This window comes from Candidatus Ruthia endofausta (assembly GCF_013342985.1).
In the GTDB taxonomy this organism is placed as follows: Bacteria; Pseudomonadota; Gammaproteobacteria; order PS1; family Pseudothioglobaceae; genus Ruthia; species Ruthia endofausta.
On record NZ_CP054490.1, the window covers coordinates 1083213 to 1139910 of the forward strand.

Annotated in this window: 65 protein-coding genes, 2 tRNA genes and 1 pseudogene (2 of these 68 only partly in view); 39 read left to right on the forward strand and 29 right to left on the reverse strand. The window is 37.1% G+C overall.

Annotation, left to right across the window (positions count from 1 at the left end; translation table 11 throughout):
• The 4 genes in view from HUE58_RS06100 to ubiA are tightly spaced (at most 6 nt apart) and all read left to right on the forward strand, a layout consistent with a single transcriptional unit that may run on beyond the window.
• Positions 1–238 carry the final stretch of an AsmA family protein gene (locus tag HUE58_RS06100; RefSeq protein ID WP_174606097.1) on the forward strand. Its footprint begins 563 nt before the window's first position, so 238 of the gene's 801 nt are visible here — the last part of the coding sequence; its start codon lies off the left edge, out of view; the stop codon is at positions 236–238.
• A gap of 6 nt (positions 239–244) precedes the next feature.
• Positions 245–1015, forward strand: a complete 771-nt coding sequence (locus tag HUE58_RS06105) for a TatD family hydrolase (RefSeq protein WP_174606098.1) — start codon at positions 245–247, stop codon at positions 1013–1015.
• Positions 1012–1923: an RluA family pseudouridine synthase gene (locus HUE58_RS06110; RefSeq protein WP_174606099.1), complete on the forward strand. Its 912-nt coding sequence runs from the start codon at positions 1012–1014 to the stop codon at positions 1921–1923. The genes HUE58_RS06105 and HUE58_RS06110 overlap by 4 nt, the downstream gene beginning before the upstream one ends.
• Positions 1920–2789, forward strand: coding sequence for a 4-hydroxybenzoate octaprenyltransferase (gene ubiA / locus HUE58_RS06115; protein ID WP_174606100.1), 870 nt, complete (start codon positions 1920–1922; stop codon positions 2787–2789). The genes HUE58_RS06110 and ubiA overlap by 4 nt, the downstream gene beginning before the upstream one ends.
• 516 nt (positions 2790–3305) lie before the next feature.
• On the opposite strand, the gene dapD is transcribed toward ubiA, so the two are convergent.
• A complete protein-coding gene (gene dapD, locus HUE58_RS06120; protein ID WP_174606101.1) occupies positions 3306–4121 on the reverse strand; it encodes a 2,3,4,5-tetrahydropyridine-2,6-dicarboxylate N-succinyltransferase in 816 nt (271 codons plus the stop codon).
• A 160-nt stretch (positions 4122–4281) separates the two neighbouring features.
• On the opposite strand from dapD, the gene ccoG reads away from it, so the two are divergent.
• Positions 4282–5676 carry a cytochrome c oxidase accessory protein CcoG gene (ccoG, locus tag HUE58_RS06125; RefSeq protein WP_174606102.1) on the forward strand — a complete coding sequence of 465 codons (1395 nt, stop codon included), beginning with the start codon at positions 4282–4284 and terminating at the stop codon, positions 5674–5676.
• A complete protein-coding gene (locus tag HUE58_RS06130) occupies positions 5676–6155 on the forward strand; it encodes a FixH family protein (RefSeq protein ID WP_174606103.1) in 480 nt (159 codons plus the stop codon). Before ccoG ends, HUE58_RS06130 begins: the two co-directional genes overlap by 1 nt.
• Before the next feature lie 44 nt (positions 6156–6199).
• On the opposite strand, the gene HUE58_RS06135 is transcribed toward HUE58_RS06130, so the two are convergent.
• Positions 6200–6919, reverse strand: coding sequence for an ATP-binding cassette domain-containing protein (locus tag HUE58_RS06135; RefSeq protein WP_174606104.1), 720 nt, complete (start codon positions 6917–6919; stop codon positions 6200–6202).
• Between the two features lie 106 nt (positions 6920–7025).
• Between HUE58_RS06135 and polA the strand changes: the two genes are divergently transcribed.
• From polA to HUE58_RS06155, 5 genes are read left to right on the forward strand one after another with little or no spacing between them, the layout of a single operon-like run.
• Entirely contained in the window at positions 7026–9755 is a 2730-nt protein-coding gene (gene polA, locus HUE58_RS06140; RefSeq protein WP_174606105.1) for a DNA polymerase I, read from the forward strand.
• A 6-nt stretch (positions 9756–9761) separates the two neighbouring features.
• The gene (gene argS / locus HUE58_RS06145; RefSeq protein ID WP_174606106.1) at positions 9762–11459 is read left to right on the forward strand and encodes an arginine--tRNA ligase; all 1698 of its coding nucleotides are present in this window, start codon (positions 9762–9764) and stop codon (positions 11457–11459) included.
• Positions 11460–11462: 3 nt separating this feature from the next.
• Positions 11463–11684: an AAA family ATPase gene (locus HUE58_RS06975; RefSeq protein WP_246260790.1), complete on the forward strand. Its 222-nt coding sequence runs from the start codon at positions 11463–11465 to the stop codon at positions 11682–11684.
• Positions 11644–12888, forward strand: a complete 1245-nt coding sequence (locus HUE58_RS06150) for an AAA family ATPase (protein WP_246260791.1) — start codon at positions 11644–11646, stop codon at positions 12886–12888. The genes HUE58_RS06975 and HUE58_RS06150 overlap by 41 nt, the downstream gene beginning before the upstream one ends.
• 22 nt (positions 12889–12910) lie before the next feature.
• The gene (locus tag HUE58_RS06155; protein WP_174606107.1) at positions 12911–16069 is read left to right on the forward strand and encodes a UvrD-helicase domain-containing protein; all 3159 of its coding nucleotides are present in this window, start codon (positions 12911–12913) and stop codon (positions 16067–16069) included.
• Positions 16070–16085: 16 nt separating this feature from the next.
• On the opposite strand, the gene HUE58_RS07250 is transcribed toward HUE58_RS06155, so the two are convergent.
• Together HUE58_RS07250 and thiE are read right to left on the reverse strand one after the other, a co-directional pair.
• Positions 16086–16157 (reverse strand): hypothetical protein, encoded by a 72-nt coding sequence (locus HUE58_RS07250; RefSeq protein ID WP_340689640.1) that lies wholly within the window; start codon positions 16155–16157, stop codon positions 16086–16088.
• Between the two features lie 282 nt (positions 16158–16439).
• On the reverse strand, positions 16440–17021 hold the full coding sequence (thiE, locus tag HUE58_RS06165; RefSeq protein WP_174606108.1) for a thiamine phosphate synthase: 582 nt from the start codon (positions 17019–17021) through the stop codon (positions 16440–16442).
• On the opposite strand from thiE, the gene lptC reads away from it, so the two are divergent.
• The 9 genes from lptC to HUE58_RS06210 all read left to right on the forward strand — a co-directional run bounded on the left by lptC (position 17020) and on the right by HUE58_RS06210 (position 24627).
• Positions 17020–17979: an LPS export ABC transporter periplasmic protein LptC gene (lptC, locus tag HUE58_RS06170; RefSeq protein ID WP_174606109.1), complete on the forward strand. Its 960-nt coding sequence runs from the start codon at positions 17020–17022 to the stop codon at positions 17977–17979. The two genes, thiE and lptC, sit on opposite strands and share 2 nt — an antisense overlap.
• Positions 17972–18457: a lipopolysaccharide transport periplasmic protein LptA gene (gene lptA / locus HUE58_RS06175; RefSeq protein ID WP_174606110.1), complete on the forward strand. Its 486-nt coding sequence runs from the start codon at positions 17972–17974 to the stop codon at positions 18455–18457. Before lptC ends, lptA begins: the two co-directional genes overlap by 8 nt.
• Before the next feature lie 199 nt (positions 18458–18656).
• Positions 18657–19865 (forward strand): sulfate adenylyltransferase, encoded by a 1209-nt coding sequence (gene sat / locus HUE58_RS06180; protein ID WP_174606111.1) that lies wholly within the window; start codon positions 18657–18659, stop codon positions 19863–19865.
• 265 nt (positions 19866–20130) lie between these two features.
• Complete coding sequence (locus HUE58_RS06185) at positions 20131–20937, forward strand: adenylylsulfate reductase (protein WP_174606260.1); 807 nt, start codon at positions 20131–20133, stop codon at positions 20935–20937.
• Between the two features lie 31 nt (positions 20938–20968).
• Positions 20969–21448, forward strand: coding sequence for an adenylyl-sulfate reductase subunit beta (aprB, locus tag HUE58_RS06190; RefSeq protein WP_174606112.1), 480 nt, complete (start codon positions 20969–20971; stop codon positions 21446–21448).
• A complete protein-coding gene (gene aprA / locus HUE58_RS06195) occupies positions 21448–23331 on the forward strand; it encodes an adenylyl-sulfate reductase subunit alpha (protein WP_174606113.1) in 1884 nt (627 codons plus the stop codon). The genes aprB and aprA overlap by 1 nt, the downstream gene beginning before the upstream one ends.
• A 71-nt stretch (positions 23332–23402) precedes the next feature.
• Positions 23403–23753, forward strand: a complete 351-nt coding sequence (locus HUE58_RS06200) for a hypothetical protein (protein WP_174606114.1) — start codon at positions 23403–23405, stop codon at positions 23751–23753.
• Positions 23754–23758: 5 nt separating this feature from the next.
• Positions 23759–24265 carry an FKBP-type peptidyl-prolyl cis-trans isomerase gene (locus tag HUE58_RS06205; protein WP_174606115.1) on the forward strand — a complete coding sequence of 169 codons (507 nt, stop codon included), beginning with the start codon at positions 23759–23761 and terminating at the stop codon, positions 24263–24265.
• 2 nt (positions 24266–24267) lie between these two features.
• Positions 24268–24627, forward strand: a complete 360-nt coding sequence (locus tag HUE58_RS06210) for a hypothetical protein (protein WP_174606116.1) — start codon at positions 24268–24270, stop codon at positions 24625–24627.
• A 127-nt stretch (positions 24628–24754) separates the two neighbouring features.
• Here the strand turns inward: HUE58_RS06210 and HUE58_RS06215 are convergent, their stop codons facing one another.
• The 5 genes and pseudogenes from HUE58_RS06215 to HUE58_RS06235 all read right to left on the reverse strand — a co-directional run bounded on the left by HUE58_RS06215 (position 24755) and on the right by HUE58_RS06235 (position 30082).
• On the reverse strand, positions 24755–26755 hold the full coding sequence (locus tag HUE58_RS06215; protein WP_174606117.1) for a sodium-translocating pyrophosphatase: 2001 nt from the start codon (positions 26753–26755) through the stop codon (positions 24755–24757).
• Positions 26756–26897: 142 nt separating this feature from the next.
• Positions 26898–27874: pseudogene (locus HUE58_RS07255) on the reverse strand (hypothetical protein).
• A 15-nt stretch (positions 27875–27889) separates the two neighbouring features.
• A complete protein-coding gene (gene adk / locus HUE58_RS06225) occupies positions 27890–28540 on the reverse strand; it encodes an adenylate kinase (protein ID WP_174606118.1) in 651 nt (216 codons plus the stop codon).
• A 105-nt stretch (positions 28541–28645) separates the two neighbouring features.
• Positions 28646–29890 (reverse strand): 6-phosphofructokinase, encoded by a 1245-nt coding sequence (locus tag HUE58_RS06230; RefSeq protein WP_174606119.1) that lies wholly within the window; start codon positions 29888–29890, stop codon positions 28646–28648.
• A gap of 48 nt (positions 29891–29938) precedes the next feature.
• Positions 29939–30082 carry a hypothetical protein gene (locus tag HUE58_RS06235; protein WP_174606120.1) on the reverse strand — a complete coding sequence of 48 codons (144 nt, stop codon included), beginning with the start codon at positions 30080–30082 and terminating at the stop codon, positions 29939–29941.
• Positions 30083–30458: 376 nt separating this feature from the next.
• On the opposite strand from HUE58_RS06235, the gene HUE58_RS06240 reads away from it, so the two are divergent.
• Positions 30459–30746, forward strand: a complete 288-nt coding sequence (locus HUE58_RS06240) for a hypothetical protein (RefSeq protein WP_174606121.1) — start codon at positions 30459–30461, stop codon at positions 30744–30746.
• A gap of 315 nt (positions 30747–31061) precedes the next feature.
• Here HUE58_RS06240 and HUE58_RS07430 read toward each other — a convergent pair whose 3' ends face one another.
• Genes HUE58_RS07430 through HUE58_RS06255 form a run of 3 tightly spaced genes read right to left on the reverse strand, consistent with a single transcriptional unit; the run spans position 31062 to position 31702 of the window.
• Positions 31062–31277 carry a hypothetical protein gene (locus HUE58_RS07430; RefSeq protein ID WP_422851491.1) on the reverse strand — a complete coding sequence of 72 codons (216 nt, stop codon included), beginning with the start codon at positions 31275–31277 and terminating at the stop codon, positions 31062–31064.
• Between the two features lie 24 nt (positions 31278–31301).
• Positions 31302–31439, reverse strand: a complete 138-nt coding sequence (locus tag HUE58_RS06250; protein WP_174606122.1) for a hypothetical protein — start codon at positions 31437–31439, stop codon at positions 31302–31304.
• Positions 31440–31453: 14 nt separating this feature from the next.
• Positions 31454–31702 carry a hypothetical protein gene (locus HUE58_RS06255; RefSeq protein ID WP_174606123.1) on the reverse strand — a complete coding sequence of 83 codons (249 nt, stop codon included), beginning with the start codon at positions 31700–31702 and terminating at the stop codon, positions 31454–31456.
• On the opposite strand from HUE58_RS06255, the gene HUE58_RS06260 reads away from it, so the two are divergent.
• The gene (locus HUE58_RS06260; RefSeq protein ID WP_174606124.1) at positions 31701–32009 is read left to right on the forward strand and encodes a helix-turn-helix domain-containing protein; all 309 of its coding nucleotides are present in this window, start codon (positions 31701–31703) and stop codon (positions 32007–32009) included. The two genes, HUE58_RS06255 and HUE58_RS06260, sit on opposite strands and share 2 nt — an antisense overlap.
• On the opposite strand, the gene HUE58_RS06265 is transcribed toward HUE58_RS06260, so the two are convergent.
• From HUE58_RS06265 to cysS, 3 genes are read right to left on the reverse strand one after another with little or no spacing between them, the layout of a single operon-like run.
• Positions 31987–32466: a metallophosphoesterase family protein gene (locus HUE58_RS06265; RefSeq protein ID WP_174606125.1), complete on the reverse strand. Its 480-nt coding sequence runs from the start codon at positions 32464–32466 to the stop codon at positions 31987–31989. The genes HUE58_RS06260 and HUE58_RS06265 overlap by 23 nt on opposite strands.
• 2 nt (positions 32467–32468) lie before the next feature.
• Positions 32469–33158 carry an HAD-IA family hydrolase gene (locus HUE58_RS06270; protein WP_174606126.1) on the reverse strand — a complete coding sequence of 230 codons (690 nt, stop codon included), beginning with the start codon at positions 33156–33158 and terminating at the stop codon, positions 32469–32471.
• Positions 33133–34521 (reverse strand): cysteine--tRNA ligase, encoded by a 1389-nt coding sequence (gene cysS, locus HUE58_RS06275; RefSeq protein ID WP_174606127.1) that lies wholly within the window; start codon positions 34519–34521, stop codon positions 33133–33135. The genes HUE58_RS06270 and cysS overlap by 26 nt, the downstream gene beginning before the upstream one ends.
• Before the next feature lie 130 nt (positions 34522–34651).
• On the opposite strand from cysS, the gene HUE58_RS06280 reads away from it, so the two are divergent.
• The 4 genes from HUE58_RS06280 (at position 34652) to HUE58_RS06295 (ending at position 36834) form a co-directional block, all read left to right on the forward strand.
• Entirely contained in the window at positions 34652–35251 is a 600-nt protein-coding gene (locus HUE58_RS06280; RefSeq protein WP_174606128.1) for a peroxiredoxin, read from the forward strand.
• Positions 35252–35356: 105 nt separating this feature from the next.
• Entirely contained in the window at positions 35357–35458 is a 102-nt protein-coding gene (locus HUE58_RS06285; protein ID WP_422851473.1) for a rubredoxin, read from the forward strand.
• Positions 35459–35524: 66 nt separating this feature from the next.
• Entirely contained in the window at positions 35525–36598 is a 1074-nt protein-coding gene (gene leuB / locus HUE58_RS06290) for a 3-isopropylmalate dehydrogenase (protein ID WP_174606261.1), read from the forward strand.
• The gene (locus HUE58_RS06295) at positions 36595–36834 is read left to right on the forward strand and encodes a glutaredoxin domain-containing protein (protein WP_174606129.1); all 240 of its coding nucleotides are present in this window, start codon (positions 36595–36597) and stop codon (positions 36832–36834) included. Before leuB ends, HUE58_RS06295 begins: the two co-directional genes overlap by 4 nt.
• 78 nt (positions 36835–36912) lie before the next feature.
• Here HUE58_RS06295 and HUE58_RS06300 read toward each other — a convergent pair whose 3' ends face one another.
• Positions 36913–37866: an MBL fold metallo-hydrolase gene (locus HUE58_RS06300; protein WP_174606130.1), complete on the reverse strand. Its 954-nt coding sequence runs from the start codon at positions 37864–37866 to the stop codon at positions 36913–36915.
• 220 nt (positions 37867–38086) lie between these two features.
• Here HUE58_RS06300 and HUE58_RS06305 point away from each other — a divergent pair, with 220 nt between their 5' ends.
• The 3 genes from HUE58_RS06305 to nudE are packed head-to-tail and all read left to right on the forward strand — an operon-like array spanning position 38087 to position 39274.
• Positions 38087–38254 carry a hypothetical protein gene (locus HUE58_RS06305; RefSeq protein ID WP_174606131.1) on the forward strand — a complete coding sequence of 56 codons (168 nt, stop codon included), beginning with the start codon at positions 38087–38089 and terminating at the stop codon, positions 38252–38254.
• A gap of 50 nt (positions 38255–38304) precedes the next feature.
• Positions 38305–38682 carry a hypothetical protein gene (locus HUE58_RS06310; protein ID WP_174606132.1) on the forward strand — a complete coding sequence of 126 codons (378 nt, stop codon included), beginning with the start codon at positions 38305–38307 and terminating at the stop codon, positions 38680–38682.
• A 46-nt stretch (positions 38683–38728) separates the two neighbouring features.
• Entirely contained in the window at positions 38729–39274 is a 546-nt protein-coding gene (gene nudE / locus HUE58_RS06315) for an ADP compounds hydrolase NudE (protein ID WP_174606133.1), read from the forward strand.
• Here the strand turns inward: nudE and HUE58_RS06320 are convergent.
• A complete protein-coding gene (locus HUE58_RS06320) occupies positions 39261–39488 on the reverse strand; it encodes a hypothetical protein (RefSeq protein WP_174605065.1) in 228 nt (75 codons plus the stop codon). The genes nudE and HUE58_RS06320 overlap by 14 nt on opposite strands.
• Between HUE58_RS06320 and HUE58_RS06325 the strand changes: the two genes are divergently transcribed.
• The 6 genes from HUE58_RS06325 to nadC all read left to right on the forward strand — a co-directional run bounded on the left by HUE58_RS06325 (position 39464) and on the right by nadC (position 43489).
• Positions 39464–39790 carry a leucyl/phenylalanyl-tRNA--protein transferase gene (locus HUE58_RS06325; protein WP_246260793.1) on the forward strand — a complete coding sequence of 109 codons (327 nt, stop codon included), beginning with the start codon at positions 39464–39466 and terminating at the stop codon, positions 39788–39790. The two genes, HUE58_RS06320 and HUE58_RS06325, sit on opposite strands and share 25 nt — an antisense overlap.
• Before the next feature lie 117 nt (positions 39791–39907).
• Complete coding sequence (locus tag HUE58_RS07195; protein WP_277998003.1) at positions 39908–40039, forward strand: hypothetical protein; 132 nt, start codon at positions 39908–39910, stop codon at positions 40037–40039.
• Between the two features lie 6 nt (positions 40040–40045).
• Positions 40046–41287 (forward strand): diaminopimelate decarboxylase, encoded by a 1242-nt coding sequence (gene lysA / locus HUE58_RS06330; protein ID WP_174606135.1) that lies wholly within the window; start codon positions 40046–40048, stop codon positions 41285–41287.
• Positions 41280–41582 carry a ribosome assembly RNA-binding protein YhbY gene (gene yhbY / locus HUE58_RS06335; RefSeq protein ID WP_174606136.1) on the forward strand — a complete coding sequence of 101 codons (303 nt, stop codon included), beginning with the start codon at positions 41280–41282 and terminating at the stop codon, positions 41580–41582. Before lysA ends, yhbY begins: the two co-directional genes overlap by 8 nt.
• A gap of 7 nt (positions 41583–41589) precedes the next feature.
• Positions 41590–42675, forward strand: a complete 1086-nt coding sequence (gene lpxB, locus HUE58_RS06340; RefSeq protein WP_174606137.1) for a lipid-A-disaccharide synthase — start codon at positions 41590–41592, stop codon at positions 42673–42675.
• The gene (gene nadC, locus HUE58_RS06345; RefSeq protein WP_174606138.1) at positions 42656–43489 is read left to right on the forward strand and encodes a carboxylating nicotinate-nucleotide diphosphorylase; all 834 of its coding nucleotides are present in this window, start codon (positions 42656–42658) and stop codon (positions 43487–43489) included. The genes lpxB and nadC overlap by 20 nt, the downstream gene beginning before the upstream one ends.
• Here nadC and cysQ read toward each other — a convergent pair.
• The 9 genes from cysQ to HUE58_RS06390 form a co-directional block, all read right to left on the reverse strand.
• Positions 43475–44236 carry a 3'(2'),5'-bisphosphate nucleotidase CysQ gene (gene cysQ, locus HUE58_RS06350; protein ID WP_174606139.1) on the reverse strand — a complete coding sequence of 254 codons (762 nt, stop codon included), beginning with the start codon at positions 44234–44236 and terminating at the stop codon, positions 43475–43477. The two genes, nadC and cysQ, sit on opposite strands and share 15 nt — an antisense overlap.
• Before the next feature lie 53 nt (positions 44237–44289).
• Positions 44290–44366: transfer RNA gene (locus HUE58_RS06355), tRNA-Ile, on the reverse strand.
• Between the two features lie 7 nt (positions 44367–44373).
• Positions 44374–46185, reverse strand: coding sequence for an RNA polymerase sigma factor RpoD (gene rpoD / locus HUE58_RS06360; RefSeq protein ID WP_174606140.1), 1812 nt, complete (start codon positions 46183–46185; stop codon positions 44374–44376).
• A 101-nt stretch (positions 46186–46286) separates the two neighbouring features.
• Positions 46287–47240, reverse strand: a complete 954-nt coding sequence (locus HUE58_RS06365; RefSeq protein WP_174606141.1) for a ribose-phosphate pyrophosphokinase — start codon at positions 47238–47240, stop codon at positions 46287–46289.
• Positions 47241–47310: 70 nt separating this feature from the next.
• Positions 47311–47385: transfer RNA gene (locus HUE58_RS06370), tRNA-Gln, on the reverse strand.
• The gene (ispE, locus tag HUE58_RS06375) at positions 47365–48222 is read right to left on the reverse strand and encodes a 4-(cytidine 5'-diphospho)-2-C-methyl-D-erythritol kinase (protein ID WP_174606142.1); all 858 of its coding nucleotides are present in this window, start codon (positions 48220–48222) and stop codon (positions 47365–47367) included. The genes HUE58_RS06370 and ispE overlap by 21 nt, the downstream gene beginning before the upstream one ends.
• Positions 48215–48757, reverse strand: coding sequence for an oligoribonuclease (orn, locus tag HUE58_RS06380; RefSeq protein WP_174606262.1), 543 nt, complete (start codon positions 48755–48757; stop codon positions 48215–48217). The genes ispE and orn overlap by 8 nt, the downstream gene beginning before the upstream one ends.
• Before the next feature lie 14 nt (positions 48758–48771).
• Positions 48772–49791: an anthranilate phosphoribosyltransferase gene (gene trpD / locus HUE58_RS06385; RefSeq protein ID WP_174606143.1), complete on the reverse strand. Its 1020-nt coding sequence runs from the start codon at positions 49789–49791 to the stop codon at positions 48772–48774.
• A gap of 4 nt (positions 49792–49795) precedes the next feature.
• Complete coding sequence (locus tag HUE58_RS06390; RefSeq protein ID WP_174606144.1) at positions 49796–51013, reverse strand: aminopeptidase P N-terminal domain-containing protein; 1218 nt, start codon at positions 51011–51013, stop codon at positions 49796–49798.
• Between the two features lie 222 nt (positions 51014–51235).
• Between HUE58_RS06390 and HUE58_RS06395 the strand changes: the two genes are divergently transcribed.
• Positions 51236–51418, forward strand: a complete 183-nt coding sequence (locus tag HUE58_RS06395; RefSeq protein ID WP_174606145.1) for a 16S rRNA (uracil(1498)-N(3))-methyltransferase — start codon at positions 51236–51238, stop codon at positions 51416–51418.
• Here HUE58_RS06395 and HUE58_RS06400 read toward each other — a convergent pair.
• On the reverse strand, positions 51385–52425 hold the full coding sequence (locus tag HUE58_RS06400) for a hypothetical protein (RefSeq protein ID WP_174606146.1): 1041 nt from the start codon (positions 52423–52425) through the stop codon (positions 51385–51387). The two genes, HUE58_RS06395 and HUE58_RS06400, sit on opposite strands and share 34 nt — an antisense overlap.
• 355 nt (positions 52426–52780) lie before the next feature.
• Positions 52781–53608: a pyrroline-5-carboxylate reductase gene (gene proC / locus HUE58_RS06405; protein ID WP_174606147.1), complete on the reverse strand. Its 828-nt coding sequence runs from the start codon at positions 53606–53608 to the stop codon at positions 52781–52783.
• Positions 53609–53680: 72 nt separating this feature from the next.
• On the opposite strand from proC, the gene HUE58_RS06410 reads away from it, so the two are divergent.
• From HUE58_RS06410 to HUE58_RS06420, 3 genes are all read left to right on the forward strand, one after another.
• The gene (locus HUE58_RS06410; RefSeq protein ID WP_174606148.1) at positions 53681–54349 is read left to right on the forward strand and encodes a phosphoglycolate phosphatase; all 669 of its coding nucleotides are present in this window, start codon (positions 53681–53683) and stop codon (positions 54347–54349) included.
• 24 nt (positions 54350–54373) lie between these two features.
• A complete protein-coding gene (gene bioA, locus HUE58_RS06415; RefSeq protein ID WP_174606149.1) occupies positions 54374–55612 on the forward strand; it encodes an adenosylmethionine--8-amino-7-oxononanoate transaminase in 1239 nt (412 codons plus the stop codon).
• A gap of 414 nt (positions 55613–56026) precedes the next feature.
• On the forward strand, positions 56027–56173 hold the full coding sequence (locus HUE58_RS06420) for a hypothetical protein (protein ID WP_174606150.1): 147 nt from the start codon (positions 56027–56029) through the stop codon (positions 56171–56173).
• Between the two features lie 80 nt (positions 56174–56253).
• Here HUE58_RS06420 and priA read toward each other — a convergent pair whose 3' ends face one another.
• Positions 56254–56698: the 3' end of a replication restart helicase PriA gene (gene priA, locus HUE58_RS06425; protein WP_174606151.1), read on the reverse strand. Its footprint extends 1520 nt past the window's final position; only the last 445 of its 1965 coding nucleotides appear in the window; its start codon lies off the right edge, out of view — the gene reads right to left on this strand; its stop codon occupies positions 56254–56256.

The window sequence follows — 56698 nt, forward strand, 5'->3', positions numbered from 1 at the left end:
TAATCAAGTGGGTCAAGAATTGATGACGGTTGTGCTTAAAAATCTAAAAGGCACTTTAGAGAAAAAAGGCATTGAATTGGGCAAGAAAGAAATTAAAGGAACCCTAATGCGTAAATTGGGGGTTGATAATATTAAAGAAAAATTTAACTTAGATAAAATTAAAGACTCGCTAGATTTTGGTGGAACGGAAGAACTACAAAACAAAGCCAAAGATTTATTTAAGCAACTTGGTTTTTAATTAATCGTGCAAATAGTTGACTCGCATTGTCATCTTGATAGGGTAGATTTATCCGCTTTTGGTGGCAGTGTTGAGCGTATGCTTGTTCATGCCAAAGAATTATCAGTAACTCAATTTTTATGTGTGTGTATTGATTTAGAGCATTTTAATGAGGTGCTTGCTTTGGCGAAAAAGCACCCACAAATTTATGCTTCAATTGGCGTGCATCCTTGTGAGTTGGAGGGTAAAGACCCAAGCGTTGAAGAGTTATTGACCCTGGTAAAACATGACAAAATTATTGCTATTGGTGAAACTGGCTTGGATTATTTTCATGTTGAAAAAGATACCGCTGACTGGCAAAGAAATCGTTTTAAGCGGCATATTAAAGCCTCAAACCAGTCAGGCAAGCCGATGATTATTCACACACGTAATGCCAAAAAAGACACTATTGCAATTATGCAAGCCGAAAAAGCTGAACGAGGTGTCATGCATTGTTTTTCTGAAGATTGGGAAACTGCCAAGGCGGCATTGGATTTAGGTTTTTATATCTCTTTTTCTGGCATTATTACCTTTAAAAACGCTCAAGATTTGCGTGAAGTGGTAAAAAAAGTACCCGGCGATAGATTGTTAGTTGAGACTGATTCGCCCTATTTAACGCCTGTACCTTGCAGAGGCAAGCCTAATTCACCAGCTTATAGCTATTATGTTGCTGAAAAGTTAGCTGAAATTCGCGGTGTAAGTATTAATGATATTGCCAGCACAACCACAAATAATTTTGAACAACTTTTTCTAGCATGAGTGTGAGTTTTCAAACCGTTGATGATTTCTCAGAAGGTCAACGCCTGGACAATTATTTACTTAAAGTACTTAAAGGTGTTCCCAAATCGCACATCTATCAAGTTATTCGCAAAGGCGAGGTGCGTGTCAATAAAGGCAGAAAAAAAGCAGACTACAAATTAAACTTAGACGATATAATTCGCATTCCACCCATTAAAGTATCTGCTAGTAAGCCTGTATATATCTCAGATAGCTTAAAAAAATTATTAACCGATGCTAAGTTGTATGAGGATAAGGGTCTGCTTATTATCACCAAGCCAAGTGGTTTGGCAGTGCATAGTGGTTCTGGGGTTGATGTTGGTGTTATTGAAGCGCTTAGGCAAATGTATAAAGAGCCCATTGAATTGGTGCACCGATTAGATTGCGCCACTTCTGGGGTACTTTTAATTGCTAAGAAGCGTAACGTGCTAAAAAACTTGCACGAGCAGCTAAGTCAACACACCGTTGAAAAACGCTATACAGCTCTGGTTAAAGGAGTTTGGTCAAAAAAGCGTCATACTGTTGATGCACCACTTTATCAAAACTCAAGATACGTCGTGATAGATGCTAAGGGTAAATATGCAGTTAGTCATTTCCAGCCACTTAAGAATTTTTCCGCTGGGAATTTTTCCGCTTCATTGGTTGAAATTAGTATTGAAACTGGACGCACTCACCAAATTCGTGCACACGCAAAGTATGCTGGACATGCACTAGCTTGTGATGACAAATATGGGGACAAAGAATTTGACAGGCAAGTTAAATTCAAAGGTTTAAAAAGATTATTTTTGCATGCGCATCAGCTTATTTTTACCAATCCATTAACCAATGATATTCAGAAAGTGAATGCACCTTTGCCAGTCGAACTGAAAAAGTTTTTAGCCAAACTATGAGTTCGCAGTCCAAGACCACTTCCTTTAGGGCGTATTTGCACCTAATGCGTTTGGACAAGCCAATTGGTATTTATTTATTATTATGGCCAACATTATGGGCGTTGTTCTTGGCGGCAGAAGGTGTACCTGATCTAAAATTGTTGTTGATCTTTGTTTTAGGCGTTACCTTAATGCGATCAGCAGGTTGTGTGATTAATGACTATGCAGACAGACACATTGATAAACTTATAGAACGCACCAAACATAGACCTATTACCTCAGGTGAAATTAATCATAAATCTGCGTTTAAATTATTTGTATTATTAATCGTGTTAGCATTTGTATTAGTGCTATTAACCAACTACTTAACAATTCAACTTGCGATGATTGCAGCACTATTAGCAATTTTGTATCCATTTACTAAGCGTTGGACTCACTTGCCACAGCTTGTACTAGGCTTGGCATTTGCCATGAGCGTGCCAATGGCTTTTTCAGCAACCCTTAACACTATGCCAGCTACTGTTTGGTATGTATTTACAGCAACGGTAATTTGGACGATGATTTATGACACGATGTATGCCATGGCTGACCGAGAAGAAGATTTAAAAATTGGAGTCAAATCAACCGCCATTTTGTTCGCTAAATTTGACCGATTAATCATCGGAATCTTGCAAATTGGATTGTTGTTAATTTTAATAAAAATATCAGACGTTTTTAATCTAACTATCATTTATGATATTTCATTAGTTCTGGTTGCGTTGTTAATGATTTATCACCAACACCTCATTAGAAATCGCAAGAAGGATGCCTGTTTTCAGGGATTTTTACATAATCATTACGTGGGCATGGTTATTTTTGCAGGCATTGTATTATCTGTTGCTTTATAAGTATTTTTGGCTTTATCTTTCTTTAATGAATTAAATAATGCTAGGCAATTCCTAAAAACTCGTGAATAGCAATTTTTGACTCTTTAAAAGCACCAATAGTTGGCTGAGTAAGCCATGCCCGATTTTCCCAATGAAAATCTGTAGGCACAGCCAATTGGGTTCATGCTCATATTTTTGCATTGATTATGAGGTTGCTTGTGAAAACCCTGTATAGCCGTAGAAATCATCTTTAAATTAGGATTGTTAATGGCCTTAAGGATACGAGTACCTTCTATGGTTCTTTTTTAGACTGTCGTTACCAATTTAGCTAGACAACGGCCAGTATCTAAAACATGGATATATTCATATTGTATTTTTGGTAAGTGTTCTCTAGTGGTATTATTAAATTATTAGCAACTGTGGTGGGACTAAAAAATAGCAACAAAAAAGACAGAGGCGCTTAGAAGCACACACCCTAGCCTTTGTATAACTAGACCGATATGAGAAGAAATATAAGCCAACAAGTGCTTTTCTTGTTCAAATACCTCGTAAAAGCTTGTTGATATCAACTTTAGAGCGTGTCTTGGCATCAACTTGTTTGACAATTACCGCACAATAAAGCGAATAAGTGCCATCTTTGCTTGGTAAATTACCAGATACAACTACTGAACCAGCAGGGATACGTCCATACGTGATTTCACTTGTTTTACGATTGAAAATTTTGGTGGATTGTCCAATATAAACACCCATTGAGATAACCGCGCCTTGTTCAACAATAACGCCTTCCACAACTTCTGATCTAGCACCAATAAAGCAGTTGTCTTCAATAATCGTTGGACTGGCCTGTAATGGCTCTAGTACACCACCGATGCCAACACCACCTGATAGATGAACATTTTTACCGATTTGTGCGCATGAGCCAACTGTCGCCCAAGTATCTACCATCGTGCCTGAGTCCACATAAGCACCAATATTGACATAACTGGGCATCAGCACTGTGTCTTTAGCAATAAAAGAGCCACGACGCGCACTTGCTGGCGGCACCACGCGAACACCTGCTGCATTAAATTCATCTACTGACATATCAGTAAATTTAGAAGGTACTTTGTCAAAGTATTGAGTAAAACCACCTTGCATAACAACATTGTCTTCTAATTTAAAAGACAGTAGGACTGCTTTTTTCAACCATTCGTTAACAACCCAATCGCCCACACCTTTTTGCTCTGCAACACGCATTTGGCCTGAATTAAGCAAATGGATGGCCCCAGCAACGGCTTGTTTGATTTCCATACTGGCTGATTGTGGGTTAATATTAGCTCTATCTTCAAAGGCTTGCTCAATAATATCTTTCATGTTAAATCCTGTCCAAAAAAATTAAACATTATATCAGCAAGCGCGTTTTGTTGATAAGTGGTGGGTTCAAATTGTTGTATTTTTTGATGCAGATCAAGAAAAAAATTATGATTAATGATATGATATGCAAGGTTAAAATATCTCTCATTAAGAGGCAAGCATGACAGATAAAAAAATCCAAGTAGAAAGCTTATATGAAGAGGGTGAGCAATGGACACAAAACTTAGGAGATAAAACCATTCATGCAAAACACATGAAGGGAAAATTTCGTAACTTCAAATGGTTGGCCATTATTGTTTGGTCGCCATTTTTTATTGGTCCATACCTTACTTGGAATGATAAACAAGCTATTTTATTTGATATAGATAAAAGACAATATCACTTATTTGATATTACTATTTTCCCGCAAGATATTTGGATGCTTACTATGGTGTTGCTATTTTTAGCGATTTTACTAGCAGCAATGACTACTGTTCTGGGTCGAGTATTTTGTGGTTATTTTTGTTTCCAAACGATTTGGACGGATATTTTCACCAAAATAGAGCAATGGATTGAGGGAACACCAGCCCAACGCCGAAAGCTAGACAAGGCACCAATGAGTTTTAATAAACTCAAACTTAAACTGGCCAAGCACTCTATTTGGATAGCAATCGCACTTCTTTCTGGCATTACTTGGATGCTGTATTTTGGGGTGACTTGGACTGATTATTTTAAGGGTGATATTACTTTTACAACGATAGCCATCACCGCCGCTATTGCACTTGGTGCTTATGTATTTGCTGGGTTTATGAGAGAGCAAACTTGCTTATGGATTTGTCCATATGCACGCATTCAAGGGGCAATGGTTGATGGTCAAAGCATTTTGCCAACTTATGACCATTATCGTGGTGAGCAACGTGGCAGACTTAAAAGAGGTGAGTTTGTTGAAGGATTTGGTGATTGTATTGATTGCCATCAATGCGTTGCTGTTTGCCCAACAGGTGTTGATATTCGCAAAGGTCAAGAGTATGGTTGTATTACTTGCGGGCTGTGCATTGATGCTTGTGACTCGGTGATGGAGAAAGTTGGCAAGCCTAAAGGCTTAATTCGTTATACCTCCTTAGCTGAGATGAAATTTAACAAACCAGTTAAGGCGCTTTATAAACGCCCAAGGCTTATTATTTATGCGTCAATATTATTAGCGGCATTATCAGTATTGACTTATGGAATTTTAAACCTTGCGCAAATGGACTTAAAAGTATTGCACGACAGACAACCATTATTTGTACAGCTTTCTGATGGCTCAATTCGCAATAAATACGAACTCAAAGTCATGAATAAGACAAATAAAGTCATGCCAATTAGCATTAGTTTTAGCAGTAAAATTAAAAATCTAAAATCTAAAAAAGCGTTCAAAACAGTGATGACGCCAAGTGGCAATGTTAAATCTATTTATGTTTATTTAACCGCCTTTGAAAGTGATGTAGGTGCCGATAACGATGTTATATTTGTGGTTAAAAGCGAACAAGTCATTTTAGAATATGAGACTTCATTTTTCACACCTAAGAGCATGTAATGAGTATTCACAAAAGTCCAATAATGATGGCCATGCTAGTGCTGTTTATCACTTTAGTGGGCGCGACTGTTTATCGAATTATTACCGCACTTGAAACTCATCCAGGGTTGGTGGTTGAAGATGCGTATTTGAGTGGCAAACGCTACGCAGAAATACTCAACCACAAGAACCAATTAGCACAGTTTGGCTGGACATTAAACCTTGTCACTCCTAAAGTTGTGGTTCATAATATTAAACAAACTTACACGGCTAATAGTGCACAGCGCGGTAAGACTCTAACAGATGCTTTGGTTATAGTATATTTTTATCGTCCTTTAGAAAAAGCATACGATTTTTCTATCAATATGGCATTTCATCAAGAAATAAATCAATATCAGGCGCAAGTAATACTCCCCTTAAAAGGGCGCTGGGATGTGGTGGTTGAAGTGGTTAAGGGGGGGGTTGTACAAAGAACTTCTAGAAAACTATTTGCTCAATAGCTATTAGTTTCTTATAGAAGCTATTACAAGGCTTAGGGTCTATATTAATGTTTGTGGTCATGATTATGGTGATGTTCATAAGTGGCCATAAGCTCATCCATTTGGTCAGCAAATAAATCATTAAATTGAGCATCTTTTAAAATGGCTTCTGGTTGCCCCATACAACAAATATGGTGGTACAAACATAAGACTTGGGTTGATTCCTTCATTACTCTATGAAGGTCGTGTGATACCATGAGCACAGCACAATTTTGTTGCTTATGAATATCCTGAATGAGTTTATATAGGTGCATTTGACCATTTACATCAAGGTTTTGGGCAGGCTCATCAAGGATTAAGACATTGGGCTTTGCAAGTAAGGCACGAGTCAGTAGTACACGCTGTATTTCACCACCAGATAAATTTTTTAATGATAAATGTAGCAATGTTTCAATGCCTGTGAGCGCAGTGGTGGTTGTTAAAGACTGGGCATCAATTTTTTGGTTGAGTTTAAGAAAATCAATCACTGAAATAGGAATAAACTCATTGGGAATAAATTTTTGTGGTGTGTAACCCAGCTTAATATACTTAGATTTTTTAATCTTGCCATCGTCAGGGGTAATAAACCCAAGCAGAATTTTAATTAACGAACTCTTTCCAGCACCATTTGGACCAATTAAGGTAATGAATTCACCTATTTTTAATTCAAAGCTAACATCATCAAGCACCTTTTTGCCATGATGACTAAGACTAACATGATTTGCACTAATGAGGACTTCTGACATGGGCTAACAATGATGAATGACTAGTTTGTATTTTATACGTACAATTTATATATCTTAGCTTATCTTATACTCGTGTTGACGTTCAAAAATTGGTAAAATTTAGTTCATGCCACATAAACTAATTTTAATGGATGGCTCGGCTTTTTTGTTCCGGGCGTATTTTTCTACATTAAAGCAAAACTTAACCAATCAAGATGGTTTTCCAACAGGTGCTATGTTTGGTGTTATCAATGCTATTAAACGCCTTCAGAAGCAGTACCCAGAGGCTAAGATAATCACCATATTTGACGCCAAAGGTGAAAATTTTAGACACGATATTTACCCGCAATACAAGGCACATAGAAAGCCAGCTTATAGCGAACTGGTGATGCAAATTGAGCCTTTGTATGAGATTATCAAAGCCATGGGGTTTCATTTTATGTGTGTGCCTGAGGTTGAAGCGGATGATGTGATTGCTACCTTGAGTTGTTGTGCAAATCAAAATAATATCAAAACCATTATTGCTAGCAGTGATAAGGACTTAATGCAATTAGTGAATGCTAATATTTCTCAATTAGATATGAAAGGCACTGTGTATGATTGCCAAGGTGTGGTTGAAAAAATGGGTGTTGCACCAGAGCAAATTTTAGATCTTTTAGCTTTAACTGGTGATAGTGCAGATAACATTCCTGGTGTGCCTAGTGTTGGTCCTAAAACAGCCATTAAATGGTTGCAAACTTATAGTGACATTGCGGGTGTTAAGGAAAATGCAACACAAATTAAGGGCAAAGTGGGCAAAAAGTTACGTGATAATTTTGATTTGTTGGATTTATCTCACCGGCTAGTTAAGCTTAAATTTGATGTTGTTTTGCCTTGTAATATTTTGGATGACGAATCAGGACAAGATGTTACTAAACTGGCTGATTTGTATCAGCAGTATGGCTTTTCGATGTGGTTAAAGCAGTTGGGCAATGTGCCTATGTTAGAGCAAGGGGATACCCAAGCTATTAGAACAGCTGAAAGTACTAGCAATACGGTTGATGTTCTTGAGGATTATTCGCAGACATTGGTACTAGATTCGGATGTATTCAATACAATAGTTCATCGGCTTAAAACCTCAAAGACATTTGTATTTGACTTAGAAACCACGTCGCTAGATTATATGAATGCCACCATTGTTGGTTGGGTATTTTTAGTTGATAAGGATAGTTTTTATGTGCCTGTTGGTCATGATTATTTAGATGCACCAAAGCAGTTGGATTTTAAGGAGGTGCTTAATCAACTAAAACCAATTTTAGAGGATACCTCTATTGGAAAAGTCGGACAAAATATAAAATATGATGCACATATCTTAGCCAATTACCAAATTGATTTGCAAGGCATTAGTGATGACACTATGGTGAAATCTTATTGCTTAAATTCAGTTGCCACAAGGCATAATATGGATGATTTGAGCGAATATTACTTGAACCATCAAACCATTCATTTTGCTGATGTGGCAGGCAAAGGAAAAAAGCAAATTACTTTTAATCAAGTAGGTTTAGAAACTGCCTTTCCTTACGCTTGTGAAGACGTGATAGTGACGGATTTGTTAAATTATGTATTGGACGGGGAAATTGCCCAATATCCTAAGTTGGTTAAGTTGTATCAAAACTTAGAATTGCCACTAATCAAGGTGCTATTGCGTATGGAGCGTAATGGTGTGGAGTTAGATGTGAATGCGCTAAGCATTCAGCAATTAGATATTGTTCAGCAAATGAAGAATATTCAGGCTCAAGCGTTTGAATTAGCGGGTGGTGTATTTAATCTTGAGTCGCCTAAACAAATCCAGCAAATTCTATTTGAGCCTGAGGGTTTAGGACTAATGCCTTTGAAAAAAACCCCAAAAGGTGCACCCTCTACTAACGAAGAAGCACTAAAACTTTTAAATCACCCATTGGTTGATTTAGTATTAAGTTATCGCACATTAACCAAGCTTAACTCCACTTATCTTGAAGCACTACCTAAGCAAATTGATTTAAATACACACAGACTTCACACCTCTTACCATCAAGCAGTAACTGCTACAGGGCGTCTTTCGTCAAGCAACCCAAATTTGCAAAATATCCCTATTCGTTCTGAACAAGGCGCACGTATTCGTGGTGCATTTGTTGCTGGCAAAGGTAACGTTATCATTGCTACTGATTACTCACAAATTGAGCTGCGAATTATGGCTCAATTATCCCAAGATAAAAGTCTATTAGACGCTTTTAATCATAATAAAGACGTGCATAGTGCAACGGCATCAACCATGTTTAATGTATCAATTGATGAAGTAACAAAAGAGCATCGTAGGCGCGCTAAAGCGATTAATTTTGGCTTGATTTATGGCATGAGCGCATTCGGATTGGCAAAACAAATTGATGTCTCTAGGGCTGAAGCAAAACAATATATTGATGCTTACTTTGATAATTATCCCGGTGTGCTCAACTACATGGGCAACACCAAAGAAAGCGCAAAAGTACAAGGCTATGTTGAAACCGTCATGGGCAGACGCCTGTATTTGCCACAAATTAATGCCAAGAATAAAACGCGACAACAACATGCGCTTAGAACCGCTATTAATGCACCTATGCAAGGCTCTTCAGCAGATATCATTAAAAGAGCCATGCTTGATATTCACACGTGGATTGGGCAAGATAATTCAGACATTAGAATGATTATGCAAGTACACGATGAATTAGTATTTGAAGTAAGCGCATCAAAGGCTGACGAATTTGCCCATAAAATACAAGACTTAATGGTAAGTGCTTATCCACTGGATATTCCTCTTAAAGTGGATGTTGGCATTGATAACTCTTGGCAAGAAGCGCATTAAATTATTATGAAAGAACAACTACAAAAAATATTAAAGCAAGCTTTAAATTCATTAGTAAATGAGGGTGTACTTGAGAGTATACCTGAGAATATTCGTATCGATCATTCTAAAGATAAAACTCAAGGAGATTTTGCCTCAAATATTGCCATGGTTTTGGCAAAGCGAGCAGGGTTGATTCCAAAAGTATTAGCACAAAGAATTGTTGATAACTTGGGTAATAACACGCAGATTGATAAAGTGCAAATTGTAGCCCCTGGGTTTATTAACTTTTTCATTTCCCAAGGTGAAAACATACAAATAATTGAGCAGATTATTAATCAAGCAGAGCACTATGGAAAAGCGGACATAGGCAAAGGTCAGCGTATATTGTTGGAGTTTGTGTCTGCCAATCCAACTGGTCCACTCCATGTAGGGCACGGTCGCGGGGCGGCATATGGGGCAACGGTTGCTAATCTTTTACGCGGGATTGGGTTTGAGGTAGATTGTGAATATTATGTGAATGATGCAGGTCGGCAGATGGATATTTTGGCGACTTCGGTTTATTTACGTTATGTTGAAACTGAGCAATTTCCAGATAACGGCTACAAAGGTGATTACATCTTCGACATTGCTAAAAAAATTAGTGGTGTAAAAAAGTTTAATATTTTTGATGGCGTTTGCAAAGATGAGAAAAACGGTGGCAACAAGGAAAAGCATATTGATGATTTAATTGCTAATTGCAAGTCTCAATTGGGGCATGATTACAAAAAAATTTTTGATTTGGCGATTAATCATATTTTGAGTGGTATTAAAATCGATTTGGCTGAGTTTGGTGTTGAATACCAGCAATGGTTTTCTGAACAGTCTTTGGTGGATAGTGGATTGAGCGAAAAAACCGTAAAAAAATTACAAGACTCAGGATACATTTATGAAAAAGAAGGTGCGCTTTGGTTTAAAACTACCGATTTTGGCGATGATTTAGACCGTGTTGTGGTGCGTGATAATGGCATGCACACTTATTTTGCCTCTGATATTGCCTATCATCTTGAAAAGTTTGAATGGGGCTATGACAAAATTATTAACATTTGGGGTGCTGACCACCATGGCTATATCGCAAGAGTTAAGGCGTCGATTAAGGCACTTGGTCACAATCCTGACAAATTGGAAATCTTACTGGTGCAGTTTGTTAACCTAATCAGAAAGGGTGAAAAAGTTTCTATGTCCACTCGTAGCGGCTCGTTTATTACTTTAGAAAAATTGTGCAAGGAAGTTAGCAATGATGCAGCACGTTTTTTCTATATTTTTCGTAAGTCTGAGCAACATATGGATTTTGACTTGGATTTAGCCAAATCCAAGAGTAATGAAAATCCTGTGTTTTACATCCAATACGCTCACGTTCGAATTTGTTCCGTGCTGGGCAAAGCGCAGGGAAGTCAAATGCCAGATTTGGCATTGCTTAATAATGAATACGAGCAAACACTCATTAAGCAACTTAGTCGTTATGCCGACACAGTTAAAAACGCCGCCATCAATTATGAGCCACATGTTTTAGCCTATTATTTGCGTGATTTGGCTGGCGATTTCCACAGTTATTACAACAACAGCGAGTTTTTGATTGAGGATAAAATTCTGCAAGCTTCTCGCTTGAAACTTGTCATTGCCACAAAGCAAATACTTCGTAATGGATTGGGTTTATTGGGTATGTCTGCACCTGATAAAATGTAAATTATGGATAATTTATCGCACATTAAAATCAAAGGCTTTAAGTCTATTAAAGAGCTAGATCTAGAAATGAAATCAATTAATGTTTTGATTGGTGCGAATGCCTCTGGCAAGAGCAATTTCATTTCTGTTTTTAGACTGTTAAATGTTCTTTATCAGAGAAAATTACAAACTTATTTTGCTAAAAATGGAAGAGCAGAGGAGGGGATTCTTGCATTTTGGCAGTAGCACAACTGATGAAATATCAATATCTTTAACGCTAAAGCGAAATAAGTATTTCGCAAGATTTATTAAAGATAATGAAAATGATATATTAATTATTAATAGTGATTTCGCAGGTTTTTATTCGCAAATAAGTGAAATTGATTACAATCCATCTATAAGTTATAACTCTTCTGAAAGTGATATTAAAAATAGTATAAAACCAATAGTTGTTAAATCTAGAGACTACCTAAAACAATGTAAGTTATATCATTTTCATGACACATCAGAAAAGGCAAAATTTAAGTCACCACAGGATATTGATAATAATGATTTCTTATGGAGTGATGCAGGTAATTTGGCGCCGTTCTTATTAGGGTTAAAAAAAGACTTCAATGACGATTATCAAAATATTGTCCAAGCAGTGCAAACAGTTGCACCTTATTTCCATGATTTTGATTTAAAAAAAGACAATAAAGATGTTTTATTAAGGTGGCAACATAAAAACGATCTAGAGGGCGCTGGATTTTCTGCAAACAATTTATCTGATGGTACCGCAAAATTTATTTGTATGGTGACTCTGTTTTTACAGCCTAAGGATATGCATCCTAAAACCATTGTGTTAGATGAACCAGAAATTGGACTACATCTGGATGCACTGACTGTATTATCTGAAATTATCAAAGCCGTAGTAAATGATGGCTCACAAGTCATTATTTCCACTCAACCTGTTACGCTTGCTAATTGCTTTGAACCTGATGATTTTATTGTTGTAGATTATGAAAACGATGAGTTTAAATTTGAAAGATTTGGTAAAGATAAACAAGAGGCGTTAAAAGAGTGGTTTGAGAATTATCAGATGGGTACAACTTGGGAAGAAAATTTACTCGGCGGGTATGCCAAAATGACAAGACTTCTCATTCCTGTTGAGGGTAAGTCAGAAAGAAAATTTGTCGACCAAATACTGAAGCTATATTTATCAGATTTTAACGTTTACGCTTACAATCCTCAGGGCATGAAAAGCAATATTAGTGTTGATAGAGTCAGTGAAAAGTTAAATAGTCTTATACATAATTGTGATTTCGTAACAACCCTGTATGAATTTAACGATTTAGAGGGAGTTAATAATTCTAAAGAAATATCATCCCAGCGTATTGGAAAGAATGCAAAGTACATCAAAATTCAGAATGCGCTAAAAATACGAGAAGAATGCCAAGGTTTTAACGCTTGACTAACGCAATTAGAAAGTCTGAATGAATGACCAAGTCCAACGCCAACAAGCTTTAGATATTAGCCGGTCTTTTATCGTTCAAGCGCCTGCGGGCTCGGGCAAAACGGAGCTATTGACTCAGCGTTATTTGAAATTGTTATCAGTTAGTGCTTCACCTGAGAGTGTAATTGTAATGACCTTTACTAAAAAAGCAGTAAGTGAGTTGACTACTCGAGTGATTGGGTCTTTAAAATCGGCTCAAGGCAATCGACCAAACGAGCCACATAAGCAAATTACTTACGATTTGGCTAAAGTATTAGGAAAATCTAAGGCATTTGATTGGCAATTACTAAACACGCCTGAACGGCTTAAAATTTCAACGATTGATGGTTTGTCAAGTTTAATTACCAGTCGTTATCCAAGTAAGAATCAATTAGTGCCCAAGCAAATCATAGCTCAAAACTGGGCAAGAAATGATATTTATCTTCAAGCTGCCAAGCAGACGTTATTGGCAATTGATGAGTCTGAATATCAAAATAGTATTGAGTCGGTGCTTCTATATTTGGATAATAATGTTAATAAGTTTTATCGGTTGATTACAGATATGCTAGCTAAGCGTGATCAGTGGCTTTTGAAATTGTACCAACATGGTGTACTTAATATTGAAACCTTGCAGTTGAGTTCTGAAAGGGTTATCACTCAACATTTATTGTTGTTAAAAAATGAGGCAGACTGTTATTTTGATGCTACTTTTTTTGAACTGTTAAAAGATAATACTAAGCCAGAGCTTATGAAAATTCAAAGTGTGCCAGATGCCACTATTGAATCGCTAGAGACTTGGAGAGACTTGTGTCAGCTGTGTTTAACCACTCAGGGTAAGTGGCGTACATCATTGAATAAAAATAACGGTTTTCCCACAGAGTTAAAAACGCAAAAACAATCCATTATTAAAATTTTTCAAGATTTGTCTAGCCAACAGCAATTAAAGGAATTATTAGCAGGGGTTAAACAATTGCCTGATGTTGATTTTTCAACCAATCAAATTAATGCCCTTCAAGACATTGCACAAGTATTAAAGTTAGCTGTTACTCAATTAAATATTTTGTTTGATGTTCATCAAACGCATGATTTTATCCAAGTTGCCTTGGATGCAGAGCAAGCGTTTGATGAACATCAAGTCAGTAATATTGCACTATTTTTAGATAATAAAGTCCAGCATATTTTAATTGATGAGTTTCAAGATACGTCAGCCACCCAGTTTGCTTTATTGGAAAAATTGCTTGCTAGTTGGCAAATAGGTGATGGTAAAACACTGTTTTTAGTGGGTGATCCCATGCAATCTATTTACTTGTTTAGGCAATCTCAGGTGGGTTTGTTTTTGCAGGTACGGGCACGAGGCATTGCTAATATTAAACCTGAATTTTTACAACTGAGTACTAATTTTCGTTCCTCTAAATCTGTGGTTGAGGGTAATAATAAAATATTTTCAAAGATATTTCCTCAACATGAAGATGCTTATAAAGGCGCGATTAAGTATGAATATTCACAGGCTAATTCCGTTGATGAAGATGAAAATGCCATTAACTTTTATCCATTTGCGCATAAACGTTATGATTTTGAGGCACAAAAAGTGCTTGAAATTATTCAAAATAATCCAACAAAAGAGATTGTTATTTTGGTGAGAAACCGTGCGCATTTAGGTGATATTGTGCCCGTTTTGAAGTGTGCTAATATTGAATTTGAAGCATTAAAAACAGCCCCATTGAGGGAAGATTTATTTACTCGTGATTTACTTAGTTTGACTCGAGCACTTAAACATTTAGGTGATAAACTTGCTTGGTTGGCCATTTTAAGAGCGCCTTGGTGTGGCTTGTTGTTAGAAGATTTACTTGTATTGTCACAACAAGACGGGCGTGTTATTTTTGATTTAATTCAGGATAAGCAAACTTTACAAAATTTAAGCAAAGATGGACAATCACGCATGCGAAATTTTGTCCATACTGTACGTGATATTATTAATCAGAAATCTAGGTTTAGTTTCACGAGGGTGCTTGAATTTGCCATTAATCAGTTAGCACCTCAGAGTTCCTTATCCGTTAAGCAGTCTATGATTAAAACCCAATTCTTGCAAATTATTTATGATTGTGAGTCTGCACAACAGCTTGATATTGGAACCATTAATCAAATGTTAGATGAGTTGTATACACCCAGTGTAAATTCACGAATTAAGCTAATGACCATCCATGAAGCTAAAGGTTTGGAGTTTGAGTTGGTTGTTATTCTTGGGTTGGGTAGAGCGCCACAAAATAATAAACCGTCCATCATTCACTTGCAAGAGTTTAGCAATCGGTCGTTATTATTAGCCCCGATAAGGCCTTATACGCAACTAGATGACAGCCGTACTTATACCTATTTAAAGCATATTGAATCACAGCAAAATAAGTTTGAAACGATGCGTTTATTGTACGTGGCAATGACACGTGCTAAGCATGAAATCTATTTATTAGGAACGTTAAACCAGAGCAATCAAGCTAGTAGCAATACTTTTTTAAAACTATTAGCACCTATATTTCAGCATCAATTTGACAAGCTTACACTATCAACTATTGAGGATAATCAGCCACCCATTCGAGCACCAGAGTTGGTTCGTTATGTTAAGCCTTTAGAATATGATAATTTTCTTGATGAGAGTATGGAGGAAATGGATTTTCAGTTGAGTGTTGATTTACAATATAAAAGCCTGCTTGGCACTCTGTTGCATCAATATTATGAAGACGGATTGTTCTCGCCAGACAGACAAAGTATAAGTGTAAGATTGGTGGAATGCGGTGTTGGCAATACGGATATTGACAGTTATATCGATTTTATTGTCAACATGCTTAATTTAACGAAACAAGACAAACACTTTTCTTGGCTATTCAAACAAAGAACATCAACCCAAGTTGAGGCAGAGTTTATAAGTGACAAGCGTAGCGTTATTATTGATCGATTATTTATTGATGAAGATATTTTGTGGATTATTGATTTTAAAACCACAAGACAAGCGAATGATGAATCAATAGCACAATTTATACAAAGGCAAAAAGCCAAACACACTCAACAATTATTATCCTATAAAGTGGCTTTATCAGCGTGTTATTCAATGGAAATAAAGTGTGTTCTATATTATCCAGCAGTACAAGAATTGATTGAAATTGGCTAAATATTTGGTTACTCAGTTAGATTATGTTGGTTTGCTCTTTAATGAGTTTATCTACTCCTGCTAGTAGCACCCTACCATCTGTGAGCATAATGCCATTTTTTGTAATATCAACAGATAATTCTGACGATCTTTTGTCATCATAAACTGCTACGACCGGATGGCTTATTTAGAACTAGCTCATTATTTAAATAAATAAGTGTATTAACTGTGCCCAAGTCAATTGAAAGATTCTTTGGTTTAAATAGCTTGAACATAGGCACTCTAATTTGTATTTGGTTCTTCTTAATGTGCTTATTTAAGAAAATGAGACAGCAAAAAATTAAATTGAAAATATTAAACTAACCTAGGCGTACGAAAGAGGTAGTAATTTCTAGTGATGTTTTTTAAACAAAATGTTAATCATTGCCACTGCATCACAACCAGCATCAAATGCTTGTTGTTGGTTGTGAAAGTCAATGCCACCAATGCCAACAATGGGTATGTGTAATATTCGTTTGGTTTTTGTGATTAGACTAAGCGGGCAATGTGGCGCATTGGGTTTAGTATTGGAGTTAAATAGCGAGCCAAAAGCTACATAATTAGCACCTTGCTTTTGGGCTTGAAGTGCTAAATCGATATCATCATAGCAAGATATGCCAATGATAGCGGCGTTGCCTAATTGCTGCCTTGCTTGTTGTATTGAGCCATCATTCTTACCCAAATGAACACCATTAGCATGGATTTTTTCTGCTAGGTTAATATCGTCATTAATGATAAATAAAGTATTATGCTTCAAGCATAAAAGACGTAATGCACACGCCTCTTTGAGTTTAATGTTGTCGTCGTTAATTTTACGTCGATATTGGAGTATACTAATCTGGTGTTCGATAATGACCCGTTCTATTAAAATAGGATTAAGAGAGGTATTGGGTGTTATGGTATAAATATTTGATATTTTTTTATTAAACACCATGGCTAGTTCTCAGTTAAGGCATAATTTATTAAATATAATTCTCATTATAGTGATTATTGGTGTTATATGGCTTTTGATGGCGTTATTATTGTCTTCATTTTCCACGTCGGAGAATAAAAAACAAACACCATTAATGCAAAATAAAATCACTTCCAAAGGGGTGACTTATCTTGAAAAAATTGATAATTTTTCCTTGCAAGAATTTGATGCTAAAGCGCAATTGTCACATTCTGTTAAAGCCAAAAACTATTTTAGTTTTAAGAATTCTCCAGCATTGTTAATCGAGCCAAAAGTAACATTTTATGACGAAAAAGGCCTTAAAGATTATATGTTAAATTCTAAGCGTGCTTATTATACCGACACTGGTGAAATTAAATTTAAAGGCGAAGTGAGTGTTCAATCTAGCAACGGACTTAGTCATAAAATAAATACAGAAGAGTTACTAATCGGCATTAAAACTAGTGACTTGATGAGCAAAAAACCAGTGACTTATTTGGGTGAAAATATCAAAATTATTTCCCAAGGAATACGTATGCATGCTAAGGATGATAGAATGAAACTAACAGGTTATACCAAAATCAACCAAGATAGTGGGCAACAAATTTTAACTAAAGATTTGTACATCAATCAATCCAAAGGTCAAAAATATTATTATTCAAACAATAAAACCACTTATCTAGCTAAGAAAAATAAAATCTATGCCAGTGGTGTTGATATGGATAGACAAAAACAAGTAATACAACTATTAGGCAAGGTGAAAATTGTACAAGATTCTGGTTCTAAGATTAATACCAAAAACCTAACCATTGATCAGTCTAATGGCTTAGAAGTGTACCGAACTAAGGAGAAAATACATTATCAATCTAACATTGCTGATATTCATGCTTTTGGCATGAATTATGATGTAGCTGAGCAAAAAATTAAGTTGATGGGTGGCGTGGTGGGACGCTATGAATAAAGCCCTTCTAATGTGTTTATTGATATTGCCTGGTCATGCAATCGCTTTAGTGATTGACAGCTCTAAGCCTATAGAGATTAGCGCTAATATGGTTGTGATTGATGAGAGAAAAAATATAAGCACTTACATAGGCAAGGCCAGTATTACCCAGGGTTCTCTTATTTTAAACGCCGAAATCATACAATTATTTAGCAATCAACAAAGTGTTATTAAAATTATTGCCAAAGGTACCCACAAACAACTTGCGCATTACCAACAAAATCAGCCAAACCAGTCTCGCTTTATAGAGGCGCGAGCACTTAATATAACTTATTTAATCGAACAAGAACTCGTACATCTTAAGGGTAAGGCGCATCTAGTACAAGGGTTTGATTCTTTTAGTGGCGGCACACTTGATTATGACATTAAAAATGACAAGATAATCACCAGTATGTCAAAAGACGGCACACAAAGAGTTCGATTTAAAATCAAACTTTAAGAGACTCTTACATAAATATGAATAATGATCCCTATTTATGCAAAGGTCTCTTTAAACGTGGTTATTCTTCATTACTGCTACATAGATATTTTTAGCCCATATATCTATGGGGATATCTCCATATATCCCCATAGAGCAACATAAGCAAAAATGACAGTGTGTATAATTTTTGGTTTTATATTTAAGATAGGATTGTAACATGTCAAAATTAGTTCCACCGCATGGCAGTGATACGCTAAAGCCATTAGCACTAGAAGGTAATGCTTTAACAGCCGAGTTAGAAAGAGCAAAATTACTACCAAAAGTTAACTGCTCTTCAAGAGAAGTGGGCGACATCATTATGATGGGCATTGGCGGTTTCACGCCGTTAGAAGGCTTTATGGACAAGGCAGATTGGCAGGGTGTTTGTGATAACATGGCCATAGAAAGTGGTTTATTTTGGCCAATTCCTATTACCTTGTCTACTAATAGTGAAGATGTTAACCAGGGTGATGAAGTTGCTTTGGTCAATAGTGAGACGGATGAAATTATTGCAACCATGGTTATCAGTGAAAAGTATTCAATTGATAAAACCCACGAATGTAATACCGTTTATAAAACAACTGAAATGGAGCATCCGGGGGTTGTCATGGTAATGGCTCAAGGTAAATACAATCTTGCTGGCTCTATTAAGGTATTGTCAGATGGTTGTTTTCCTGAAAAGTATAGTAATTTATATATGACCCCAATGGAAACTCGTGCTTATTTTGATGATAAAGGTTGGAAAACAGTTGCAGCATTTCAAACACGCAATCCAATGCACCGTTCGCATGAATATTTAGCCAAGATTGCAGTAGAGATTTGTGATGGTGTTATGATTCACTCAGTATTAGGCGGTCTTAAGGCTGGTGATATTCCTGCTGATGTGCGTTCAGAAGCAATTTCAGTATTAATTGAAAACTATTTTTTAGATAATACAATCCTACAATCCGGCTACCCATTAGACATGCGTTATGCAGGTCCTCGTGAAGCATTATTACACGCATTATTCAGACAAAACTATGGTTGTTCGCACCTGATTGTTGGTCGTGATCATGCTGGTGTTGATGATTATTACGGCCCATTTGATGCACATAATATTTTTGATGAGATTGCTGATGACGCATTGGTGACAAAAGCGTTAAAGATTGACTGGACATTTTGGTGTCATAAATGTGGCGGCATGTCTTCAATGAAAACCTGTCCTCATAATGCAGAAGATCGTGTATTACTTTCAGGCACCAAAGTTCGTAAGATGCTTTCTGAGGGTGAAGATTTGCCAGAGACTTTTTCTCGTCCTGAAGTAGCCAAAGTTTTACAAACCTATTATGCAGGTATTAAGGATGAAGACAAAGTAGAAATTAAGTTGAGTGGACACTCGGCAGAATAATAAACCATGCCCATAATCAAGACATCTTGAGAAATTAAAGGTTTTTTTGATTGTAACAAAAGTTTTATATAAGTATAATGGGTCGGATTTTGACAAAATGTCATTGAACGTTAGAACGAAAAAAGACTAAATAAGAGCGCTGATTGAAAAAGAATTGGCAAAATTTAGAATGAGAGTGATTTAACTTTAAGGAGAAAAACCAATGATCGATATCAATTCAACACCAATTGCTAGTCTATTAGCAGAGGGTATTTCATACGCAGACATGCAAATGTACGTAGTCATTATGATTGCCCTAGTGGTTGTTATGACAGTGCTAGATTTGTTACATAAGAAAAGTGCAACTTACTTTTTTAATGCAGCGGCAAAAGCTGAAAAAGATTTAGCCGCAGGTGATGCACCATGTTCATTGGGCAAAGAAGAAGGCAGACTTAAAGCATTAAGCGCTGGTGATAAAGTAAATATATTAGCAAGTACGATTGCAGTAGATGTTGCAACAGCTGGTGAATTTAGCAATGGACTTCGTAGATTGGTACATATCCTAACCATGTGGGGCTTCATCCTCTTTAACAGCGCAACTGCCATTATTATTTTTGGTGCTCAAGAGACTCAGATATTAGCACAAGTATGGAATATTGGCGCAATCATGTTATTTATTGGTACATTTTGGTATTGGTTTGGCTTTAAAGTAGACACTCAAGCAGAAGGTCATTCATGGACAAGAATTGTTATTAAAAGAGACATGTTTAGTTTGTCATTAATGGCAACTTCAGTAACCGTACTAGGTTGGAACATCTACGGTGGTGGTACTGGCATATGGTTCATCTTAGTTCTTTTTGCGACTGTATCACTATTTGGTGGTGTGTATTGGTCTAAATTCTCTCATATGTTCTTTAAGCCTGCTGCTGCATATAATAAGCGCATCATCAAAGCTAATGGCACAAACGAGAACTTGCCTCACGAGACAAGAGACGATGTGTGGCAACAAAACAGACATTCAATGGAGCTTTTAAAAGACGCACCAATGAATATGGGCCTTGGTATTAAGCGTGAAGCGCCTAAGCACTACTAATATTAATTAAATAAGAAGAGAGGAAAATAATATGCCAACTTTTGTATATATGACTCGTTGTGATGGTTGTGGACATTGTGTAGATATCTGCCCATCTAACATTATGCACATTGATGATAAATATCGTCGTGCTTATAATATTGAACCAAACATGTGCTGGGAGTGTTATTCATGTGTTAAAGCATGCCCACATCAAGCAATTGATGTGCGTGGTTATGCAGACTTTGCACCACTAGGACACAGTGTTCGCGTTATTCGTGACGAAGAGAAAGGCACCATTGCATGGAGAGTTAAATTCCGTGACGGTCGTGTGAAGAACTTCTTATCACCAATTACAACTCAACCATGGGGAACTAAGATTCCTGATTTCAGAAATGAGCCTGAGCCTAGTGATGAGATGCGTAACTCGCAGTTATTAGCATTTGAGCCTAAATATATTCGTATGGATGATGACGATATTCACACGTTAGAATCTAACGGTTTGAAATTTAAAGAAGGAGTGTACTACTAATGGGTATTAAAACAATTGTAGAAGACAACATTGATATTTTAGTTGTTGGTGCTGGTTTAGGCGGTACAGGTGCCGCTTATGAGGCTAGATATTGGGGTCGTAATAAAAAGATTATCATTGCAGAAAAGGCAAACATTAACCGTTCAGGTGCTGTCGCTCAAGGTTTATATGCAATTAACTGTTATATGGGCACTCGTTTCGGTGAGAACAATCCTGAAGACCATGTGCGTTATGCACGTATGGATTTAATGGGTATGGTTCGTGAAGACTTGCTGTTTGACATGGCTCGCCATGTTGACTCTGCAGTGCATAAGTTTGAAGAATGGGGCCTTCCATTAATGAAGGATCCTAAAAGAGAAGACATTGGTGCTTACATGCGCGAAGGTCGTTGGCAGATTATGATTCACGGTGAATCATATAAGCCTATTGTTGCTGAAGCTGCAACTAAGCAAGTTGACAAAGTTTACAACCGTATTATGGTTACCCATTTGCTAATGGATGACGCACAAGAAAATCGTGTTGCTGGCGCTGTCGGTTTTAACGTACGTACTGGTAATTACCATGTGTTTAAGTCTAAGACTACTATTGTTGGTGCTGGTGGTGCGTCTAATATCTTTAAGCCTCGTTCAGTGGGTGAAGGTATGGGTCGTGTATGGTATGCACCATGGTCTTCTGGCTCTGCATATGGCTTACTAATTGAGGCTGGTGCGAAGATGACACAAATGGAAAATCGTATCGTTCTTGCTAGGTTTAAAGATGGTTATGGTCCTGTTGGCGCATACTTCTTACATCTTAAAACCTACACTCAAAATGGTTATGGTGAGGAGTATGAATCTAAGTGGTTTCCAGCACTGTCGAAAATGGTAGGTAAAGAATATCTAGATACAGAAGGTCAACATTTATCTCATAAGCCAATTCCAACTTGTTTGCGTAATCATGCATTTATCAGTGAGGTAAATGCCGGTCGTGGTCCAATTCACATGGTAACAATGGAGGCATTTCAAGACCCTCATTTAGAAGAAGTTGGTTGGGAAAACTTTTTAGGAATGACAGTTGGTCAAGCAGTGCTTTGGGCGGCAACAGACGTTGACCCTAAATACGAAAATCCTGAATTAACAACGTCTGAGCCATATGTAATGGGTTCACATGCTACTGGTTGTGGTGCATGGTGTTCAGGTCCTGAGGACATCTCTCCTGATGAATACTTCTGGGGCTATAATCGCATGACGACGGTAGATGGTTTGTTTGGTGCAGGTGATACTGTTGGTGGTACGCCACATGCGTTCTCATCAGGCTCATTTACCGAAGGTCGTTTAGCTGCTAAGGCAGCATGCAAGTACATTGATGATGGTAAGGGAGAAGGGATTAAAGTGTCTGATAAGCAAATTTCTGACCGTAAAACGCAAATCTTTAAATTTTTAGAGAATTATACGGTTGGTCGTAATGAAATTGTTGCCGGTACAGTATCGCCAAGTTACATTTTGCCGATGAGCGGATTGCAACGTTTGCAAAAGCTTATGGACGAGTATTGTGGCGGTGTTACTGTTTCTTATGTAACCAACGACAAGTTGCTAAATATAGGTTTGAAGAAGTTAGCCATTTTAGAAGAAGATTTAGAGCACATTGGTGCAGAAGATCTTCATCAGTTGATGCGTGGGTGGGAATTAAGACACCGTCACCGTACTTCTGAATGCGTGACTCAGCATACTTTGTTCCGTAAAGAAACTCGCTGGCCTGGTTACTATTATCGTGGTGATGCTATGAAATTAGATGATAAAAATTGGCATGTATTGACAGTTTCTCATCGCGATTGTGTTACTGGTGAATACACACTAGAGAAGGCACCTTGTTACCATTTAGTTGGCGAGGAAGATGAGAAATAGAGATTTAGTTTAAATTTTTATCTACTGTATGTATATTTTAAGAAAAAACGTTTCGTTGGAGTATTGAATAAATGAACATTATTGATAAAACAGATGAGGAAATTTTAGCGATTGCAAGTCCAATGTGGGATGACTTGATTAAATATTCTAATAATAGTAATTATGGTGCTTTTAGTCGTCATTTTTCAGAGGATTTTTTGCGTGGTGCTAATGAAATTGAAATGGGTAAACAGTTTGCCCGTAGCGAGCTAACCAAAGGTCTTGAAAAAGGTGCAGAATATTTGGGTATGATTCGTCGTGGTCAGCATGTAACCGTGTTATATAAACAAACTCACTCTAAAAAAGAGGGTGAGTACTTAGGCAGACTCGTGCTTGGTTATGAAGATGATATGGTTAAGATTTTTGGCACAACAATTTTTTAAAAGCTGTGGATAATACTATTCAAGATTCTAAATATGTCGAACTTATCTATAAGGTCATTGATAAAAAAACCGGTAACGTCTTTTCAGAAATTGAATATCCAGTCGGTTATGTACACGGTGTTAACGATACATTAGACAAAAAGGTTATTGCTGAATTAGAAGGTAGAAAGCAGGGCGATATCATTGAGATTAACATTGATGTAGAGAAAATCTACGGATTTCGTGATGAATCTTTAGTTTTTATTGATAAAATTGAAAATGTCCCACCAGAATATCAAAAAGTTGGTACTAAGGTTGTTATGGAAAATTCTAAAGGAGATCCTAAGGAATTTTTGGTCACTAAAGTCGATAATAAGACAGTTACCATTGATGGCAATAATCCACTTTGTAGCCGTGAAGTTAAATTTTCGCTCGAAATTCTTTTAGTGCGTGATGCAACGGATGAAGAGATGGAAGCAGGTGGTATGATAGATGAGCAACCAGATATGGAACAATTATTAACAATGCATTAATTATGAGTATTGACTTTACAGAATCAGAAATAAAGACTATTCAAAGTGCGGTTGATTTTCGTTGGAGAAAAGAAAAAATTAAAGTTAATTTGGCTGATATTGAAATTACCAAAGAAGATGAAGATGAGCTAACGCTTTTTCCGGCAGCTGTTTGGGAGGATAAAAATTCAACTTTTATTATTTTAAAAATAGGCGTATTTTCTTATAAAAGTTTCTTTTATTATTTGTCTGATGAACGCTTTGATACTGGTGTTCCTGAGTATAACGATTTGTATGAGTGTGCAGATAAGTTGTTAAAAGCGCAAGCGGATTTTATTCTGAGTAAAAACACGAAAGATTTAAATCTACATATGCAAAAATAACCCCCTGTTTTAAGTTTTAAAAAAAGACATGCTATGAGATAATAGTTTTCGCCTTTTGATTGTTTGTTTAGATATAAAAAAAGGGTGAACTTATCAACCCCTTCCCTTTTAATGAATCGATTAATGATTATAAAAGAGGAATAATCATAATTGCAACAATATTAATAATCTTAATTAGTGGATTAATAGCAGGCCCTGCTGTATCTTTGTATGGGTCGCCCACTGTATCACCAGTAACAGAAGCTTTATGAGCATCTGAGCCTTTACCACCAAAGTGACCATCTTCGATATATTTTTTAGCGTTATCCCATGCACCACCACCTGTGGTCATTGAGATTGCAACAAAAATACCCGTTGCGATAGAGCCGATTAGTAGTCCGCCTAGTGCCTCAGCGCCTAATAGCAAGCCAACGATAACTGGAAATGCAATTGGCAAAATAGAAGGTAATATCATTTCTTTAATGGCAGATTTAGTGAGCATGTCAACTGCTTTAGAATAATCAGGCTTTTGTGTGTAATTCATAATACCTGGCATTTCTCTAAACTGGCGACGTACTTCATTGACAATACCACCTGCAGCACGACCAACAGCCTCCATTGCCATTGCGCCAAATAAATAAGGCACTAAGCCACCTAAGAATAAACCAATGATTACTTTATGATTAGACAAGTCAAATGCAATGTCTTTGAATTGTTCAATAGTACGTAGTTCATTAGTAAAGTCGGCAAATAATACCAGTGCTGCCAAACCAGCAGAGCCAATTGCATAGCCTTTAGTTATTGCTTTGGTTGTATTACCAACGGCATCTAGAGGATCGGTAATGTTGCGAATTTTTTCTGGAAGTTCAGCCATTTCTGCGATGCCACCTGCATTGTCCGTAATTGGACCATAGGCATCAAGTGCGACAATAACGCCTGTCATTGACAACATAGCTGTTGCTGCAATTGCAATGGCGTATAAGCCGCCCAATTCATGCGCACCCCAAATACTCGCGCATACTGCAAGTACAGGAAGAGCAGTAGATTTCATACTCAAGCCAATACCGGCAATAACGTTAGTACCATCACCTGTGAGTGATGCCTCAGCAACATGTTGTACAGGGCTGTGTTCAGTTGACGTGTAATACTCTGTTACCACAACCATAACAGCTGTTAGCGCTAAGCCGATCAGTGATGCGTAGAATAAATCCATCCCCATATTCATGTCATTGGTAATAAAGTAAAAAGCAATTGCAGCCAATCCCGCTGAAACGATTAAGCCTTTATATAGAGCACTCATAATAGAGCCACCATTAGAGACTTTAACAAAAAAAGTACCTATAATAGAGGTAATAATTGAGGCTGAGCCTAAAGCTAAGGGATATAAAATAGCATTATTGCCTAAACCTAAGATACCCGCAAGCATCATGGTTGCAACAATAGTAACTGCATAAGTTTCAAATAAGTCAGCAGCCATACCTGCACAATCACCAACATTATCACCAACATTATCAGCAATCACTGCAGGATTGCGTGGGTCGTCTTCTGGAATGCCAACCTCAACTTTACCAACAATGTCAGCACCAACGTCAGCACCTTTGGTGAAGATGCCACCGCCTAAACGTGCAAAAATTGAAATAAGCGAGCCACCAAATGCAAGACCAATAAGCGCGTGCAATGCATCTTTTTGTGCAACGCCATATTCAATCATGCCGGCGTAGTAACCAGAAACACCTAATAGTGCCAAGCCAACAACCAATATACCTGTAACAGCACCACCTTTAAAGGCAACTTGGAAAGCGGCATTCATGCCGTTATTAGCCGCTTGTGCTGTGCGAGAATTAGACTTAACTGACACATTCATACCAATATAGCCTGTTGCGCCTGACAATACTGCACCAACTAAAAAGCCGAGACCAACGGCGATACCTAAAAAATAAGTAATGATGACAAGCAAAACAACACCTACCATAGCAATGGTTGAGTATTGACGATTTAGGTAAGCATTTGCGCCTTGTGCAATTGCATCTGAAATTTCTTTCATTTTGTCATTACCTGCAGGCTGTTTGTTAATCCAGGTAATTGTAAATAGGCCGTATAAAACAGCGATAATTGATGCCGAAATGGCAAGGATAAGAATTGTATCCATTACTTTATTTTCTCCTTTTTGATTTGTGTGCAAATTTTCTTCAGGATTGATTATAGTTAATAATTGTCTATATAGTAAGACGATAATCTAATAATTTAATAGAACTAACTTATGTTAACTATTGATAGAGTATTATTAAGCGCTAATTTTCGTTCCAATATTTGCTTTTAATGCCATGATCTAAATCTGCCTCAATTAAGTGAGATCTAAGTTTAAGTAGTTTTTTAATAAGGACAAGCTCGGCTTTTTTTAGCTTAAAGCGTCTGAGGTACGGTTAACCACGATACCTAAAAGCTCTGTAATAGCATTTTCCAATTGAATTTTGGGAAATAGGCATTAACTGGGACACCAGAGTTTCTGCTTGATACTTGGGCAAAAAAAACTGCGATTAAAGTCTAAAAATCCTTTTAAAATTTAATCATACTTTTTCCAAAAATCAATATTTTTGAAACTTTCAATACCACCTTGAATTTTCCAACTAGGGGCAATCCTTGTGGATATCCAGTTAGTTTAAGAGTTAAGACTTTGGGCCAGTGACGAGTCTAAGTATTTTTAAGTCCAAAGCGGATAAAAATTCAGTATAAACATCCTGCATATAAGCGGTAAATAAGGAACGTTGACCATCGTCTGTTAGATTAGGGTTGTTAGTGTCGGCTAGTCTTGCGTGTGTAAGCCGCTTCTTTGTCAAAGACGATAAAATGATTATGCAGCATTCTAATGCTAGGTACGTCTGCATTAGTCATTGGCCAAGTGGCATCAAGTGATGCCTCACCAGCAAGAATGAGATATTTGTCTGGATCTGGGTAATGTTTTAACATAAAGCCAATAATAATTTGGTTCATGCGATTTTTACTTTAAGGTAGCTGTGTGCGTCGCACTGGATGATCTAAAGGGTTCAGAATGCTTTTAGAGGTGTTGTAAATAATACAATCGAATTCATTTGAATGCCCTAAAGTTTTTCGATAAAATCGTTAGGCAATAAGCCGTTATTTTGGGTTAAATCTTGAAGATTTTCAGGCGAGTTAAAAACTTGTTTGGTTTCCAACCCCCCTTGAGATCCAAAGGATGGGGCGGGGGGGCGAAAGGGATGTTAATTTCTCTTGGATCAAATTTAATCATAAGAGATTAAATTGTTTAACTTAATTGTGCGTAAACACGATCTCTAACTTCGTCAAGCGTACCTACACCAACAGCTGCACCATATTTAGGCGCATCACTATCTTTATTCATCCAAGATTGATAATAATCAACCAGTGGCTGGGTTTGTTCATGATAGACGTCTAGACGTGCACGCACCGTATCTTCAGCATCATCCGCACGTTGTACTAACTCTTCACCAGTAATATCATCAATGCTTTCAACCTTAGGTGGGTTGTAAACAATGTGATAAGTACGACCTGACGCTAAATGCGTACGACGACCTGACATGCGAGCAATGATATCTTCATCTGGCACTTGAATTTCAACCACGAAGTTAATTTTAACGCCATCTGTTTTTAACGCCTCTGCTTGGGCAATTGTGCGTGGAAAGCCATCAAATAAGAAGCCATTTTCACAATCATCTGCTTGAATTCTTTCTTTAACCAGGCCGATAATAATATCATCAGAAACCAAACTACCTGCATCCATGGCTTTTTTAGCCTCAATGCCTAATGGGGTGTCTGCTTTAATAGCTCCGCGCAACATATCACCAGTTGAGATTTGAGGAATTGAATACTTTTGACAAATCTTAGTTGCTTGAGTACCTTTGCCTGCGCCCGGAGGGCCTAATAAAATTATGTTCATTTTTTCTCCTTGTCTGTTTTATTTAATGTCTCTAGTCAGAAGCAAAACTCCTGGCTATTTTTTTTTACTAAAAAACCAGAAAGCTTTGCTTCCTGAAAGTAATACTTAAACTTCAAATGGGACTAATTTTTTATCTACCACTATCTTCTTCATCACCACATAATCAGGCAAGCCGTTCTTGTATGGTGGATAATCTTCACCTTCAATAAGTGGTTGTAAATATTCACGACAAGCGTCAGTAATACCAAAACCATCGTCGGAAATGTAGTTTGTAGGCATCATCTTTTCAACATTAGCGATGTCTTTTAACTCGCTTGAGCCAATTTCCCAAGTGTAGGGGTTATTTGAGGTGCGAATAATGGTAGGCATGACTGAATTTTTACCTTCAAGTGCCATATTAACAGCCGCTTCACCTAATGCATAAGCTTGTTCAACATCGGATTTTGAAGCTAAGTGACGAGCAGCACGTTGCAGGTAATCTGCAACTGCCCAGTGGTACTTATAACCTAAGGTGTCTTTGATTAAATTGGCAACCACAGGTGCTGCACCACCAAGTTGTGCATGGCCAAAGTCATCGCGAGTGCCTTGTTCTGCCAAAAAGCGACCATCTGGCCATTTTGTACCTTCGGATACAACGATTGTGCAATAGCCAAATTCTTTGACGTTTTTGTCAATTTTAGCTAAAAATTTCTTTTCATCAAAATCAACCTCTGGGAATAAAATTACCACAGGTATTGAATCATCAACTAAGCCACCTGCTGCTGCAATCCAACCCGTATGACGACCCATTACTTCAAGGACGAAAATTTTAGTTGAGGTTGCCGCCATTGAGGCCACGTCAAAACTAGCTTCCATAGTAGAAACAGCAATATATTTAGCAACTGAACCGAAACCTGGACAGTTGTCTGTAATTGGTAAGTCGTTATCCACTGTTTTAGGTACATGAATGGCTTGAATTGGGTAGCCCATTGATTCAGATAATTGAGAGACCTTTAAGCAGGTATCTGCTGAATCGCCACCGCCATTGTAGAAAAAATAACCAACATCATACGCTTTAAATACTTCAATTAGTCTTTCATATTCTGTTTTGTTGGCCTCTAAAGATTTCATTTTATAACGACAAGAGCCAAAGCCACCAGAAGGCGTATGTTTTAAGGCCTTAATATCAGCACTAGATTCTTTTGATGTGTCAATTAAATTTTCAGTGAGTGCGCCGATAATGCCGTTTTGACCTGCATATATCGTGCCGATTTTATCTGGATGTTTGCGCGTTGTTTCAATCACGCCACAAGCTGATGCATTAATCACAGCAGTCACGCCACCTGATTGGGCATAAAAAGCATTTTTCATAATTAGTTTCCTAAAATAACAAACTAATAATTATACTTTATAAACCAATTATGATTTTTCTAAAATGTGTTTAAGGTTTGTAAAACTTTGGTTTAGCTCAAAGGAAAATTCTTTAGCCAACAACAAGTGTTCAAGTAATTGCATGGTGTCATCTGCATATTCGTGTACCAGTTTATTACGTAATAAACGCATATCTATCTAATTGCCAGCATTATTAATAATGCTAAGCTACTCTACTAATCAATGTAGATTACCAATCGCCGTTTTTGGGATTCCGTCAGACTACTTGAGGAAAAGTGGTAATAATTTATCCACAAACAATGTCTTGCATGCGTGAAAATTTAGACACAAAAAGATTCTAGCCTGTCAATGCCTTCAGGTGTTTACAAGGTGTTTTCTAACCACTTGGTATTTAAATTATCTTCAGAGAATAAGCGCCCAATTACGCCTTTTACCAACAAATCCTCTTTGTTAAAAATAATCATAATTTAGTTAATTCTATTCCTGTCAGTGAGTCTCATATGCTTAATTTATTAATTAATTTCTGTATCATGTTTTATTTGTTCAAATGAAGAGTTTAGATACACACCAAGAGTATTTGATTGTGTTCTCTTTACTTTGCAAAGATACTGAGGTGTTGCCAAATACAATTAAACTAGAATTGCCATCATTGCTTGATGCAAAACTCAACATGTTGCCTGATTTTAAAATCACACTGAAATTGGTACTAGCAACAATGCCTGAGCCACAAACCGTTATCATGCAGCCATTTGAATCACGACCAGCAGTGCTATCGGTATTGACTGCGGTATTCTTTAACGTAATGATTGAATTATTCAAAACTCGAATGCCATGATTACGACCATTCAGAATCACATACTTGTAAGTAAACTTAACCTCTGTTGCTTACCCTTAGTGCATGATAACTGGTTGCCTGCATTAATGACCTTGCTGTGTAAGGGGGTGCTCAATCGCTTGTTGTAAAGGGTTAGTACTACAGTCAACACTAATAATTGGGTTATCCGCTATACTAAATATTGGGGTTGAGTTACCATTAGAGCTGTCACTGTTTTCTAATATTATTTCCTGCTGGTGTGCCACTTAGCGTGCCAGTTGCAGTACTAAAAGTCGCCCAGCTGGGTTTATGTTGAACAAACTCTCACTCTCAATATCATTTAGCCGTTGGGGTAAAGTTATAAGGAACATTAGCCATTGCACTTGTACTCGGGCTACCAGTAATGGTGGGTGCACCATCTTCGCTCATGGTTATTAGGACATTTTGACCTTGGGTGATTACTGGCGTATCATTAATATTAATAACAACATTATGATTGCCAATATCGTTATTGCTTGGCGTGCCACTTAGTTGTTTTGTACTCTCATTCAGTGTTAGTCATGCTGGATAAGTAGATTAGGAAAAAACGATTGTATCATTTACTTTATTGTTATCAGTATCGAGTTGTTCTGCACTCTCTAGTGGAAAAGCATCATTAGCATTGAGCGTTCCATCGCCATCTAAATTGGGATTAGTTTGCGCAGGGGCAATCATAACTTCTATCGTTGTTAAATTTTCTGCATCTGTAATTGTATCTGTGTGGTGGTTTCGTCTAGTAAAATTTGCTTGACTTGCTTGACTTGCTTGACTTGCTTGACTTGCTTGACTGTCTTGTTGGTATTTGGAATAGACAAAGTATCTGGGTCTTGCTGTAATACTTGTAGTGTATCTGGGTTGATTTGCGTGCCATTGTCTATTAATTCTTGGGTAATGACTGCTGTTATGCCAGTATTAATGTCTGTTGTATTTGCACCCATGGTAAACTCCATAATACAAGCAAGATTAACAGTTTTGTTAAACGTTAGCCGTAGTGCGATTAGTCAACGGGAGTCGGTCGAAGGTTCATCGCCTAGCACTCAGTATTTATTGCAAATAGCTAGTTTATTAAAGATAAGTTTTGAATGGTTGGCAACGGGTAGCAATACTAACCAAAATAAAATCATGAATATTGTTAACGAGCCTGAATTTAGTGCTGAAGAATTAGAAATTTTGCAAATTATAAAGAAGGCGCTTGTCGGCAAAAAATGTGCATTATTAGCAATCAAGCAAACGTGTAAGGGGTGATTTTCCATTCTTGAGAGTGACTAACCTCAAGAACAAAGCATTTTGCAGCGCCATAATTACGTACTTGTCCAGCAGCACCTGGATTGATAACCCAAGGTGTTTTTTCTTGATCGATAATTTGTTTGTGAGTGTGCCCATAAATGATAATTTTTGCATTTGGATGGGCAGCTCTTAGTGAGTCATGAGAAGGCTGATGAACGCCATGTTCGTGCCCATGCTCAATGACGATTTCTCCATTTGGGAGGTTTAGTTTTTCTATTAAATTTAGATGAGTTATGTGTACGTCGTTATTACCTTGAATGGCAATTAATTTTTGCTTGGGTTTGAGTGCTTGAAGGGTCTGTGCATCAATAATGTCACCAGCATGGATGATAATATCGCATTGATTCATTAGCTTAATAATTTCTGGACGAATAAAGCCATGTGTATCTGAAAGAATGCCAATTTTTGTATTCATTTTTATAAATGCGTTCTGATGGGCAGCATGTGTTCGAAGGTTTCGATATTGATAAATCCTTTTATTGATTTCATGTCCATGTTAGAGCTGGGTTTATTAATGGCAACAATGCTAGCAATGCCGTATTGTTTGGCGGCATTTAGCACCGATAAAGAATCGTCAAAGAAAATACTTTTTTGCTTGTTCAAATGAATAGCTTTGTTTAACTGGTGCCAAAAATCTTGCTCTTCTTTAGCTGCGTTGTAGTCATGCGATGAAATAATGGCATTAAAATACTGTGATAAATTAGTGATTCGCATTTTTAATTGAATGGTTTTTCTATGGGCGTTGGTGACTAAATAAATGCGCTTTTTGTGCTGTTTGGCTTGTGCTAAAAAATCCAATACAAATGGGTGTATCTGGATTAAATGAGCCACGTCTTCTTTGAGTTCAGCAATGTTTAGTTTGAACACTTTTTGCCAATAATCCAAACAATACCAATGTAGTTTTCCCTCTTCTGCTCGAAGAATGGGATAGATTTTATCCTTTGATTGTTGGTGTGTCAGGTTGTACTTATTGGCAAAGACCAAAGGCATATACTCCATCCAAAAATACAAATCAAAATGTAAGTCTAGTAGAGTGCCATCCATGTCTAATAAAATGGTGTCTATTGAAGACCAATCAATGTTATTTTCTACGCCAAGTTGTGCCATTGGCATTATCCTCTAGTACAATACCAAGCTCGGCTAACTCGTCTCTGATTTGATCACTGAGTGCAAAATCTTTATTAGCTCTAGCCTTATTTCTACTGGTAATCTTTGCACCAACTTCGCTGTTCGATAAGGAAACACCTTGCTTTAAAAATTTATCCGCATCCATCTGCAAAATACCAATATAACTACCGAGTTTTTTGAGTAATTGCGCCAAGGCATTAGCTTGCTCAATGTCCTCTTCACGTTGTGAATTGACTGTCTTTGCTAATTCAAATAAAACACTCAAAGCGATGGGTGTATTAAAGTCATCATCAAGCGCTTCGTTAAATCGTACTGAATAATCAAAACGCATGGATACTTTCTCAGTTGTTGCGCTAGAAGCATTGAGACTACGAATAGCAGTATACAAACGAGATAGTGACGACTTGGCTTTATTAAGATTATTATCTGAAAAATTAAGTGGACTGCGGTAATGAGAACTCATGATGAAATAACGCAAGGTTTCGCCATCATAGCTTTCTAATACGCTACGAATGGTGAAAAAATTATTCAGTGATTTACTCATTTTTTCATTATCAATATTGACAAAACCTACGTGCATCCAAGTGTTAACAAAAGTGTAATTATTCGCACCTTCAGATTGGGCGATTTCGTTTTCATGATGTGGAAAGGCCAAATCCATACCACCACCATGAATGTCAAAGTGATTGCCTAGATAATGTGTGGACATGGCAGAGCATTCAATATGCCAACCAGGGCGGCCTTGTCCCCAAGGAGACTTCCAGCTTGGTTCGCTGGGTTTTGACATTTTCCAAAGAACAAAATCCAGCGGATCTTTTTTAGCACTTTCTATCTCAATTCGAGCACTTGCCACAAGTTCATCAAGATTTCTCCTTGAGAGTTTTCCATAATTTTTAAAACGACGCACTGAATAATAAACATCGCCATTATGAGCTTGATAAGCAAAGCCTTTTTCAATCAGCGACTTTATCATATAAAACATTTGATTTATCGCATTAGTTGCACGCGGTTCAACATCAGGTGGTAACACGCCAAGAGCACGCTCATCTTCGTGCATGGCATCAATAAAACGATTAGTTAATGTATATATATCTTCTTTATTTTCAACAGCGCGTTTGATAATTTTGTCGTCAATATCGGTAATATTACGCACATATTCAACATTTGGGAAATACCGTCTAAGATGGCGAGTGATAACATCAAACATCACTAATACTCGTGCATGACCCATATGGCAATAATCATAAACAGTCATACCACAAACGTATATGCTTACTTTATCGGCATTAATTGGGCGAAAAACTTCTTTTTGTTTACTTAACGTGTTGTAAATTTTAAGCATGAGCGATATTTTACGTGAGTATTTATCTGATTTTGTCTTGTCAATAACAAACCCCTACTTTTTATATGATTTATCGACATAAACAGTTGTATAATTAATGGATTTTTTAATTATACATAGGAGAAAATGTATGAGCGTTTTAGTCACACAACAAGCCCCAGATTTTACGGCTGCTGCTGTTTTAGCAGATGGTACGATTGTTGATAATTTTCAACTTTCTAGCCTTAAAAGTAAGAAAATTATGTTGTTCTTTTATCCACTAGATTTTACTTTTGTTTGCCCTTCAGAGATTCTAGCGTATCACCACAGAATGACGCAGTTTAATGACAAAGGTGTTGAAGTGGTTGGTGTTTCAATAGATTCAGAGTTCACGCATAACGCATGGCGTAACACGCAACCAGCAGAGGGTGGTTTGGGTGTTATTGACTTCCCATTGGTGGCTGATACTGATCATTCTATTATGGAGGCTTATGGTATTGTGCATCCAGCAGGTATTGCACTGCGTGCATCGTTCTTAATTGATGAGAATTTTGAGGTACGTCATCAAGTGGTGAACGATTTACCATTGGGCAGAAATGTTGATGAAATGTTACGTATGATTGATGCACTTGATTTTCACACCGAGCATGGCGAAGTTTGTCCTGCGGGTTGGAACAAAGGTGATGAGGGTATGAAAGACACGCCTGCAGGCGTGGCTGATTATTTATCAAAACATGCTGATGAATTGTAATTAAATTTGTTGTTGAATGGGGGTTAAGCTCCCTTTTTTTATGGCTTATTATAGGGAGAATTAACAATGGAAATGAAAAAATTATAGATGTATTTGTACGACTGAGTGTATGATGAATACTTAGGCGCACACAAAGAGGGGATTGAGCTAGGCACAAAATGGGAAAATGTTCCCAAAGATTGGGTATCCGGGTTGTGGTGGTGCTAGTAAGGCTGAGTTTGAAATGGTTGAAATCTAGTAAAATAGCCTTTTTTGAACTGAGACAAGGGAAGAATAATGTCAAAAGTATTGATATTACCAGGTGATGGTATTGGCCAAGAGATTATAACACAAGCACTTAAAGTCATTAACTGCTTGAATGCAGATTTTAATCTTGGTATGACGTTTGAACATGACCTGATTGGTGGTAGTGCTTATGATGAAACTGGCTCTCCTTTGCCACAAGCCACACTAGACGCTGCGCGTCAGTGTGATTCTATTTTATTAGGTGCTGTGGGCGGCTATCAGTGGGCGTCTTTAGAGCGTAATTTGCGACCAGAGCGAGGTTTGTTAGGACTGCGTGCAGAAATGGATTTATTTTCTAACTTACGTCCTGCGATTTTATACCCACAACTTGCTAGCGCTTCAACGCTTAAAAAAGAAGTGGTGTCAGGGCTTGATTTGATGATTGTTCGTGAGCTGGTTGCGGGTATTTATTTTGGCAAACCACGAGGTGTTGAAGTGCGTGATGGACAAAAATATGGGTTTAATACAGCCACTTATTGTGAGTCAGAAATCAGGCGTATTGGGCATTCAGCCTTTGAAATTGCACAACTTCGTAACAAACGTGTTTGCTCGGTAGATAAGGCAAATGTGTTAGAAGTATGTGAATTATGGCGTGAAGTGATGACGGATGTGGCTAAAGATTATCTAGATGTTGAGCTTACCCATATGTATGTAGACAATGCTGCAATGCAATTAGTCAGAGCACCTAAACAATTTGATGTGATGGTGACTTCAAATTTATTTGGCGATGTGTTAAGTGATTGTGCAGCAATGTTGACTGGTTCAATTGGTATGCTGCCATCAGCCTCGCTTAATCAAGACGGGTTTGGTATGTATGAGCCTATTCATGGTTCAGCACCTGATATTGCAGGCAAAGATATTGCCAATCCTTTGGCAACTATTTTATCGGTTGCTATGATGTTGCGTTATTCGCTTGATCAGGTGGGCTTGGCCCGTAAAATTGAAACGGCAGTTAATACTGTATTAGACAAAGGTTATCGTACGCAAGATATTGTAACAGAAGGTAATACGCTTGTTGGTACAAATAAAATGGGTGATTTGGTGGTAGAGGCATTAGTATGAAAATTGTGGTTTATTCAACCAACACTTGCCCAATTTGTGTCAAGACTAAGGAATTGTTAAACAAGTGGAATCTACCATTTGAACAAAAAATGATTGATGAAGATCGTGTACTTATGGCGGAGTTTTCAAAAGTGACTAATGGCGCTAGAATGGTGCCACAAATTGTCATTGATGATGAGCATATCGGTGGATTTAGCGATTTAACTGAGCTGCATATGGATGGATTCTTTGGCTAAAATGTGTGTTTGTTTAAGAAAAAACCATAATATCTAGGTTTTTAATTTTAGGGATAGGAATGTGTCTTTCAGTTGATTTTATAAATCCCTAGCTTCAATCTCAAGTAACATTTTGCTAATGTGTTTGCCAAACTGCTCATCAAACCCATGCCAATTTTTATAAGCGGTTAGCTGTTTAATGGCAATGGGTTTAATTTCATAGTCAGCTAAATCTTGGTCATAACCTTTTTTAGTTTCATCTTGAATAATGAGCAGGTAATCTAAAAATGGCGTAACAGCATGGTTTACATTACCTGATGAGCCATGTCCAGGCACGTAATAATCTAGACCCAAATCTGTTGCATATTGCAATACTTTAATGTTGCCATGCATACTAGAACTGTTGTCAAAACGACCCATGCGATTAACAAAGCCATTATCGCCTAAGAATAAAGTTTTACTGTTGACATGTTCAATCATAATGTCTGTATTGGTATGTGCTTTAATGGTAGGATTGTGAATTTTAAATTGTTCTGAACCTAAGTTAATTACTTGTAAATGCTGGGTGGCGTCAGTTGGATAAGTGCTAATTGTATCTTTTGTTAAACCGTCAGTTAGGGTTGTCATTAAATTAACCCAGTTATCGCCTCCGCCGTTTTTAGCCTCAATAATCATTTCTGGGTGGGCATAAATCTTGGCATTAGGATATTTTTCGATGATCGCTTGATTGCCTAGCCAGTGGTCGCCATGAACGTGTGTATTAAAGACGGCAATAATAGGTTTTTTGGTAATTTTTTCAACTTCTTTAATCACTTTTTTACCCACATTATAAGCACTACCTGAGTCAACAATAATAACGCCTTTTTTGCCAATAATAATGCCAGGATTATTCATAAATCCTTGATTCTGTACACTTGGCTCACCAGATGGGCCATGAATGACCAGTAGGTTATTACTAAGCTTTTCAGGCGAAAATTCGCCCATGCCTTTAATTGTCCAAGCATTTGATAGAGTTGATAAGGTTAAAGCAAATAAAAGATAAATTGTTTTCAATGTTCTCTCCAAAGAGAGTCATTGTACCTTATCAGATTTTAGGGGATATGCTCAGTTAGAATACAAAACGATCCAAATGGGCTTATCCTTATTTATTGTATAGGGCTAAATATGTAACAATTAAGAGGTGTTTAATTATGTTAATACAGCCGATACAGCATGGCATACCTGAGAATAAATCATAAATCATTCTTCAATTAATGCAAGTGGTACGACAAGAGTGCTTATTCCTGGATTAGCAGATACAAAGTTTAATTTAGGCAAACAGCAGTTTTTATTGTTAACCCCCTTTGTTGTTGTGTTTGGTGTGGTTAAGACTGTGATGAATTTATTAGCAGGCCATTTGAGTGGTCAATATGCTCGTAAACGCGTGCTCATTACAGAATGAATTGTTGCAATTCCTGTGCCGTTTATGATTTTATATGCACCTAATTGGCATTGGATTATAGCGTCAACCTTGCTATTGTTGGCGTGGCAACAGCTTATATTGTTAATCTGATTGGCATAAGACAAGGTTTGTTCATATTTTCTGTTGTGGCGGTACTTGGGTTGTTTTCATCTATCTTTTATATCAAAGAAACCATGCCATGGGCTAAGTTACACCAAAGAGACAGTCTGCCAATAGAACAACCAAATTTTGGCAAGCTGTTTGTTCAAGGGAGTTGGCGTGATTTTGGTTATGCTGTGGTGGCATTAACACCAGGTATGGCTGTACAAATGACCCAAGCATTAACAGCGCTATTTTTATTAGCATCTGTTGCTATGATTCTATCTGGGTTGCGCGTTTTAATAATAGTTCCAAATCGTAAGAATTAGTTTTATATTTGATGGTTTGATACCAATCAATGGCATAATACCAACCATGCGTAAAAACCCTATTGTCTTAAATATTAAAATCATTGCCACAACCCGTTTTTTCAATATTGAGGAAATGGATATTGAGTTTTCAAATGGTTCAAAAAGAGTATATGAGCGTTTAAAGCCATCAGGTAATGATGCAGTATTAGTCATACCGATGTTAGATATTGAAACTGTGTTAATGATTTATGAGTATTCTGGCGGTACAGATCGATATGAACTTGCATTAACTAAAGGAAAAATTGATGATGGTGAAACACCTATTGAAGCCGCTAATAGAGAGTTAATTGAAGAAATTGGCTATGGTGCTAACAAATTAACTTTTATCAAAGAAATGACTATTGCACCTGGTTATCAATCTAGTATTACTTACATTGTACTAGCACAAGATTTATATAAAGCGAGAGCAGAAGGTGATGAACCGGAGCCATTAGAGGTAGCGGCATTTAAGATGGCTGATTTAGAAAACTTGGTTTACAATGAAGATTTAACTGAAGCCAGAAGCATTGCAGCCTTATACATGGCAAGAGATGTGATTAATAATCAGTGACACAATAGTCAGTGATTGAAATACCTAAGAATTTTGTTTTGTCATCTGTTGATACTGCTTTTGCAGATGTTGAACTGGCGTTAGAAGAACCTAACGGATTGATTGCATTAGGTGGGTGAACTAACAACCCATCGGCTTTTAGAAACGTATCAACAGAGAATTTTCCCTTGGTATAACGAGTCAGAGCTAGTGCTTCGGTATTCTCCAGACCCAAGAATGGTGATTACTTTAGAGCGACTTCATATTTCAAAAAGCCTCAATAAAACGATTCGTTCTGATAAGTTCGAGGTTAAAGTTGATACAAACTTTGAATGTGTGATTCATCATTGTAAAGCCATTCAGCGTAAAAATCAAAATGGCACCTGGATTAATAATGATATGGTACATGTTTATACTGCACTTCACTTGCAAGGATTTGCACATCTTGTTGAAGTGTATAAAGATTCTCAATTGGTAGGTGGGCTTTATAGGGTTGCTCTAGGGCAGGTGTTTTTGGTGAGTCTATGTTTTCATTAGTGCGAGATGCTGCTTCTAAAATTGCTTTTAATATACGGCATTATGTGTTACTGAACTATTAAAAGAATTACTGTAAAATAGACGTTGATTTAAATAAAAAACAGGTAAAGAAACAATATGGAAAAAATAACCAGGCTTATGGTGTTAGCCTTTATTGTTATTGGTATTTCTTCTTGTGGTAAGATGGGTGAATTGGAACGTGTCAAATCGTCATTATTGGTCATGCCAAGTATCACTCAAACAGTATAATAAATCTTGGGTTTTTCTTATCAAAATCACATACTTCATACTGAATCTGTCAATATTACAGACTTGATAGAGATTTATGGATCGCCACTTTATGTCTATTCTCGCACTGATATTGAGAACAACTGGTATGAATTTGATCAAGCATTTGGTACACATCCACATTTAGTTTGCTACGCAGTTAAAGCCAACTCTAATTTAGCAGTGCTTAATATTTTATCTAAAATAGGTTCAGGTTTTGATATTGTATCCATTGGTGAATTAGAGCGCGTTTTATTTGCTGGAGCAGATGCGTCCCGCTGTGTATTTTCAGGTGTGGCTAAAACAAAGGCTGAAATTAAACGCGCTTTAGAGGTAGGTATTTTTTGTTTTAATGTTGAATCCATGGCGGAGATGAATCGTATTGAACAAGTGGCAAAAGATATGGATATGCAAGCACCAATTTCGCTACGCGTTAATCCTAATGTTGATGCAAAAACACACCCGTATATTTCAACAGGACTGAAAGAAAGTAAATTTGGTGTTGATATTGATGATGCTATTCCTATCTATCAAATGGCACATAATTCACCTTATTTAACCGTCAAAGGATTGGATTGCCATATTGGCTCACAATTAATAGAGGTGTCCCCTTTTTTAGATGCACTTGATAAGGTGCTTGAGCTGGTTGCCAAACTTGATAAAATTAGTATTCGTATTACTCATTTGGATTTAGGTGGTGGTGTTGGCATTAAGTATGATAACGAACAAACGATTGATATTAATGCTTATATTGTCTCAATTATTAACAAAGTGAGTGATTTAAAAGTTATTTTAGAACCGGGTCGGGCGATTATTGGCAATGCTGGCATATTTATTACCAAAGTTGAATTCTTAAAGCAAAATTCATATAAGTCATTTGCAGTTATTGATGGCGCAATGAATGATTTATTGTCCCCTGCCCTTTATCAAACTTATCATCAAGTATTGCCTGTTAATGAAAATACTAAAGGCGTTGATGCTAATTGGGATTTGGTGGGGCCAATTTGTGAAACAGGTGATTTTTTAGCTATAAATAGAAAACTTCTCTTATCTGAGGGGGACTATTTAGCACTCATGTCTACTGGTGCTTATGGTTTTTCCATGAGCTCAAATTATAACTCTCGTCCTAGAGTAGCGGAAGTAATGGTATCAGGCAATCAACACACACTAGTGCGAGAACGTGAAACCATTCAAGATTTATTTAACAAAGAGTATATGGTTGATGATTAAATTAACCAACAATCAAAAAAAAATTCTTAGATCGAAAGGCCATACTCTAAAGCCTGTCATAATAGTAGGACAACACGGATTAAGTGAGTCTGTTTTGGTAGAGCTTAAGGCAATCATGGAAAAGCATGAATTGCTAAAAATTAAAATACGTATTGACGAGAGAGAGAGAAAGCAAAAAATAATTGATAAAATCATTGACACTTCTAATGCTCACTTGGTACAAATAATTGGCAACATTGTGGTGATTTACCGCGGCTTTGATGAAGAACCACAAATTATTCTTCCAAGACAGTAAGGGTCTAATGAAGATTGCAATTAGTGCGGCAGAAACCTCAGGCGATCTGATTGCTTCCAAGTTAATTCAATCCTTAAAAAAACAAAATCCTAATGTCACTATTGAAGGCTTGGCTGGGGATAAAATGACGGCTGCTGGATGTATACAACATTGGGATCAAAGGCAAGTTAATGTGATGGGCTTTAGTGAGATTTTAAAGAAATTGCCGTCTTTATTGCGCTTACGCAGACTTATTATTGCTTATTTTTCTAATCAAAAATCTGATGTTTTTATTGGTGTTGATGCACCAGATTTTAATTTTGTAATTGAGAGAAAGCTTAAATCTCAAGGCGTAAAAACCGTGCATTTTATTTCGCCTTCGGTTTGGGCTTGGCGCCAATCTCGGATTAAAAAAATTAAACAATCAACAGATTTGATACTGTGTTTATTTTCATTTGAGGTGGATTTTTATCAAGCGCATAATCAAAGAGCGCTATTTGTTGGGCATCCTTTAGCACAGAGTTTTCGACCTAGAAAGTCGTATATTAAGACAAAAAATATTCTTCTAATGCCGGGCTCTAGGCAAAGTGAAATTAAGCTGTTGCTGCCTGAGATGCTACTGGCAGCTAAAATAATGTCCACACAAGACCCAGCGCTAATCTTTCACTTGGCTTTAGCGAATGATGAGTTATTAGATTGGGCAACTGCTCAGGTGGGGAATATGCCAGTTGAGATTTCGCTTGGGCATGCACATGCACATATGTTAAATACAGATTTGGCATTGGTTGCATCAGGTACTGCGGCATTAGAATTGACGTTGGTTGGTGTGCCTATGGTAGTTATTTATAAGTTGTCTAGTTTTAGTTATTTTATTGCTTCAAGACTGGTTAAAAGTAAATATATTAGCCTGCCAAATATAATTGCTAATAAAAATTTAGTGCCAGAGTTGATTCAAAATAATGCAAGTGGCAGCAATATCGCCAAACATGCTATGGCAATCATGAGTCGTGATAATAAAGCGTTAATCAAAGAATTTAATGCAATCCATCAGCAGTTAGACTTAGATGCTAGTGATGAATCAGCACGTATTATTTATGAATTTATTAACGAATAAACACATTCTTAATAGTGTGGTGTTGGCGTTAGCTGAGGACTTTGGTACTGGAGATGTTTCTGCTGATTTATTATTAAACAAAATAATCATAGCTGAGATTATATCAAGAGAACCCGGCGTTATTTGTGGTATAGAATATGCACAAAATACATTTTTATCACTTGATGATAAAATCAAACTAGATTGGAAAGTTAAAGATGGTGAATGCATTAGTTCAGGGCAGGTTTTGTGTGTTTTAATAGGCGCTTCTAAGGCCATTATTAGTGCTGAAAGAGTGGCGCTTAACTTTTTACAGATGCTAAGCTCTGTGGCGACAAAAACTCACTATTTAGTGAGTAAAATTAATCATACCAATGCACAATTACTAGACACTAGAAAAACCATTCCCGGATTAAAATTGGCGCAAAAATACGCAGTAAAATGCGGCGGCGGTGTTAACCATCGTATGGGCCTGTATGATTGTATTATGCTGAAAGAAAATCATATTATTGCTTTAGACTCAATCACCTTGGCAGTTAAATTAGCAATAGAGCAATACCCAAATCTTTCTTTAATTGTTGAAGTGGAAAACTTAATCCAATTACAAGAAGTGCTCACACTTAGTGGTGTAACCCGAGCATTGTGTGATAATTTTTCCATAAGTGATTTAATACAAGCAGTTGACATGGCTAAAGGTAAATTACCCTTAGAGGCTTCTGGCAATATCAATGAAAATACCATTGTGGAAGTGGCTAATACTGGCGTTGATTTTATTTCTACAGGCAGTATCACTAAGAATATTCAGGCAATAGACTTGTCTTTAAGATTTGTTTGAGGCAAAGAAAATTGGGCTGGTTAAATCGTCTTTAGTATTGTAACTTAGAGGCTTTCCATCTTGGCTAACAACACTGCCGCCTGCACCTTGTAAAATACATACGCCAGCAGCGGTGTCCCATTCGGAACAAGGACCAAATCTTGGGTAGTAGTCATATCTACCTTCTGCAATAGTGCAAAATTTTAGGGCGCTACCCAATTGAGATACTTTATAAGTACCGCATTCTCCTAAATGGTTTTGCAGTTGTTCGTTGTGTGACGAGCAATGGCCAATGACAATTTTTAAAGGGTGATGGTTAGTGTGTACATTTAATGGTTGGATAACATCTTCTTGTTGTTTGAACGCTTTGTTTACATCTGTTGTATAGTAGTGTGTTTTGCTTAGTGGTGCATAAATCATGCCAAATATTGGCCTGTGTTGTTTAATATAGGCAATACAAATACAAAACTCACCTGTCTGCTCAAGAAAGTCACGCGTGCCATCAAGCGGGTCAATTAACCAGTATTCATGCCATTTAGAGCGTTCAGAAAATTCAATTATTTCAGATTCTTCTGAAAATATGGGCGTATTTGGTGTGAGTTTTGAAAGTGCTTCAATAATCAGTTCATGTGCGTTTTTATCAGCAATGGTCAGTGGCGTTTCATCTAATTTGATTTTAATATCAAGCTCACTTTTATAAAGTGACATAATCATGCTACCAACTTGAGTGGTTAGCCTAATTAGTGGTGGTATGAGCAAATCAAACATGGTTATATTATCATACCTCATTGGATATGATAAGTATTGATTTTTGATAAAAATGGTGGGCCTACTTGGACTTGAACCAAGGACCAATCGATTATGAGTCGATTGCTCTAACCAACTGAGCTATAGGCCCTAAAGGATTATTCTAGGAAGCTTTGTAATTTATGCGCACGAGAAGGATGTCTTAGTTTGCGTAGTGCTTTGGCCTCAATCTGACGAATGCGCTCACGAGTAACATCAAATTGACGACCAACTTCCTCTAAAGTGTGATCAGTATTCATATCAATACCAAAACGCATTTTTAATACTTTGGCTTCGCGAGGCGACAAGTTAGACAGTAATTCACTTGTAGCTTCTTTTAAGCTTTCCTTGGTGGTTATCTCAACAGGTGAAGATAGATTGGTGTCTTCAATAAAATCACCGATATTAGAGTCTTCATCATCACCAACTGGTGTTTCCATTGATAGCGGCTCTTTAGCAATTTTTAGAATTTTGATGATTTTGTACTCTGGCAGTTCCATTTCAGTTGCTAATTCTTCAGGAAAAGCCTCGCGGCCAAACTTTTGCAAGAGTTGGCGACGTACACGATTAAGTTTATTAATAGTCTCAATCATATGAACTGGAATACGGATAGTTCGTGCTTGGTCTGCAATAGAGCGAGTAATGGCCTGACGAATCCACCAAGTAGCGTAAGTAGAAAACTTGTAACCGCGACGATATTCAAATTTATCAACCGCTTTCATTAAGCCAACATTACCTTCTTGGATTAAATCTAAGAATTGTAATCCGCGGTTGGCATATTTTTTTGCAATTGAAATCACCAGCCTAAGGTTTGCTTCAATCATTTGTGATTTGGCTTTTTTAGCACGACAATCGCCACGGCGATAGATTTTGTTTAATGCTTTGAGTTCAACAATAGTGAGTTGCATCTCTTCTTCAAATTGTTGAAGATTTTTTTGTGCATAATAAATCTCATCTTTACTGATCTTTAGTTTTTCCTCAATTTTCTCATCTAGTTTAATGGTGTTAAACCAATCAAAATTGGTTTCATTATTAGAAAATAATTCGAAAAAATGTAATCGATCCATGCCTGCATCTAAGCAAACATTTTGAATGATTTTTTCTTGTTTTTTGACTTGATCCACGCGGTCACAAATAACCTCTATCATGGTGTTAACCAGTTTGGGTGCTAGGCGTAAGTCTGACAAACTTTTGGATAATTGTTGACGTGCTTCAATTGTTTTTTTATGACGGAAGCCAAGTTTCTCGTTAGTCTTGTTGTAAGTTTCGGAGTATTTTGATACGGTTTCGAAACGGTTATACACCTGATTTTCATCGGGCCCTGTATATTCCATTTCTTCCATGTCTTCATATTCTTCATCATCATCAAACTCGCCTGCATCAAAAGCGGCTTTTTTTGCAGCAAAGTCTTCTGCGTCACCTTGATAGCCGATAATAACATCGGTCATCTTGCATTTTCCTTCTTCTAGGCGGGTATGTGCTTTGAAGAAAAAGTCAGTAATCATAGGATATAAAGTAATGCTTCGCATGATTTCAAACACACCAGCTTCAATTTCTTTAGCAATGCAGATTTCATCTTCTTGTTCTAGTAAATTAACAACACCCATTTCACGCATGTACATTCTAACTGGGTCTGTTGTTCTGCCAAATTCTGAATCCAATGCTGCAAACGCAGCTATTGCTGCCTCTGCTGACGTTGATTGTGCTTTAGTACCAGATTCAACCACTAGAGTATCTGCATCTGGCACGGTATCAGAAACGGTAATATCCAACTCTTCAAGAATCGTGACAATGGGTTCTACTTGCTCTTGGGTTAATAAATCTTCTGGCAGAATGTCATTAATTTCAGAGTAGGTTAAATAGCCTTTCTCTTTACCAACCATGATTAGTTTTTGTAATGCTTGCTTGTGTGCTTTAGTTGTGGATTTCATAAATTAAAGTTAATGTGTCTGACAAACCAAGGGATGGATTATACCCAAAGTTATCAGTTAAAAATCATAGACTTGTGCTGTGGTGTTTTTTACCCCGACTATTATGTAAAAATAGTACTAATAGATTGTTCTTCGCTAATTCGTTTGATAACCTCAGCTATCGTTGGTGCAATGGATAATTGCCTAATTTTAGAGCAGTTGGCAGCATCAACATTAAGTGGAATGGTATTGGTTGTTACTAATTCATTCAGTTCAGAATTGTTAATATTGTTAATTGCATCACCAGAGAGTACTGCATGGGTCGTATAGGCCACTACTTCTTTAGCGTCCCGTTGTTTCAAAACACTAGCGGCTTGGCAAAGTGTGCCAGCGGTATCAACCATGTCATCAATCAGAGTGCAAGTTCTACCTTCAACATCGCCAATAACATTCATGATTTTAACCATATTGGGCGCTGGGCGTCGTTTGTCAATAATGGCAAGGTCTGCATCATTTAATCGCTTTGCAGCGGCACGCGCCCTTACTACGCCGCCTACATCAGGAGATACGACAACGATGTCTTGGTAATTTTTAGATAGGATGTCTTCAATTAGAACGGGTTGGGCGTAAATATTATCAATTGGGATGTTGAAAAAGCCTTGAATTTGGTCTGCGTGTAAATCAACGGTTAATATCCGATCAACACCTGCAGATTCAACCATTTTTGCAGCAAGTTTTGCTGTAATGGGTACACGCGTTAAGCGTGATCTTCGGTCTTGTCTTGAATAGCCAAAATAAGGTACAACAGCGGTAATTCGTGCTGCTGATGAGCGTTTAAGCGCATCAACAATAACCAAAAGTTCCATTAGGGTTTCAGCCGGAGAAGGCCCACAAGTAGGTTGAATGATAAACACATCACAACCACGTACATTCTCTAATATTTCAACTTGGGATTCGCCATCACTAAATCTACCCACAAGTGCCTTACCTTGTACAATATTTAAACTAGAGATAATTTCGCCAGAAAGTTCAGGGTTAGCATTACCACTAAAGATTTTAATTTTGTCAAGAGACATAGAGGATTAATCAATACTATTAAAGTGGTTAAATTATACGCCGATAAGGAGATAAAATATAAAAAGAAGTTGGCTGGGCTGGCAGGATTCGAACCTGCGCATGACGGGATCAAAACCCGTTGCCTTACCGCTTGGCGACAGCCCAATTGTGAATCGGAGAAATATTGATTGCACGCGACACAAAACTCATCCATTTTTTTGGCACTTTTTTAGCCGCTACCAAGGCATCTTTCTCAGTTAAGAATTCATTAAAAACACAACTACCTGTGCCACTCATTCTAGCTTGACCAATATAATTAGCACGTGTGTTAAGATATTCCAGTGCAATAGAAATTTCTGTTTCTAATTCTATGGCAGCTTGCAAGCAATCATTGTGAGTGTTTTCAAGTTCAAAGAAGTTGGCTATTTTCCCTTGAGGTTTGCTCATTGTCAATGCATAATGAGCAAAAATTTCTCTGGTTGAAGTATGTTTGTTAATAAAGATCACCAAAAAATAATGATTAGGGGTTTTAATAGGGCTTAGAATTTCTCCCATACCTTCCGCCCAAGCGCTTTGAGCAAAGATAAATACGGGTACATCTGCACCTAGACTTAACCCCAATTTCATCAGTTGTACTTGGGTTAATTTTGTACCCCAAAGTTGATTAAGTGCCACTAATGTGGTTGCTGCATCTGAAGAGCCACCTCCTAAGCCACCACCAATCGGAATATGTTTAACAATTGAAAGATTAACGCCCAACGTTGTGCCAGTATATTGTTGAAGTGCTTTGGCCGCTTTAACGATTAAGTCTTGATTTTGTTCTACATTTTCATTACCACTGATGCGTTTAATGACTCCATTATTGCTTACTGTGTAAGTTAGTTTATCGTAATAATCAAGCAGCTGAAAAATGGTTTGCAAATTATGATAACCATCCTCTCTTTTGTTGTTAATGTGCAAAAATAAGTTAATTTTTGCAGGGGCAAGCCAAGTGCTAGACATTAATAAAAACGTTTCGGTAGTGTTTTAACTCATCAATTGAGTCTTGGATATCAGAAAGTGCCAAATGTGCGGAGTCTTTTTCAAATACCATTTTTGCATTAGGCTTCCAGCGCGCAACTAACTCTTTAAGGGTAGAAACATCAATATGACGGTAGTGAAAAAATTGCTCTAGTGTTGGCATATAATTATACAAAAAACGCCTATCTTGACAAATAGTATTGCCACACATTGGGGAGGCTCCTTTGTTAACATATTTTTCTAAAAATTCTAAGGTTTGGGCTTCTGCTTGTTTGTAAGAAATGTTACTTTCTCTAATGCGTCTAAGCAGCCCAGAACTGGTGTGATGTTCGGTATTCCATTGGTCCATGTTACTTAGAATTTCATCATTTTGATGAATGGCTAAAGAAGGACCTTGTGCAAGAATATGAAGTTGCGCATCAGTGACAACGGTGGCAATTTCGATAATGACACTCTTTTCAGGCATAAGCCCTGTCATTTCTAAGTCAATCCAAATAAGATTGGTTTCTTTATTCATCATAAAAACCTATATTAACAACCCGTTGATTCGCGAATAAAATCATCTAATTTTTGATGAGCCGCGCCGCTGTTTAAAATATTAAGTGCTTTATCAACACCCTTCTGTAGTGAATTTGCAAGTCCACACACATAAATAGCCGCGCCTGAATTAAGGGCAATGATGTTTTTAGCCGCGCCATCTTTGCCATCAAGTGCTTGTTGAATCAGCACTAATGAGTCATCCGCATTGTTGGCTTTAATATCATCCAAGTCACCCAGTAGCAAGCTAAAATCAGTAGGGTTGATGGTGTAAGTACTAACTTGACCATCTTTCAATTCAGCCACAAACGTGTCATCAGCAATTGAAATTTCATCTAAGCCATCTTTAGAATGCACAACCATAATATGTTTGGCACCTAAATTTTTTAAAACATAAGCAATCGGTTCAACTAAAGATTGAGTATATACACCTATGACCTGATTAGGTGCTTTAGCAGGGTTGGTTAATGGACCTAAGACATTAAAAATAGTTCTAATAGCAAGATCTTTGCGCGCGCTAATGACGTATTTCATGGCAATGTGATGAAAGGGTGCAAACATAAACCCGATACCAATTTTTTCAATACATTTACCAATTTTTTCAACACTCATATCAAGATTAGTACCCGCTGCCTTTAAGACATCAGCACTACCTGATTTTGAAGAAACGCTACTATTGCCATGCTTAGCAACTGACCCGCCAGCGGCTGCCACAACAAAGGCACATGCGGTTGAAATATTAAATAATCCCAGTTCATCACCGCCTGTGCCACAAGTATCTACCAAGTGTTTGGTGTTCTTAATGGTGACACCTTTGGCCAGAGAACGCATTATTTTGGCAGCGGCAGTAATTTCATCAATACTTTCACCTTTTATCGCAAGGCCAACTAAAAAACCACCAATTTGTGCATCGGTGGTTTTGCCTGTCATAATGTCATTCATTACCTTATGCATTTCACCTTCGCTAAGGTCTTGTTTTTCAATAATTTTCTTAATTGCTTGCTGTATGTTCATGGTGTTATTGGCTCATAAGTGATTCAATGTCGTTGATTTCTTTAGCGAGGGATTTGGTTAGCACTGTATTTCCTGATGTTGTTACTAATACATCGTCTTCAATTCTAATGCCAATATTGTGATAAATTGGATTAATTTTATCATCCTTATGGATATAAATACCAGGTTCAACAGTGGTTATCATACCAGCTACAAATTTTCTGTGATTACCATTCTTTTTGTATTGCCCTGCATCATGTACATCAAGACCAAGCCAGTGTCCTGTGCCATGCATATAAAACTGTGATAAGTCACCGCCAGTTTTTAATATACCAAGGTTAATCAAATCTTGTTTGATTGTATTAGTGGCAACTTTATGAGGTTCATTAATTTTTACACCAGGTTTGATGATATTAATGGCATTGATTTGAGCATCAAGCACGATTTGATAAATTTGTTTTTGTGCAGGAGAAAACTGACCACTAACTGGAAAAGTTCGGGTGATATCTGAGGCGTAACAATCCACTTCAGCGCCAGCGTCAATCAAAATCAAGTCGCCTTTATTGAGTTTTTTGTTATTTTCTATGTAGTGCAGTACGCAAGCATTTCCACCTCCTGCAACAATAGCTGTGTAAGCGTGTTGGGCATTATTCTTAGTAAAGTATCCGTCAAAAATACTTTGCACTTCAAATTCAAACATATTGGGCTGGACTGCTTGCATTGCTAATTGGTGTGCTTTGATTGAAATATTAGCAGCTTTTTGCATGGTGCTTATCTCGAGTGTGTCTTTAATAAGGCGCATCTCATGTAAAGTTGGGATAAGTGATTTCAATTGATAGCTTGATAAAAGGCGTGTAATGTTGTTGTCTAATTGGCAAGTTTTAGCATCAAAGTAAACTTGATTATTAAGGATTATTTGGGGTAATTTTTCTTTTAATAAATCTATAGAGAAAGCATGATCTGATTTTAAGACATTGGACGCATTATCAATCCCTAAACGTTTTCCACTCCAAATTTCACGTGCTTTGTCTTTAGGGCGTAAAAATATTGTGTAGTTGTCTTTAGAAAAAACTGCCAGAGCCTCAGGTTCTTGGAAGCCAGTTAGGTAGTAAAAATCACTATGTGCGCGGAAAGGGTAATTAACATCACCAGAGCGATTCTGTTCAGGATTGGTGCTAATAACAACAACTGCATTGCTGTCAAGCTGGTTTAGCAGTGTGTGCCTTCTTTTTTGATGTATCATTTTTTATCAAATATGGCTTAATTGTATGAACATTCCTATTCACTATTTATTACGCACAAAGATACCATGAAACACGTACGATTGTACCAAAATGTTCCCTTGCAAATTAATGAGAAATTGATGCTTGATGATACGCATCACGCCACTTGGCAAAAGTATTGTGTTTTTCACAAGGCCAAGAGATTACTTTATTAACATTGAGCTTGGCAATGGAATAGGTTTGTGCTTCATCATCGTACTAAATATTCATTATTAGAAATGAACAAGGTTAATCAAGCAACTATTATTATCGGGCCAGAAGGTGGATTGAGCGACCAAGAAATTGCAAATGCAAACGCACAAGGCGCTCAAAGTTTGCTAATATGCAGTTGTTATGGGGTGGTTAATGTGTTTAGGGCTTTTTGAATGGGCTCTAATATGTTAATAAGTTTTTTACGAATGGCAGAACCTGTTAAATTGTGCGCTGAAATAGTGCTAATGACCAAACGTTCACTTACACCTGCTAGTAGCATCCTAGCAAAGAGCTTTTCTTTTTCATCTTTGGTGTCATGAGTTATGATATTGGCTTGATTAATGATATTATTAATAGATTCTTTACAAGTGATTGAAGAATGAGATAAATACTGTCCAAGTACGTTCAATGTACGATACAAAATAGTTTCTTGGTTGATTTTTTTTAAAATATGAATCAAGGTTTTTAATAGCAACTGTGCTTGTTTGCTAGAAACGACTTGCAAGTCCTGATGCTTGAAGTCAAGCGGAGTTTGATCAACTTCGCTGGGTAGATTGCTCTGTATACGCTCAATAAAGCCAACCAAAAGTGCTGTTTTTCTTTGACCTTGTTCCCATAATTTAGCCTTTTCTTGTTTGCTAATTAAATCTTTTTGTAAAATCAAATTGGTGGTATCGATTAATTGTTCTACATCCTGTGTAAATGGCAAAAATTCTAGTAAATAGTGGGCAATATCTTTGCCAACTTTGGTATTAATACACAAATCTTTAGTAAGCAGGAGACGACCAATTTCGGCTTGATTGTCAGTATTAGTAGCACACCACCAAGCCAGTTTTAGCAAATCTTTATCAAGATTGGTTGCATTTGACACCGCTACAACTGCTTCAACTTCACCCAGTTTGAGTAGTGATGCAAGGTTTGATGACGCCACTTGCCCTATTCTTGACCAGCGCTTTAAATACGACGGGTAGCCACCCATTGTGTCTAGTATTTGGTTAATCAGAAGTTTTTTAACTGCCTTAATATAGGCATCGCTATCATATGTTGGGTTTAAATCAATCGCCTGCTCTTTGAATTGTGCATTGAGTCCAACCACGACCAATTTATAAGTATCAATGCGAATTGCAATTGAAGTGCTAATAAGAACATTCAGTTTAAGGATGTCTTCAGTACTTAGCATTTAAAAGCCTATTGAGTTGTGATAATGAGTGATTGGCAACAAAGTCTTTAAAAATAACCAGCGACTGTTTACCGATGTTGATTATCACCAAAAATTTAGATTGATATGTATAGTAAGCTTGAGGGTATTCATGAGTTTGATGATGGTTATTTATTGTTTTAATTAAGCCTTTGGTAAGGTTAATTCTTTTAATGGCATTGTTTGTTAGTAATAAAATTTGCCTATTCAAATAATACCAATGCGCAACAAGCAATATACTAATAACAAGACTAGTATATAAATTAAAACAAAGTTAATAAGTGTAGTAGCGTTGATAAAATAACTTTTTAAGGGCTTAAGTTTGATGTTTAATGATTCACTCATCATTACCCAATTCTATACCTATCTCATTTGCCCTATCAAAGGCAGCACGTATTGCATGGGCAATAATCACTTCAAAATTCTGGTCTTGGAAAGATTCAATTGCTGCTTGAGTTGTGCCATTTTTTGAGGTGACTTTATTGCGAAGTTGTTGGGGCGAATCCTCAGAGCTGCTTGCCATCATACTTGCGCCCAGTGCAGTTTGAATGCTTAATTTTTGCGCCATTCTTTCATCTAATCCTAATGCTGCACCAGCTTTAGTCATTGATTCAAGCATTAAGAAAAAATATGCAGGGCCACTACCAGAAACTGCCGTAATTGCATCCAACAAACTTTCATCGTCTACCCATAAGCATTCGCATACAGAGTTGAGTATATTTTCTGCTAAGGATTTTTGTTTGCTTGATACTTGCTCATTAGCAAATAAACCTGTAATACCTTGCTTGAGTAGAGCAGGCGTGTTAGGCATGGCACGTACAATGGCTTGATTGCCACCTAGCCAGCGCTCAATGTCACGTGATCTAACCCCTGCAGCAATAGATATAATGAGCGTATTAGTTGTAAGTTTCTTTTTTAAAACTTTACAAACACTAGATAATACCTGTGGTTTAACAGCAAGAACAATAACGTTACACTGAGCTGCAAGTTTGGTATTATCCGTAAAAATCTCAAGGTTAAATTCAGCTTTCCGAAGGGATAATAATGCCTCATTGGTGTCACTAATTTTGATTTGATTGTGTTTAGTGCCATTGTTAATCAGCCCAGAAATGATGGCATGTGCCATATTGCCAGCGCCGATAAAACCGATGAGTGAGTTTTGCATAACGAATGTTTGAAGAAATAATATAATGTGTATTTTACCAAAATAGTGTTGCTAAAAAATACAAGGATGACAATGAAATTTTTTAACCCAAAATTAATTATGATTGATGTAGACGGAACCTTAATTGATAGCGTCCCAGATTTAGCCTATTGTGTTAATGAATTGATGAGAGCGATGAATAGAACGCCATGGAGCGAGGCCAAGGTGCGCCACTGGGTTGGTAATGGTGTGCCAAAGCTGGTAGAAAGGTCATTAACTGGTGAGCTTGAGGCGAGCGTTAATAAGCAAGATTTTGACAAAGCCTATCTAATTTTCTTAGAGCTATATAGTGTTAATACTTCCGTGCGTTCATGTTTATATAGTGGTGTAAAAGAGAGTTTGGATTATCTAAAACAACAAGGTTATATACTAGGCTGTGTGACCAATAAGGCCAAGCAATTCACCTTACCAATTTTGAAAGATTTGGGTATTTTTGATTATTTTAGGTTGGTGGTTTCTGGTGATACCTTGGCAAAGAAAAAGCCGGATCCATTGCCGCTATTACACAGCGCTGAATTTTTTAACGTTAATCCGAAAGATTGCCTAATGCTTGGCGATTCAATCAGCGATGTAGCCGCCTCACGCGCTGCTGGATTTAAAGTTATTTGTATGTCGTATGGGTACAATCATGGCAAAGATATTCAAGATGCCAATCCAGATTTAGTGATTGATTCAATGTTTGAACTTAAAGATTATTTATAACTAGTATCAGTAAAATGTATTCACATGGATACATTTGATAACCAACATATTTGGCACCCATATGCCAAAATTCCTAACGAGATTCCCACCTATTTGGTTGAATCGGCCAAGGGTGTTTATTTAACTTTAGAAAGCGGCAAGCACGTTATTGATGGTATGAGTTCATGGTGGTCAGCCATTCATGGTTATAATCACCCAGTACTTAATAAAGCGATTGAAACGCAGTTAGGGAAAATGTCTCACGTCATGTTTGGCGGGCTAACCCACCAGCCTGCGATTGAGCTTACTAAAACGTTATTGAATATCACACCTGATCATTTAACCAAGATATTTTTTACCGATTCTGGTTCAGTATCAGTAGAAGTTGCCCTCAAGATGGCACTCCAATATTGGCATAATAAGCACCAAGCCAATAAGCAAAAATTTATCACCATTCGGGGTGGCTATCATGGCGATACATTTGGCGCTATGAGTGTGTGCGATCCAGATGATGGCATGCACCATTTATTTTCAGGCGTATTGCCACAACACTTTTTTGTTAAAAGCCCGTCTATTGTATCCACGGATGAGGCATTAGCAGATTTGAGGGCGACATTAAAGAAAAACGCAGGTTCAATTGCAGCCATGATTTTAGAACCTGTTATACAAAATGCAGGTGGTATGAAAACATACAACCCCCAATATTTACTTAAAGCCAAAGTACTTTGCAAGCAATATCATGTTCTATTCATCTTAGATGAAATTGCCACCGGTTTTGGACGAACTGGACACTTATTTGCACTTGAACATGTCAATGTTAAGCCCGATATTTTATGCTTAGGCAAGGCATTAACAAGTGGCTATATGACTTTAGCAGCCACACTAACTACCGATGATGTCTCAAACGCAGTCGGTACGCTTATGCATGGTCCTACCTTTATGGCAAATCCATTGGCTTGCGCTGTAGCCAATGCTAGTATTGAATTATTACTCAATTCCCCTTGGCAAAATAACATTGCTAATATCGAAGAAATATTGAGTGCAGAATTATTACCTCTTCAAAAGTATGCACAAGTTAAAGATGTGAGAATTTTGGGCGCTATTGGTGTGATAGAACTCACACATGAAATTGACATACATCCAACTCAAAAACATTTAATTGAATTGGATGTTTGGCTCAGGCCTTATGGAAAATTACTCTATACCATACCACCGTTTATAATTACTGATGATGAGCTTTTAACAATTATTAATGCCATTAAAACGATTGTAGGGGAGTTGTGAAAGGGTTTATTATTTGCAATGTATGGGTTAATATGATTTGGTGGATCTATCTCATTAGTCATAAGCCAATATGCATATTCAGGATGGGCATTACACAGTTTCTTTATAGTTTCATGTCTTGGTTCTTGCTCACTTTTTTTTGAACCTTTACACGCTTCTCATTTTTATTTTTACTAAACTTGTCATTTCAGCTTGTGTATAGCCCTCTATTTTCCTCACTAATTTTAATTTTTCGTTAAATTTCGTAAAGTACTTGATACGACTATAAAGTCGTATCTGTGCTGATATAGCTGTTTAATCTGTTTTTAATCAAATTAAACCAAGAATGCACTTAATTTAGCATGTTAGTAGATGAATTTACCCAAGAGTATATAGAGAAGGGTCGTTAGACACCATATTGATATATTTATCACTATGGCAGTATCTCCAGTAACTGGAATTTCATCTGAAAAATATGCCGACATGACTGGTATTCCTCACAAGCGCGTTAAAGACTGGTGTTTAGAAGGCGCCTTAACTTGTAGGCGATTGGACAACAATGGTAAGGAGATATCAAACTAGTCTAAAAATCCTAAATTAGGTCATTGGTATATTGATACGTCAAAACGTATAGGCGATGTTAGATTATAACAAGCCACCTGTTATTCAATTGGATCAATATCTAAATACCAACGCACTTTGTTTTTGAGTTTGAGTGTGCTGATGTGCTGATTAAAGGTGGATAGTATTTGATGGAGCGTTGCTCGGTTGTTGGATTGTAGATATAGGTTGAAGTAATAGTAGTCTGATTTTTTTTCAATGGTGTTGGCTACTGGCCCCCAAATTTCTACTGAGTCCATTTGTATGCTTTTTAATAAAACGGCTGCTTCATGTAAGAAATTCTCAGCATTTTGTTTGTTTTTTGCATTGGCACATAATAATGCTTGGTGTGAAAAAGGCGGCATCATTGCGCTTAGGCGTTGTTTGAGGAGTTGGCTAGCAAATTGTGTGTAGTGAGATGATAAAACAAAGTTAAAAATTGGATGCTCGGGGTAGCGAGTTTGAATAACAACCTCGCCTTTTTCTTTATGTCTGCCAGCACGGCCT

Coding starts and splice junctions, on each gene's coding strand:
- HUE58_RS06250 (WP_174606122.1), bottom strand. CDS start 31,439: ATGATTGCCCCTGCGCAAACTAATCCCAATTTAGATGGCGATGGAACG.
- HUE58_RS06365 (WP_174606141.1), bottom strand. CDS start 47,240: ATGTCTCTTGACAAAATTAAAATCTTTAGTGGTAATGCTAACCCTGAA.
- HUE58_RS06265 (WP_174606125.1), bottom strand. CDS start 32,466: ATGAATACAAAAATTGGCATTCTTTCAGATACACATGGCTTTATTCGT.
- lptC (WP_174606109.1), top strand. CDS start 17,020: ATGGCTAGTTCTCAGTTAAGGCATAATTTATTAAATATAATTCTCATT.
- HUE58_RS06260 (WP_174606124.1), top strand. CDS start 31,701: ATGGTAAACTCCATAATACAAGCAAGATTAACAGTTTTGTTAAACGTT.
- HUE58_RS06240 (WP_174606121.1), top strand. CDS start 30,459: ATGAAGAGTTTAGATACACACCAAGAGTATTTGATTGTGTTCTCTTTA.
- lpxB (WP_174606137.1), top strand. CDS start 41,590: ATGAAGATTGCAATTAGTGCGGCAGAAACCTCAGGCGATCTGATTGCT.
- HUE58_RS06110 (WP_174606099.1), top strand. CDS start 1,012: ATGAGTGTGAGTTTTCAAACCGTTGATGATTTCTCAGAAGGTCAACGC.
- adk (WP_174606118.1), bottom strand. CDS start 28,540: ATGAACATAATTTTATTAGGCCCTCCGGGCGCAGGCAAAGGTACTCAA.
- aprA (WP_174606113.1), top strand. CDS start 21,448: ATGGGTATTAAAACAATTGTAGAAGACAACATTGATATTTTAGTTGTT.
- lptA (WP_174606110.1), top strand. CDS start 17,972: ATGAATAAAGCCCTTCTAATGTGTTTATTGATATTGCCTGGTCATGCA.
- yhbY (WP_174606136.1), top strand. CDS start 41,280: ATGATTAAATTAACCAACAATCAAAAAAAAATTCTTAGATCGAAAGGC.
- HUE58_RS06400 (WP_174606146.1), bottom strand. CDS start 52,425: ATGCTAAGTACTGAAGACATCCTTAAACTGAATGTTCTTATTAGCACT.
- HUE58_RS07195 (WP_277998003.1), top strand. CDS start 39,908: ATGGAAAAAATAACCAGGCTTATGGTGTTAGCCTTTATTGTTATTGGT.
- argS (WP_174606106.1), top strand. CDS start 9,762: ATGAAAGAACAACTACAAAAAATATTAAAGCAAGCTTTAAATTCATTA.
- HUE58_RS06200 (WP_174606114.1), top strand. CDS start 23,403: ATGAACATTATTGATAAAACAGATGAGGAAATTTTAGCGATTGCAAGT.
- HUE58_RS06185 (WP_174606260.1), top strand. CDS start 20,131: ATGCAAATGTACGTAGTCATTATGATTGCCCTAGTGGTTGTTATGACA.
- HUE58_RS06130 (WP_174606103.1), top strand. CDS start 5,676: ATGAGTATTCACAAAAGTCCAATAATGATGGCCATGCTAGTGCTGTTT.
- polA (WP_174606105.1), top strand. CDS start 7,026: ATGCCACATAAACTAATTTTAATGGATGGCTCGGCTTTTTTGTTCCGG.
- rpoD (WP_174606140.1), bottom strand. CDS start 46,185: ATGAAATCCACAACTAAAGCACACAAGCAAGCATTACAAAAACTAATC.
- aprB (WP_174606112.1), top strand. CDS start 20,969: ATGCCAACTTTTGTATATATGACTCGTTGTGATGGTTGTGGACATTGT.
- cysS (WP_174606127.1), bottom strand. CDS start 34,521: ATGCTTAAAATTTACAACACGTTAAGTAAACAAAAAGAAGTTTTTCGC.
- HUE58_RS06135 (WP_174606104.1), bottom strand. CDS start 6,919: ATGTCAGAAGTCCTCATTAGTGCAAATCATGTTAGTCTTAGTCATCAT.
- ubiA (WP_174606100.1), top strand. CDS start 1,920: ATGAGTTCGCAGTCCAAGACCACTTCCTTTAGGGCGTATTTGCACCTA.
- dapD (WP_174606101.1), bottom strand. CDS start 4,121: ATGAAAGATATTATTGAGCAAGCCTTTGAAGATAGAGCTAATATTAAC.
- HUE58_RS06255 (WP_174606123.1), bottom strand. CDS start 31,702: ATGGGTGCAAATACAACAGACATTAATACTGGCATAACAGCAGTCATT.
- orn (WP_174606262.1), bottom strand. CDS start 48,757: ATGAATAAAGAAACCAATCTTATTTGGATTGACTTAGAAATGACAGGG.
- nadC (WP_174606138.1), top strand. CDS start 42,656: ATGAATTTATTAACGAATAAACACATTCTTAATAGTGTGGTGTTGGCG.
- HUE58_RS06390 (WP_174606144.1), bottom strand. CDS start 51,013: ATGATACATCAAAAAAGAAGGCACACACTGCTAAACCAGCTTGACAGC.
- HUE58_RS06215 (WP_174606117.1), bottom strand. CDS start 26,755: ATGGATACAATTCTTATCCTTGCCATTTCGGCATCAATTATCGCTGTT.
- HUE58_RS06420 (WP_174606150.1), top strand. CDS start 56,027: ATGGCAGTATCTCCAGTAACTGGAATTTCATCTGAAAAATATGCCGAC.
- HUE58_RS06230 (WP_174606119.1), bottom strand. CDS start 29,890: ATGAAAAATGCTTTTTATGCCCAATCAGGTGGCGTGACTGCTGTGATT.
- nudE (WP_174606133.1), top strand. CDS start 38,729: ATGCGTAAAAACCCTATTGTCTTAAATATTAAAATCATTGCCACAACC.
- HUE58_RS06410 (WP_174606148.1), top strand. CDS start 53,681: ATGAAATTTTTTAACCCAAAATTAATTATGATTGATGTAGACGGAACC.
- sat (WP_174606111.1), top strand. CDS start 18,657: ATGTCAAAATTAGTTCCACCGCATGGCAGTGATACGCTAAAGCCATTA.
- HUE58_RS06155 (WP_174606107.1), top strand. CDS start 12,911: ATGAATGACCAAGTCCAACGCCAACAAGCTTTAGATATTAGCCGGTCT.
- HUE58_RS06235 (WP_174606120.1), bottom strand. CDS start 30,082: ATGCGTTTATTACGTAATAAACTGGTACACGAATATGCAGATGACACC.
- HUE58_RS06270 (WP_174606126.1), bottom strand. CDS start 33,158: ATGGCACAACTTGGCGTAGAAAATAACATTGATTGGTCTTCAATAGAC.
- thiE (WP_174606108.1), bottom strand. CDS start 17,021: ATGGTGTTTAATAAAAAAATATCAAATATTTATACCATAACACCCAAT.
- cysQ (WP_174606139.1), bottom strand. CDS start 44,236: ATGTTTGATTTGCTCATACCACCACTAATTAGGCTAACCACTCAAGTT.
- HUE58_RS06295 (WP_174606129.1), top strand. CDS start 36,595: ATGAAAATTGTGGTTTATTCAACCAACACTTGCCCAATTTGTGTCAAG.
- HUE58_RS06280 (WP_174606128.1), top strand. CDS start 34,652: ATGAGCGTTTTAGTCACACAACAAGCCCCAGATTTTACGGCTGCTGCT.
- HUE58_RS06975 (WP_246260790.1), top strand. CDS start 11,463: ATGGATAATTTATCGCACATTAAAATCAAAGGCTTTAAGTCTATTAAA.
- bioA (WP_174606149.1), top strand. CDS start 54,374: ATGGATACATTTGATAACCAACATATTTGGCACCCATATGCCAAAATT.
- trpD (WP_174606143.1), bottom strand. CDS start 49,791: ATGAACATACAGCAAGCAATTAAGAAAATTATTGAAAAACAAGACCTT.
- ispE (WP_174606142.1), bottom strand. CDS start 48,222: ATGTCTAGCACTTGGCTTGCCCCTGCAAAAATTAACTTATTTTTGCAC.
- proC (WP_174606147.1), bottom strand. CDS start 53,608: ATGCAAAACTCACTCATCGGTTTTATCGGCGCTGGCAATATGGCACAT.
- ccoG (WP_174606102.1), top strand. CDS start 4,282: ATGACAGATAAAAAAATCCAAGTAGAAAGCTTATATGAAGAGGGTGAG.
- HUE58_RS06150 (WP_246260791.1), top strand. CDS start 11,644: ATGGAAGAGCAGAGGAGGGGATTCTTGCATTTTGGCAGTAGCACAACT.
- HUE58_RS06210 (WP_174606116.1), top strand. CDS start 24,268: ATGAGTATTGACTTTACAGAATCAGAAATAAAGACTATTCAAAGTGCG.